General features: G+C 39.1%; 47 protein-coding genes and 2 tRNA genes (1 of these 49 running past the window's edge). 25 read left to right on the forward strand and 24 right to left on the reverse strand.

All coding sequences use genetic code 11. From position 1 onward, the window contains the following. Positions 1-1,738 precede the first annotated feature (1,738 nt). Positions 1,739-3,319 (forward strand): NAD(P)/FAD-dependent oxidoreductase, encoded by a 1,581-nt coding sequence (locus P8O16_RS15015; protein WP_300316257.1) that lies wholly within the window; start codon positions 1,739-1,741, stop codon positions 3,317-3,319. A gap of 187 nt (positions 3,320-3,506) precedes the next feature. Here P8O16_RS15015 and P8O16_RS15020 read toward each other — a convergent pair whose 3' ends face one another. The 4 genes from P8O16_RS15020 to P8O16_RS15035 all read right to left on the reverse strand — a co-directional run bounded on the left by P8O16_RS15020 (position 3,507) and on the right by P8O16_RS15035 (position 8,200). Next, positions 3,507-3,938 (reverse strand): hypothetical protein, encoded by a 432-nt coding sequence (locus P8O16_RS15020; RefSeq protein ID WP_300316258.1) that lies wholly within the window; start codon positions 3,936-3,938, stop codon positions 3,507-3,509. A gap of 67 nt (positions 3,939-4,005) precedes the next feature. Beyond that, positions 4,006-5,187: a class I SAM-dependent rRNA methyltransferase gene (locus P8O16_RS15025; RefSeq protein ID WP_300316259.1), complete on the reverse strand. Its 1,182-nt coding sequence runs from the start codon at positions 5,185-5,187 to the stop codon at positions 4,006-4,008. Then, entirely contained in the window at positions 5,184-6,569 is a 1,386-nt protein-coding gene (locus P8O16_RS15030; protein ID WP_300316260.1) for a sodium:solute symporter family protein, read from the reverse strand. Before P8O16_RS15030 ends, P8O16_RS15025 begins: the two co-directional genes overlap by 4 nt. A gap of 11 nt (positions 6,570-6,580) precedes the next feature. Continuing rightward, positions 6,581-8,200, reverse strand: coding sequence for an ABC-F family ATP-binding cassette domain-containing protein (locus tag P8O16_RS15035; protein WP_300316261.1), 1,620 nt, complete (start codon positions 8,198-8,200; stop codon positions 6,581-6,583). 151 nt (positions 8,201-8,351) lie between these two features. Between P8O16_RS15035 and P8O16_RS15040 the strand changes: the two genes are divergently transcribed. The 3 genes from P8O16_RS15040 (at position 8,352) to galE (ending at position 15,699) form a co-directional block, all read left to right on the forward strand. Continuing rightward, positions 8,352-11,471, forward strand: a complete 3,120-nt coding sequence (locus P8O16_RS15040) for a PKD domain-containing protein (RefSeq protein WP_300316262.1) — start codon at positions 8,352-8,354, stop codon at positions 11,469-11,471. 26 nt (positions 11,472-11,497) lie between these two features. Continuing rightward, the gene (locus P8O16_RS15045) at positions 11,498-14,620 is read left to right on the forward strand and encodes a PKD domain-containing protein (RefSeq protein WP_300316263.1); all 3,123 of its coding nucleotides are present in this window, start codon (positions 11,498-11,500) and stop codon (positions 14,618-14,620) included. A gap of 71 nt (positions 14,621-14,691) precedes the next feature. Beyond that, entirely contained in the window at positions 14,692-15,699 is a 1,008-nt protein-coding gene (galE, locus tag P8O16_RS15050) for a UDP-glucose 4-epimerase GalE (RefSeq protein ID WP_300316264.1), read from the forward strand. Positions 15,700-16,622: 923 nt separating this feature from the next. On the opposite strand, the gene P8O16_RS15055 is transcribed toward galE, so the two are convergent. Continuing rightward, positions 16,623-16,696: transfer RNA gene (locus P8O16_RS15055), tRNA-Asp, on the reverse strand. Between the two features lie 309 nt (positions 16,697-17,005). On the opposite strand from P8O16_RS15055, the gene P8O16_RS15060 reads away from it, so the two are divergent. From P8O16_RS15060 to P8O16_RS15080, 5 genes are all read left to right on the forward strand, one after another. Beyond that, positions 17,006-17,953, forward strand: a complete 948-nt coding sequence (locus P8O16_RS15060) for an acetyl-CoA carboxylase carboxyltransferase subunit alpha (protein ID WP_300316265.1) — start codon at positions 17,006-17,008, stop codon at positions 17,951-17,953. A gap of 45 nt (positions 17,954-17,998) precedes the next feature. Continuing rightward, on the forward strand, positions 17,999-18,838 hold the full coding sequence (locus P8O16_RS15065; protein WP_300316266.1) for an MBL fold metallo-hydrolase: 840 nt from the start codon (positions 17,999-18,001) through the stop codon (positions 18,836-18,838). After that, on the forward strand, positions 18,828-19,631 hold the full coding sequence (locus P8O16_RS15070; protein ID WP_300316267.1) for a patatin-like phospholipase family protein: 804 nt from the start codon (positions 18,828-18,830) through the stop codon (positions 19,629-19,631). The genes P8O16_RS15065 and P8O16_RS15070 overlap by 11 nt, the downstream gene beginning before the upstream one ends. Beyond that, positions 19,628-20,188, forward strand: coding sequence for a 1-acyl-sn-glycerol-3-phosphate acyltransferase (locus P8O16_RS15075; RefSeq protein WP_300316268.1), 561 nt, complete (start codon positions 19,628-19,630; stop codon positions 20,186-20,188). Before P8O16_RS15070 ends, P8O16_RS15075 begins: the two co-directional genes overlap by 4 nt. Positions 20,189-20,295: 107 nt before the next feature. Next, a complete protein-coding gene (locus tag P8O16_RS15080; RefSeq protein WP_300316269.1) occupies positions 20,296-21,456 on the forward strand; it encodes a DUF4221 family protein in 1,161 nt (386 codons plus the stop codon). 41 nt (positions 21,457-21,497) lie between these two features. On the opposite strand, the gene P8O16_RS15085 is transcribed toward P8O16_RS15080, so the two are convergent. From P8O16_RS15085 to P8O16_RS15115, 7 genes are all read right to left on the reverse strand, one after another. Continuing rightward, positions 21,498-21,821: a type II toxin-antitoxin system PemK/MazF family toxin gene (locus tag P8O16_RS15085; protein ID WP_300316270.1), complete on the reverse strand. Its 324-nt coding sequence runs from the start codon at positions 21,819-21,821 to the stop codon at positions 21,498-21,500. Next, positions 21,818-22,045: a hypothetical protein gene (locus tag P8O16_RS15090; RefSeq protein ID WP_300316271.1), complete on the reverse strand. Its 228-nt coding sequence runs from the start codon at positions 22,043-22,045 to the stop codon at positions 21,818-21,820. Before P8O16_RS15090 ends, P8O16_RS15085 begins: the two co-directional genes overlap by 4 nt. Before the next feature lie 48 nt (positions 22,046-22,093). Further along, on the reverse strand, positions 22,094-22,507 hold the full coding sequence (msrB, locus tag P8O16_RS15095) for a peptide-methionine (R)-S-oxide reductase MsrB (protein WP_300316272.1): 414 nt from the start codon (positions 22,505-22,507) through the stop codon (positions 22,094-22,096). Positions 22,508-22,606: 99 nt separating this feature from the next. Continuing rightward, positions 22,607-25,015, reverse strand: a complete 2,409-nt coding sequence (locus tag P8O16_RS15100; RefSeq protein ID WP_300316273.1) for a penicillin acylase family protein — start codon at positions 25,013-25,015, stop codon at positions 22,607-22,609. A gap of 159 nt (positions 25,016-25,174) precedes the next feature. Further along, positions 25,175-26,350 carry an aspartate aminotransferase family protein gene (locus P8O16_RS15105; protein ID WP_300316274.1) on the reverse strand — a complete coding sequence of 392 codons (1,176 nt, stop codon included), beginning with the start codon at positions 26,348-26,350 and terminating at the stop codon, positions 25,175-25,177. A gap of 13 nt (positions 26,351-26,363) precedes the next feature. Next, entirely contained in the window at positions 26,364-27,260 is an 897-nt protein-coding gene (locus P8O16_RS15110) for a class I SAM-dependent methyltransferase (protein WP_300316275.1), read from the reverse strand. 38 nt (positions 27,261-27,298) lie between these two features. Continuing rightward, positions 27,299-28,123 (reverse strand): SDR family NAD(P)-dependent oxidoreductase, encoded by an 825-nt coding sequence (locus P8O16_RS15115; RefSeq protein ID WP_300316276.1) that lies wholly within the window; start codon positions 28,121-28,123, stop codon positions 27,299-27,301. Between the two features lie 171 nt (positions 28,124-28,294). Here P8O16_RS15115 and P8O16_RS15120 point away from each other — a divergent pair, with 171 nt between their 5' ends. The 3 genes from P8O16_RS15120 to P8O16_RS15130 are packed head-to-tail and all read left to right on the forward strand — an operon-like array spanning position 28,295 to position 30,436. Continuing rightward, the gene (locus P8O16_RS15120; RefSeq protein WP_300316277.1) at positions 28,295-29,113 is read left to right on the forward strand and encodes a 1-acyl-sn-glycerol-3-phosphate acyltransferase; all 819 of its coding nucleotides are present in this window, start codon (positions 28,295-28,297) and stop codon (positions 29,111-29,113) included. Next, positions 29,110-30,072 (forward strand): GNAT family N-acetyltransferase, encoded by a 963-nt coding sequence (locus P8O16_RS15125; RefSeq protein ID WP_300316278.1) that lies wholly within the window; start codon positions 29,110-29,112, stop codon positions 30,070-30,072. Before P8O16_RS15120 ends, P8O16_RS15125 begins: the two co-directional genes overlap by 4 nt. Further along, positions 30,053-30,436 carry a CoA-binding protein gene (locus tag P8O16_RS15130; RefSeq protein WP_300316279.1) on the forward strand — a complete coding sequence of 128 codons (384 nt, stop codon included), beginning with the start codon at positions 30,053-30,055 and terminating at the stop codon, positions 30,434-30,436. Before P8O16_RS15125 ends, P8O16_RS15130 begins: the two co-directional genes overlap by 20 nt. Here the strand turns inward: P8O16_RS15130 and P8O16_RS15135 are convergent. The 3 genes from P8O16_RS15135 to P8O16_RS15145 are packed head-to-tail and all read right to left on the reverse strand — an operon-like array spanning position 30,417 to position 33,232. Further along, complete coding sequence (locus P8O16_RS15135) at positions 30,417-31,304, reverse strand: Brp/Blh family beta-carotene 15,15'-dioxygenase (protein WP_300316280.1); 888 nt, start codon at positions 31,302-31,304, stop codon at positions 30,417-30,419. The two genes, P8O16_RS15130 and P8O16_RS15135, sit on opposite strands and share 20 nt — an antisense overlap. Continuing rightward, on the reverse strand, positions 31,291-32,433 hold the full coding sequence (locus tag P8O16_RS15140; protein WP_300316281.1) for a lycopene cyclase family protein: 1,143 nt from the start codon (positions 32,431-32,433) through the stop codon (positions 31,291-31,293). Before P8O16_RS15140 ends, P8O16_RS15135 begins: the two co-directional genes overlap by 14 nt. Before the next feature lie 55 nt (positions 32,434-32,488). Beyond that, positions 32,489-33,232, reverse strand: a complete 744-nt coding sequence (locus P8O16_RS15145; RefSeq protein ID WP_300316282.1) for a bacteriorhodopsin — start codon at positions 33,230-33,232, stop codon at positions 32,489-32,491. 334 nt (positions 33,233-33,566) lie between these two features. On the opposite strand from P8O16_RS15145, the gene gyrB reads away from it, so the two are divergent. Together gyrB and ppk1 are read left to right on the forward strand one after the other, a co-directional pair. Next, a complete protein-coding gene (gyrB, locus tag P8O16_RS15150; RefSeq protein WP_300316283.1) occupies positions 33,567-35,525 on the forward strand; it encodes a DNA topoisomerase (ATP-hydrolyzing) subunit B in 1,959 nt (652 codons plus the stop codon). 104 nt (positions 35,526-35,629) lie between these two features. Continuing rightward, complete coding sequence (gene ppk1, locus P8O16_RS15155; protein WP_300316284.1) at positions 35,630-37,753, forward strand: polyphosphate kinase 1; 2,124 nt, start codon at positions 35,630-35,632, stop codon at positions 37,751-37,753. A gap of 54 nt (positions 37,754-37,807) precedes the next feature. Here the strand turns inward: ppk1 and P8O16_RS15160 are convergent, their stop codons facing one another. Further along, positions 37,808-38,083, reverse strand: a complete 276-nt coding sequence (locus P8O16_RS15160) for a DUF202 domain-containing protein (protein ID WP_300316285.1) — start codon at positions 38,081-38,083, stop codon at positions 37,808-37,810. A gap of 44 nt (positions 38,084-38,127) precedes the next feature. Here P8O16_RS15160 and P8O16_RS15165 point away from each other — a divergent pair, with 44 nt between their 5' ends. Then, on the forward strand, positions 38,128-39,024 hold the full coding sequence (locus P8O16_RS15165) for a DUF3078 domain-containing protein (protein ID WP_300316286.1): 897 nt from the start codon (positions 38,128-38,130) through the stop codon (positions 39,022-39,024). Between the two features lie 446 nt (positions 39,025-39,470). Here P8O16_RS15165 and P8O16_RS15170 read toward each other — a convergent pair. Beyond that, positions 39,471-39,544, reverse strand: a tRNA-Arg gene (locus tag P8O16_RS15170). 9 nt (positions 39,545-39,553) lie between these two features. After that, positions 39,554-40,768, reverse strand: a complete 1,215-nt coding sequence (gene sucC, locus P8O16_RS15175) for an ADP-forming succinate--CoA ligase subunit beta (RefSeq protein ID WP_300316287.1) — start codon at positions 40,766-40,768, stop codon at positions 39,554-39,556. A gap of 139 nt (positions 40,769-40,907) precedes the next feature. Between sucC and P8O16_RS15180 the strand changes: the two genes are divergently transcribed. Beyond that, entirely contained in the window at positions 40,908-41,576 is a 669-nt protein-coding gene (locus P8O16_RS15180) for an ABC transporter ATP-binding protein (protein WP_300316288.1), read from the forward strand. On the opposite strand, the gene P8O16_RS15185 is transcribed toward P8O16_RS15180, so the two are convergent. Next, positions 41,566-42,015, reverse strand: a complete 450-nt coding sequence (locus P8O16_RS15185; RefSeq protein ID WP_300316289.1) for a peroxiredoxin — start codon at positions 42,013-42,015, stop codon at positions 41,566-41,568. The two genes, P8O16_RS15180 and P8O16_RS15185, sit on opposite strands and share 11 nt — an antisense overlap. Positions 42,016-42,159: 144 nt before the next feature. Between P8O16_RS15185 and P8O16_RS15190 the strand changes: the two genes are divergently transcribed. The 3 genes from P8O16_RS15190 (at position 42,160) to P8O16_RS15200 (ending at position 46,636) form a co-directional block, all read left to right on the forward strand. Continuing rightward, positions 42,160-42,963: a DMT family transporter gene (locus tag P8O16_RS15190; protein ID WP_300316349.1), complete on the forward strand. Its 804-nt coding sequence runs from the start codon at positions 42,160-42,162 to the stop codon at positions 42,961-42,963. A gap of 57 nt (positions 42,964-43,020) precedes the next feature. Then, positions 43,021-43,872 (forward strand): hypothetical protein, encoded by an 852-nt coding sequence (locus P8O16_RS15195; RefSeq protein WP_300316290.1) that lies wholly within the window; start codon positions 43,021-43,023, stop codon positions 43,870-43,872. A gap of 106 nt (positions 43,873-43,978) precedes the next feature. Beyond that, positions 43,979-46,636 (forward strand): CHAT domain-containing protein, encoded by a 2,658-nt coding sequence (locus P8O16_RS15200; protein ID WP_300316291.1) that lies wholly within the window; start codon positions 43,979-43,981, stop codon positions 46,634-46,636. 207 nt (positions 46,637-46,843) lie between these two features. Here the strand turns inward: P8O16_RS15200 and P8O16_RS15205 are convergent, their stop codons facing one another. From P8O16_RS15205 to P8O16_RS15215, 3 genes are all read right to left on the reverse strand, one after another. Further along, positions 46,844-47,578: a hypothetical protein gene (locus P8O16_RS15205; protein WP_300316292.1), complete on the reverse strand. Its 735-nt coding sequence runs from the start codon at positions 47,576-47,578 to the stop codon at positions 46,844-46,846. Positions 47,579-47,683: 105 nt separating this feature from the next. After that, complete coding sequence (locus P8O16_RS15210) at positions 47,684-48,439, reverse strand: tol-pal system YbgF family protein (RefSeq protein ID WP_300316293.1); 756 nt, start codon at positions 48,437-48,439, stop codon at positions 47,684-47,686. Beyond that, the gene (locus tag P8O16_RS15215) at positions 48,432-48,971 is read right to left on the reverse strand and encodes a sigma-70 family RNA polymerase sigma factor (RefSeq protein WP_300316294.1); all 540 of its coding nucleotides are present in this window, start codon (positions 48,969-48,971) and stop codon (positions 48,432-48,434) included. Before P8O16_RS15215 ends, P8O16_RS15210 begins: the two co-directional genes overlap by 8 nt. A 228-nt stretch (positions 48,972-49,199) precedes the next feature. Here P8O16_RS15215 and P8O16_RS15220 point away from each other — a divergent pair, with 228 nt between their 5' ends. From P8O16_RS15220 to P8O16_RS15235, 4 genes are all read left to right on the forward strand, one after another. Further along, positions 49,200-50,687, forward strand: coding sequence for a nicotinate phosphoribosyltransferase (locus P8O16_RS15220; RefSeq protein WP_300316295.1), 1,488 nt, complete (start codon positions 49,200-49,202; stop codon positions 50,685-50,687). Further along, positions 50,674-51,300: a bifunctional nicotinamidase/pyrazinamidase gene (gene pncA, locus P8O16_RS15225; RefSeq protein ID WP_300316296.1), complete on the forward strand. Its 627-nt coding sequence runs from the start codon at positions 50,674-50,676 to the stop codon at positions 51,298-51,300. The genes P8O16_RS15220 and pncA overlap by 14 nt, the downstream gene beginning before the upstream one ends. Positions 51,301-51,311: 11 nt before the next feature. Further along, the gene (locus tag P8O16_RS15230) at positions 51,312-51,824 is read left to right on the forward strand and encodes a thioesterase family protein (protein ID WP_300316297.1); all 513 of its coding nucleotides are present in this window, start codon (positions 51,312-51,314) and stop codon (positions 51,822-51,824) included. Between the two features lie 398 nt (positions 51,825-52,222). Further along, complete coding sequence (locus P8O16_RS15235) at positions 52,223-52,807, forward strand: hypothetical protein (protein WP_300316298.1); 585 nt, start codon at positions 52,223-52,225, stop codon at positions 52,805-52,807. Between the two features lie 52 nt (positions 52,808-52,859). On the opposite strand, the gene P8O16_RS15240 is transcribed toward P8O16_RS15235, so the two are convergent. Beyond that, positions 52,860-54,098: an ADP-ribosylglycohydrolase family protein gene (locus P8O16_RS15240; RefSeq protein WP_300316299.1), complete on the reverse strand. Its 1,239-nt coding sequence runs from the start codon at positions 54,096-54,098 to the stop codon at positions 52,860-52,862. After that, positions 54,095-55,060 (reverse strand): phosphotransferase, encoded by a 966-nt coding sequence (locus P8O16_RS15245; RefSeq protein WP_300316300.1) that lies wholly within the window; start codon positions 55,058-55,060, stop codon positions 54,095-54,097. The genes P8O16_RS15240 and P8O16_RS15245 overlap by 4 nt, the downstream gene beginning before the upstream one ends. A 181-nt stretch (positions 55,061-55,241) precedes the next feature. On the opposite strand from P8O16_RS15245, the gene P8O16_RS15250 reads away from it, so the two are divergent. Both P8O16_RS15250 and P8O16_RS15255 read left to right on the forward strand, forming a co-directional pair. Further along, positions 55,242-56,399 carry an acyl-CoA dehydrogenase family protein gene (locus P8O16_RS15250; RefSeq protein ID WP_300316301.1) on the forward strand — a complete coding sequence of 386 codons (1,158 nt, stop codon included), beginning with the start codon at positions 55,242-55,244 and terminating at the stop codon, positions 56,397-56,399. 76 nt (positions 56,400-56,475) lie between these two features. After that, positions 56,476-57,671 carry the 5' portion of an AMP-binding protein gene (locus tag P8O16_RS15255; protein ID WP_300316302.1) on the forward strand. Its footprint extends 487 nt past the window's final position, so the window shows 1,196 of its 1,683 coding nt (coding positions 1-1,196); the start codon lies at positions 56,476-56,478; the stop codon falls past the right edge of the window.

Below are 57,671 nucleotides of genomic sequence, written 5' to 3' on the forward strand. Positions count from 1 at the left end.
AAGAACTATTATCCCAAAAATCGTACTCTTGTAAATCAATTACAGGATTAACGAAAACTGTAAACCTATAACAGTATATAATTATTAATCTGTAAACTTTTTTTAGGACGAGTCACCCCGCATGCCACCGCCGGCCCGCTTCCATGTCCACCCACCGCGCCCTAAGTATGATAAATTTCGGAAACCTTCGGTTGAGACATTCTGTGATTGAATTTCCGCTCTGAAGGCAAAATTTGATTGAAGATCCAAATCATACATCTTAGAATGACTTCGGAGTGGTCAAACTGACTCGTCCTGACTATTGTCTCCGAAAACCTAAAATCTCCAAAAAAAGACACGATTCCATCCTCCCGCACTAACATCTATTTTCCAAATTGAAATCCTGCGCGGGAGCGAAAATGCTGTTTAATTCTTATACCCCAGGTTAAAACCTGGGGCTACAAACATATCGCTCCTATGGAGCTTCTGTAAAACGCCAGCATTGGGTCAATTTTTCAAATCTAGAGTTTTAGGATAGGTGATGATTTATTTACCCTGCACATCGTAAAGGGTCATGGATAGTCAGGCTCCTTCGGAGCTGACATGAAGATCATCGAGTTTCGGCACAAAAAAAATGAATGTGAAATTATGTTTTTTATAGCGCTAAAAATTATTCTCCAATACAGCGATTTTAAAGAGTGAAATTTGATTGAAGCTCCAAATCATACCATTGAGAATGTGACCACAGAGTGGTCAAATATTAGTAGCCCCGGGTGAGGTACGACACCCGGGGTTGAGATAAATAGACTGATTGTACTCCCGCGCAGGATTTACCTTTGGAAACGGCAGGTATGTGCGGGAGGATGGAAACGGATTTTTTTATTACTCGATTTCACCAAATATCATTTGATTTTAGTTCTAAAATATTCCGTTTTGAAATGACGACAGTACGGTCATACCATTACTAGCCTATTCTTTGTTCTTTTGGCTTGGCCCAAAAGACCCAAAAATCCAAGACATGGAAATGCTTCTCCCCACATGCCACCGCCGGCCCGCTTCCATGTCCACCCACCGCGCCCTAAGTATGGGAAATTTCAGAAACCTTCGGTTGAGACGTTCTTCGATTGAATTTTCTTTCCGAAGGTGAAATGTAAATGAAGCTCCAAAGTAGACAGTTGAGAATGTGACCACGTAGTGGTCAAATATTAGTAGCCCCGGGTGAGGTACGAAACCCGGGGTTGAAAGAAATAAGATTATTGTACTCCCGCGCAGGATTTACCTTTAGAAAAGGAAGGTATGTGCGGGAGGATGGAAACGGATTTTTCATATGATTATAATTTGATTTTTAAAGGTCATATGGAATCTTCGCATCTTTTATAATCACACATCTGTGTGTCGCTACGAGTCATGCTTGATTTCATACCGAAGAAAATTAAGAACATAAAGGCTTCGCTGAGCTATTTTTTTTCACAACAAAAAGATCGCAGGATATAGCAGAGAGAGAATTTGACGCAGTGTATTCATAATATGCCCCAAAAAATGTTGATTAGCTTTTCTAACCAAAAATCTCCTTACCAACTCCACTAAATTCATGGTAGTAACCTTTTTAATAAAGCTTTTCTGAAAATTAATCACTGTTCCAAAGTCTTGATACTTGCGTCTTGATTCTTGATACTAACATCTAGATACTTGATTCAAACAAATCAATACTTGATTCTTCTTCTTACCTTTGCCATGTTTTAAGGATAAACACCTTACCATGAAAAAAGAATTTACCCTGCAATTAAGCCCTGAAGAGGCTTATGATCCTGAGCTGTTTAAGTCCACACTTTTGAAAAAAGCCGGGTTATCTCTAGACGAAAGCGAAGCCTATGCAAGGCAAACCCGTAGGTCAATAGATGCCCGAGGTAGAGCTATAAAGGTGAATGTTCAAGCAGAACTCTTTATAAAAGAAACTCCAACTCCTCTTCTGGATCATCATCCTACTTATGGAAATGTTTCCAATTCAGATCAAATCATAATTGTAGGTGCAGGTCCAGCTGGATTATTCGCTGCACTTCGAGCCATAGAATTGGGAGTGAAGCCAATCCTGATAGAGAGGGGCAAGGATGTAAGAGCAAGACGTAGGGATCTTGCGGCAATCAATAAAGAACATATCGTAAACCCTGATTCAAACTACTGCTTTGGAGAAGGGGGAGCAGGTACCTATTCAGATGGGAAGTTGTACACCCGGTCCAAAAAACGTGGAGATATCCGTAGGATTATGGAGATTTTGGTTGCTCATGGAGCTACAGAGGAGATTTTGGTAGATGCTCATCCTCATATAGGCACTAATAAACTTCCGAAACTTGTGGCCGATTTACGGCAGACGATTTTGGATCATGGAGGAGAAATTCATTTCGAAACCAGAGTCGTCGATTTTATACTTGACAGAGATCAGATCATTGGGGTAAAAACGCTCTTGGGTGATATTTTTAAAGGAAAGGGAGTAATCCTTGCAACAGGCCATTCTGCAAGAGATATCTTTGAATTGCTTCATCAAAAGAAAATTCTCATTGAGGCAAAACCCTTTGCATTAGGTGTTAGGATTGAACATAGCCAGAATTTGATCGATAGAATACAATATCACTGTGAAGTAGATAGAGGACCATATCTGCCGGCGTCTTCTTATTCCTTGGTTCAGCAAGCAGATTACAAAGGGAAACAAAGAGGAGTATTCAGCTTTTGTATGTGTCCAGGAGGATTTATTGTTCCTGCAGCTACTGCACCGGGAGAGTTGGTAGTCAATGGTATGAGTCCCAGTCGAAGAGACAGTAGGTTTGCCAATTCAGGGATGGTGGTAGCTGTAGAGTTGGAGGATTTGCCGGAATACAGGAAATATGGACCTTTAGCGGCAATGCATTTTCAAGCTGAAATCGAGCGAAAAGCATGGGTAGCAGGAGGTCAGACTCAAACTGCACCTGCTCAGCGAATGGTTGATTTTGTGAATAAAAAAGTAAGTAGTTCACTTTTGGATACTTCCTATCAGCCTGGCTTGAATTCTGTCGAAATGCGGGATTTCCTGCCGGAATTTATTTCCCATCGAATGGCATTTGCCTTCAAAGTCTTTGGACAGAAAATGAAAGGCTATCTCACAAATGAGGCACAACTTATAGGATTGGAAAGTCGAACTTCATCTCCGGTACGAATTCCCAGAGATAAGGAATCATTTGAGCATACTGAAATCAAAGGTCTTTATCCATGCGGAGAAGGAGCTGGCTATGCAGGTGGTATTGTTTCAGCAGCTATGGATGGAGAGCGCTGCGCTGAGTATTTGATCGCAAAGTATATTAACAGTTAGCAGTATTACAGTAGGCAGTGTTACAGTAGGCAGTAGGTAGTGAGCAGTTTCCAGTATTACAGTTGGTGAATTTAACCTTTGGTCTTTTTTTATCACGAAGGTTTTACAGCAAGTAATTTTCAATTAGCAGAAAGGAGTAATCAGTTGGTCAGAAAACTGCCAACTGCCAACTGAAAACTGTCAATTCTTAAAGCCAAGCAGACCAAGGGATTCTTGTCAAGATCAAAACAAATCCAATTGCATACATCATATAGATGCTTCTGAACTTGCTTCTCGATACAGTCATTTTCTTAGCCCGTATATAGCCAATAGATATAACCACAATTGCGATTATGTTTATCAATGGATGCTCCAAAGCTGTAAGTCGCGCTGCAGGATCAGACATTGCTCCTCCTCCCGTAAGTAACTGGAAGCCAAGTGGGCTGACGAAATATAAAATCAAGCCAACCAATAATTGTATATGACAGAAAATGAAAGCAATCATAGCGATCTTCCTGTCCTTTTCGGAAAACTCTCTGCCCGAAAGTGCTCCAACAAGCATCAAAACGATAACGATTAACAATGCTAAAAGAGCCAAATAAGCGATTCCAGAATGTAGGTGTTGTAAACCAGTGTACATATTTTATATTTTTTGAGTGTTCGAAAATAACTAGAAAGAGAATAGATTCTCCTGTTTTTTGTTTGAATTATTCCACATAAAGGACTAATCCCTTTAAGTATTCTGTTTCAGGATGAAATAAATTTATGGGATGGTCTGCAGGTTGGGAAAGCTGATGCAGCACTTTTACCTTTCTGCCACTTTCTAATCCTGCTGCAGTAACCGTATGCGTGAATAGTCCTTTGTCCACGACTTGGCTACAGGAGAATGTAAACAGGATTCCTCCTGATTTAATTTTTTTCAAGGCCTCGGCATTCAAACGTTTATAAGCCTGCACTGCATTATGTCTAGCTTTTTGATTCTTTGCAAAAGCCGGTGGATCCAAAACGATCACATCGTAATCATCTCCGATTTCCCGAATGTACTTGACCACATCAGCCACTTTGGATTCATGCTTTCCAATGATGTCTGAGTTGAGAGAAATATTCTCTTCAGTCAGTTCAATGGCTTTGGATGAAATATCTACCGAATGAACTTCAGTTGCTCCGTCTCTAAGCGCCTGAACGGAAAATCCTCCTGAATAGCAAAAGGTATTGAGTACTTTCTTTCCTTCGGAATATTCTCCCAGCAATTTTCGGTTTTCTCGTTGATCTATGAAAAAACCGGTTTTCTGACCTTTGTCCCAGTCGATTTTATAGGTGCTTCCATGCTCCAAAACCAGATCTGTCTGAGCTGTTCCAAGAATCCATTCATTTGGAATAGGTCCGATATTTTTCGGAAGGGTTTCAGAACTCTTGTCAAAAACTCCTGCCAGCTTTTCTCCAAAGCTATTTTGGATGGCTTGAGCAATTTCCTTCACATGGCTATGCATTCCTACATGATGGGCTTGAATCACGGCCGTGCCATTGTAATAATCTACGATCAAACCAGGCAGTAAATCTCCTTCTCCATGGATCAGACGAAAGACATTCGTATGATTGCTATCCACGAGTCCCAAAGCTTTGCGAAGCCAGAAAGCGGCCTGAATCTTTTCATCCCAAAAGTTTTGATCGATTGCCCGCTCTTCAAATGAAATAATCCGAACCATGATCGAACCTTGTGAAAAGTGACCAATTCCTAAGAATCTATCTGTTGAAGATCGAACTTCCACCAGTTGACCGTTTTCCAGATCAGAAGGCATCTGATGAATAGCCCCGGAAAAAACCCAGTGGTGTCTCCGGATTAGCGAGATTTCCTTTCCTCGTTTTAGAATGACTTTAGGATAATTCATACGATTGATTTATTTCTGGGGAAAGCCAAACTTCCAATGATCATGGCAAATATACTGGCCAAAAGGCCAAAAATATGAGAACTTATTTCAAGGTTGAGAGTGTCTACAAAGAGGTAGACAAGCATCCCGAAAATCATGGAAGAGACTGCTCCGACGGGAGAGGCCTTCTTCCAATATAATCCTGCAGTCAATGGAGCAAAGAGGGAAACGAGCAATAAAATAGAGGCACTAGCCACTAATTCATAAATATTAGAATCCTGAGAGGCCATATATATTGAGACCATTGCAACCAAAACTATGTTTGCGCGGAGAATCCATAATAAGTGAGCATCTGAAAGCTTGCCTTTAAAGAGCGGGCGGATTAAGTTTTCTGAAATCAGAGCAGCAGGTGCCAAAAGTCCGGAGCTAGCCGTACTCATAATTGCTGAAATTAATGCCCCAAAGAAAATTATCTGAATTGGAAGATTGCTATGCGCCAAAACCATAGCAGGTAGTAGCATTTGTTTATTTTCCAGGTAAAGTTCAGGATACATGACCTTAGCAGCAAGCGCTATAAACAAAGGGAGTAAGCCAAAAGTCACATAAAATCCTCCTGCCAAATAAGTGGAACGAACGGCTACAATTTCCGATTTGGCAGACATGACACGCTGATAAATATCCTGACTTGGAATACTTCCTAAACCAATGATGATCCAAGCACCAAAATAATTTACCCAAGACGTAAATCCTGCATCGGGTAAAAACTGAAAACTGCCCTCCGGAGCCTGATCCAAAATAATATCAACCCCTCCGGCATCCCGAGCGACCAAGACTGTGACAGCTATCAAGCCAATCACGATCATCAAGGTTTGGATAAAATCGGTGATAGAGATCGCCCACATACCACCCAAAAAAGTATAGAAAACCACAATCCCCGCAGATAGTAAGATGCCTTCTATCAAGGTTAAATCAGTTACTGCTCCGAATACCAAACTCATTGCGACGAACTGCGCTGCAACATATCCAAAGTAAATTGGAACAAGAAAAACTGTAGCGGTAAATTCTATCCTTTTACCATAGATTTTTTTGAAAACATCACCAATGGTCAAAACGCCCATTCTGTACATGGGGCGAAGGAAAAACATCCCGAATAAAACCAGACAGAGCGCTCCACCAAATGGATCTTCAATTACACCTTGGAGTCCTTCCTCGAGATAAATCGAAGAGGCTCCGAAAATCGTTTCAGAACCAAACCAAGTTGCAAATAGGGCAGAGGCCGAAAGGAAAAGCGGCAGCGATCTGCCAGCCAGCACAAAATCATTAGAACCTTTTACCAGCCTTGAAGCAAATGCTCCAACCAGTAATGTCAGGACTAAATAAATGACAATGGCGGTTAATAGCAATTCAGTTTTGGTTAGCTTTTTCCGTACATTTTTTCACGTATGGCCTTAATTTCTGCACTCTCAAGGTAATCGTCGTAAGGCATTCTTCGATCGATTGTTCCATTAGGTGTGAATTCCACGATTCGATTGGCAGAAGACTGCACAAAGGCATGATCATAAGAAGACATCAAAACCGTACCCGGAAATTCAATGATGGCATTGTTAAAAGCAGTGATGGATTCCAGATCGAGGTGATTGGTAGGCTCATCCATTACCAGGAGATTTGGGTTTTGAAGCATCATCTTGGAGATCATGCATCTTACTTTTTCACCTCCGGAAAGTACCGAACATTTTTTAAAGGTCTCCTCGCCTGTGAAAAGCATTCTTCCAAGGAAGGTTCGCACATAAGCTTCTTCCTGATTGGAAGAGTATTGTCTCAACCAGTCGATTAGGTTTAAACTAGTCTCGAAATACTTGGAGTTATCATTTGGCAAATAGGCCTTATTGATTGTGACTCCCCACTTCATACTTCCTTTTTGAGTTGGAATTTCTTCCATAATCGTCTGGAAAAACTTATTTACCGCCTGCTTAGTCTTGGAGATAAAAGCAATTTTGTCACCCTTATCCACCATTAGATTTACATCTGTGAAGTAGGTCACTCCGTCAGCCTTTAATTCCAGGTTTTCTGTCATAAAGATCTGATCACCTGCCTCGCGCTCTGGTTTGAATATAATGCCAGGATACTTTCGCATCGATGGCTCAATCTCATCAATGTTTAGCTTTTCGATCATTTTCTTACGAGCAGTAGCCTGCTTAGACTTCGCTACGTTGGCCGAGAATCGATCTATAAATGCCTGAAGTTCCTTTCGCTTGTCCTCCGCTTTTTTGTTGGAATCGGAACGTTGCTTTAGTGCGAGTTGAGAAGATTCATACCAGAAGGTATAGTTACCTGAATAAATCTTGATTTTACCGAAGTCGATATCCACAATGTGGGTAGACACCGCATCTAGAAAATGTCTGTCGTGGGAAACTACGATCACAATATTTTTGAAGTCCAGAAGGAAATTCTCCAACCACACAATCGTCTCAGCGTCCAAGTCGTTGGTAGGTTCATCGAGAATCAGGATATCAGGATTTCCAAAAAGAGCTTGAGCGAGCAAAACCCGAACTTTTTGATTTCCGGCAAGATTTTTTAGGGGTTGATAGTGAAGATCTTCTGAGATCCCAAGACCAGATAGCAAAGCAGCTGCATCTGACTCGGCATTCCAGCCATCCATCTCTGCAAAATCAGCCTCTAACTGAGAAGCCCGAAGACCATCTTCTTCAGTGAAGTCCTCTTTCATATAGATCTTATCCTTTTCATCCATGATGGCAAAAAGGGTTTTGTGACCCATTAATACTGTTTTTAGGACTTCCACCTCGTCAAACTCAAAGTGATTTTGACTCAGAACAGCCATTCGCTGACCGGGAGTGATATTTACGGAACCGCTGGTGCTATCAATTTCTCCGGAAAGGATTTTTAAAAATGTAGACTTCCCAGCTCCGTTGGCGCCAATCACACCATAGCAGTTTCCAGGATTAAATTTGAGACTTACTTCATCAAAAAGTGTTCTTTTTCCAAACTTGAGGGAAAGATTATCTACTGAGATCATTCGTTTTTTCTTCTTTTTTGAGGCGCAAAGATAGGAATTTAATTTTTTAAGCTTGGACTAGCAAAGAGCTTTTGAAAATGAATTCTTCGGCTTTTATGTGAATAGCAAACAATTTTTTTAGGCATTGTTTATATTGAGTGCTTAATGGCTTATGAGAAAATTTTATAGGGGATCAATTGTGTTTTTGTTTTTGCTTTTTCAAGTCAATCTTGTTCAAGCACAACTTTCAACTGTTGGGGAGGAATTCTGGGTTGGTTTCATGGATAATAACCGTATTATTCCCAATGCACCTGATCAGGCAGTGATCGTAATTTCTGCCAATGAAAATGCCTCTGGTGTAATCGAATACCTTGGTAGGACAGTTAATTTTTCCATTAGCCAAGGACAACAATTCACCCATATTGTGCCATCAGAAGAAATCGACCTGCTTCATCGAAATTCAGGTGTGATCTCCAACAAAGGAATTTACATTCTCTCTGATGGGAAAATCTCAGTTTATGCTTTCAATGAGCGCTTTCGAAGTGCTGACGGGACTGTTGTCCTTCCAATTGGGGCGCTGGGGAAAGATTATTTAGTGACTTCTCATTTTGAGACACTGACGGCTTCTGTGAATTACAATGGAAATATCAATGACGAAAGCCAGCTTCTCATAGTGGCTACTGAGGATAATACTCAAATTCAAATCACTACTTCGGTAGGTTCCCTGAGTGGGAATCAAGCAGATGTTCCTTCCACAATTACGCTGAATAGAGGACAAAGCTATCAGATCAAGGCCAAAGCAGATTTGACCGGTTCCAGAGTCAGAGTAGTAGGAGATAATGCAAATGAATGCAAGCGAATAGCCGTTTTTGGAGGAAATAAATGGACTTCGGTAGGAAACTGCGGTGCTGCAAATGATAATCTTTTTCAACAGGCCTATCCTGTGAATACTTGGGGGACGCAGTTTGTCCATGTGGCACTTTCAGGAAGGACATCAGGGGAACTGGTAAAAGTCTTGGCGTCCGAAGATGGTACTGTTGTCGAAGTAGGCGGAGTGAACCGAGGGACAATTGATGCGGGGGAGTTTTTGAGTTTGGAATTTGATATCAACCAAACAGCCAAGATCAATACCAGCAAGCCTGCCTCAGTTACTGTTTTTGCAAAAAGTCAGGAATGTAATGAGATCACTGCTCCAAACTATGAAAATGGAGATCCTTTTATGATTACCTATAGTCCAGTGGAGCAGCTATTGAAAGAAATTCGATTCAATGCCTTGAATTTGGAATCTATCGTCTCGCATTATGTAAATATTGTGGTCAAAGCCGGAACTGAGAATCTTACCATTTTGGATGGTACCAACCAAGGGGCACTCTTTAATCCTGTTCCAGGTGACCCCAATTATTCATATGCGCGAATCAGTATTTCCCAGGGAGTTCATCAGTTAACTAATCGGGAGGGATTTACAGCATATGTTTATGGGTTTGGGTTTTTGGAATCCTATGGCTTTGCGGTAGGAGCAGCTTTGGATAATTTGAATTTTGAGACTCAGGCAGCTTATGAGTTTGAAGTAGATGGTGAAAACATCGCCTGTCTAAATCAAACCGGAGACTGGACAATTAATCCGGATAACCCGGATTTCACCTATTTTGTCTGGGATTTTGGGGATGGCTCAGATCCTGTGGTAGGGATGACAGTATCCCATACCTATACTGAACCCGGAGAATATGAAGTAGTTGTTTCGGCTTCTTTGAGTCCGGATACCTGTGATCAGCAAGAAGAGGTGACCTTTGATGTGACCGTTTTAGAAAGCACAGCTGAGCTGATAGGTCAGACTTCCGTTTGTCCGGATGTAGAGGAAATGGTTTATAAGTTGGACGAAAAGGTAAATGTGGACAGCGTATTTTTTGAAGTTGAGGGAGGAATAATCGTCGAAAGGTATCAGGATTCGGTACTTGTGAATTGGGGTCCAGCAAATGACAATGCAAAGGTAATCGCTACCCCATTTAGCGAAAATGGGTGTCCTGGTGAATCAATATTTTTAGATGTAGTCATTAATCGAAGAATTGAAGCGGTTATACCTACAGGAGAAACAGAGATTTGTTTTGATCCTGCAGTTTCACAATTCTATGAAGCTCCTAATTCCTCATCTGGCAGAGGCTATGAATGGACGGTTGTTGGTGGACAAATTATTTCCGGAGGAGATCAATCTGTTGTGGAAGTGAGCTGGGATCAGCCAGGGATTATTGGTGAGGTCAGTTACAAGACATTTAGCTTGATAGATCAGCTTTGCGAGGGAGTTTCTGAAAGTTTGGAAGTAACAGTCAATGATTTGTTTGAGGTCAAGTTGGCTCAGTTGAGTCCAATTGGCTGTTCGGGAAATGCTTCTGGAGAGATAGAACTGGAGATAAATGGCGGGGTAGGACCTTTTGAAATCACCTGGTCTCATGATTCAAATGTAAAATCTCAGAAGGCTATAAACCTTCTATCGGGTACCTATTCTGTTCAAGTAATTGATCAGAAAGGCTGTACCCGGGTTTTGGATAATCTTGAAGTAGTGGAACCACTTCCCCTGCAGTTGTTGGCAGTCACTCCAACGGCTGCATCCTGCTTTGGAAAAGCAGATGGTCGGGTAGACCTTCAAATCATAGGAGGAACTGCACCTTATCAGTTAGATTTTAACGGAATAAACAACTTTTCTGATCAGCTCATGATTTCTGATATCCCACAGGGAAATTACGATTGGGAGGTAATTGATTCCAATGGCTGTAAAATTCCAGTTTCCTTTGAAGTTACTTCTCCAGCAGCTTTAGAGGTGGAGGTTAGATTACAAAAGCCGGCATGTCCCGGTGGAAGCAATGGGGAATTATTTGCTTTTCCCTCAGGAGGGCAAGCACCTTATATTTATACTTGGGAAAATCAAAATGCATCGAACAATGAATTGACTGGAGTTCCTAAAGGGAATTACAATGTTTCGGTGTTGGATGGAAGTGGCTGCGTAAGCTTGGGTGAGGGAATTGTAACTGAGGAAGCTCCAAAAATGCGAATGCCAACAGGCTTTGATCCTAATGAGGGTGTTTTTCAAGGCGTTTCAAACTGTGAGATCAATTTTGAGTTATTCATCTATAACCGATGGGGACAGCTGATCTACTCAGGTATTTCCGGCTGGGATGGTACTCTTGAAGGCAAGGATGTCCCTACTGGATCTTACTCATATTATATGAGTTATTCCTTTCCTTTGGAAGATAAACTCGAGGTAGTGGAAAAGAGGGGAACATTTACATTGATCAGATAAATTTGGATTGAGGAGGTCGAAAGGAAATGAAATTTAAGTCGCTGATTTTTAAAGTCCTGATTTTGTTACTCGTGTTATCGAGTACCGAAAATGGATTTGCTCAGCAAAATACAGTAGGAAGAGAGTTTTACGTTGGATTTATGGATAATAACCGACGGAACACTCAGCCCGACAAAGCGATAATAATCATCACCGCTAATGAGAAGGCGGCTGGAATCATCTCAACTCCAAAGCAATCCATTCCTTTTTCACTCGAAGCAGGGCAACAATTAATAAAAGAATTTGATGGGAATGACGAAGGTCTAATCCACAGGGAGTCAGGACAAGTAAGCTATAGAAGATTAAGAATCACTTCTTCCGGTGACTTGGTTGTGCATGCTGTAAATGGACGTGAGTACAGTTCGGATGGTACGGTTGTACTCCCCGTCACATCTTTGGGGAAGGAATATTTGGCGACGGCTCATTTTGACGTTTTTGGTCCTGGTCAGGACCCGGGAAGTAATGAGAACTTTGAAAGTACTTTGCTGGTCATGGCTATCGAAAATGATACTCAAATTGAAATTACTCCTTCTGCAGCTACAGTAAATACAATTCCAGCAGGGTCTACAATTCGTATTACATTAAATGAAGGCGAAAGCTATCAGGTAAAAGCGAATGGTGATTTGACGGGCTCTAGGGTAAAAGTTGTGAATTCGGATCAGACTGATTGTAAGGTTGTAGCGGTATTTGGAGGGAATAAAACCACGAGTGCCGGAACATGCGGAACCAGTGGAGATCATTTGTTTCAGCAGGCATATCCCTTAGAATCTTGGGGGAAATCTTTTATTCATATCCCATTGGAAGGAAGGACTTCAGGAGAGATTGTGAAGGTTCTTGCTTCCCAAAATGGCACATCAGTTCGTGTCAATGGACAAACTGTTGGGACCTTAAATGCTGGAAAGTTTTTGAAGCTCGAATTTGGAAAGAATGAGGTTGCATTGATTGAAACTTCCAAGCCTTCCACTGTTGCAGTAATAGCCAAGAGTGCTGCATGTAATGAGTTTGGTGTCGCTCCATTAGGAGATCCTTCCATATTTACCCTCAGTCCAAATAATCAGCGATTAAAATCCATCACTTTTTCCGCTGGTAAACTGATTGGGTCTTTTAACCAGGACATTGTTCATTACTTGGAGATTATTGTTCCAAAAGGAACCGGTGATCAAACCCTAGTCAATGGAATACCCGTGGGCTATGCATTTGCGGAGGTTCCGGGGGCTGATTTTGAGTTTGCGCGAGTTACTATAAATAAAGGGGTTAATTCTGTAAGCAATCCGGAAGGGTTTTTGGGATATGCCTATGGATCAGGCTCGATTGAATCCTATGCTTTTGCAATAGGATCAAGTTTGGAAAGTATTCAATATGAGACTGAAACTACCTATGATTTTGAGGTAGAAGGTGAAAAGATTGCCTGTCTCGATCAGGAGGGACTTTGGAAAATCATTCCTGATGATCCTAAATTTTCGATTTTTACCTGGGACTTTGGGGATAATTCAGCAGCTCAGTCAGGTCAGGAAGTGGCTCATACATTTACATCCGAAGGAACTTTCGAAGTGACTGTCTTGGCTTCTTCAGGAGATGGAAGTTGTGGCAGTGAGCAAACATTTACTTTCGAAGTGAAAGTGGAAAAAGTGGAAGCTACTATTAATGGGCCCACTTCAGTTTGTCCCGATTCTGATGAATTTACTTATACCCTTGAGGATAGAGCAAATTTCGAAACTGCCATTTGGACTGTTGATGGAGGTCAGGTTTTATCGGAAACTGATTCTACAATTACTATCAAATGGGGAGCAGCAAATCCTGCAGCAAAGGTTCAGGCGATTCCTGTTGCTCCTAATGGTTGTTATGGAGCTGTTTTGGAATTGGAAATTGAAATAACCGATAACATTCAGCCTGAAAAACCAGGAGGAATGCAGGGGATCTGTGGAGTACAAACTGATCCGCTTTCCTACAAAGTAAATTTCCCATCTGCGGGGAAAGTTTATACTTGGTCAGTATTTGGAGGGCAGTTAATTTCAGGGCAAGGAACAACCGAGGTTCTGGTCCTTTGGGATGTTTTGGAGCCTGATCGAAGAATCTTTTTTGAGGAAGCAAGTGCTTCGAATGCCACTTGTTTTGGAGTTTCAGAAGTTTTGGAAGTGGGAAGTTTTGACCCTGTAGCCCTAGCTATTGAAGAGAAGATAAATCCTTCTTGTTCAGGAGAATCAGACGGGTCCATTAAATTGAATATTACAAGGGGGTCAGGTGATTTTGAATTCAACTGGTCACATGATCCATTATTGAATGAAGCTGAAGCTTTTGGGCTTTCTGCCGGAATTTATGAAGTGGAGTTGACGGACCTTTCTGGATGTGGAATAGAGAAATTAACCATTGAAATAATCGATCCTCAGCCCATTTCAATTGCTCTGGCATCGCTTACTTATCCTTACTGTTTTGGAGAATCATCAGGAGAGATTGCTTTGAATATTTCAGGGGGTACTGCGCCTTTTCTAGTTATTGGTCAGAATAGTACTTGGGAAAACGGTATTTTGACCATTACAGATTTGCCGGCAGGGGAGATTGAATTGGAAATTCAGGATTCAAGAGGTTGTATTGCTTCCTTCAGTGAAATATTGATTTCTCCAGAGCCACTGGAACTCCGTTTTGTTCAGGAAAGTCCTGGTTGTCCAGGAGACTTGAGTGGGGCACTGACGGTAATTCCAAGTGGAGGCAATCCTCCCTATAATTTCCTTTGGGAAACAGGAGGATCATTTGCTACTCTTGAGCAACTTTCCTCAGGGAGTTATTCAGTAATTGTGACTGATGCCAACGGATGTGAGATACAGGGTGAGGGGACAGTGACTAAGGCTGTTCCGCAGGTCAGAATGCCTACTGGGTTTATTCGGACCGATGGTAATTATATTCCGATATCTTCTTGTCCGATTACTTACAGGATGATGATTTACGATCGTTGGGGTCAACTGGTTCATTCCGGAAGCGAAGGTTGGGATGGGCTTTTTCAGGGCAAAGAAATGCTTCAAGGGGTTTATAGTTTCAAGCTGGAATATGAGTATAGCACAGATGAAGGGATTGTTCTAGACGATAAAATGGGTTCGTTCACCTTGATTCGGTAATACTTCATCTAAAATAATTGGGCATCTAGCTGCTTTTTGGATAGATTTACCGACGAAAATTTTTAAAAATTATGAATAAAATATTAATCACCGGTGGCGCCGGTTACATTGGTTCCCATACAGCAGTTGAATTGGTAAAAGCAGGATTGGAACCAATCATTTTGGATGATCTTTCTAATTCAAATGAAAAAGTACTGGATCGCTTAGAGGAGATTTTAGGTAAGAAATTGACTTTTTACAAGGGCGACTGCAATGACAGATCGGTTTTGGATCAAATCGGCAAGGATCATAAGATCAGTGGTGTGATTCACTTTGCAGCATTCAAAGCAGTAGGAGAGAGTACAGAGCAGCCTCTGAAATACTATAGCAATAACTTAGGTTCGCTACTGGTTCTTCTGGATTTTATGAAAGAAAATAGTATTTCATATTTAGTCTTTTCTTCCTCCTGCACTGTTTATGGTCAGCCGGATGTGCTACCTGTAACTGAATCAACCCCAAGAAAAGATGCGGAAAGTCCCTATGGAAATACCAAAAAGATTTGCGAAGACATTCTTGTGGATTATGTGAAAAGTAAGGCTGGAATTCGAGTTATCGCTCTGCGTTATTTCAATCCTGTTGGAGCACATCCAAGCGCAAAAATAGGAGAGTTGCCAATAGGAAAACCAAATAATCTGGTTCCGTTTATCACCCAAACTGCTGCGGGAATTCGTGAGAAACTTACTGTTTTTGGGGATGACTATGATACCCCGGATGGTTCTTGTGTCAGAGACTTTATCCATGTGATGGATTTGGCGGATGCTCATGTGAAGGCATTCACTTATTTGAATGATAAGCCTTCAGACTTTTATGACGTCTTCAATGTTGGTACGGGGAACGGAAATACGGTTTTGGAAGTGATCCATACGTTTGAAAAAGTAAATGATCTCAAATTGAACTATGAAATCGGCCCAAGACGAGCTGGGGATGTGGTTAAAATCTGGGCGGATACTAAAAAAATCAATTCAGTTTTAGGCTGGAAACCTTCTAAGACATTGGAAGATTCCATGCGTGACAGCTGGAATTGGCAAAAGGGATTATAATTTTTATGTATACCCGCAATGATGCCAGTTTCCAAATTTTCTTTGCTTAGCTAGCCTAGTGTCGGGTATCGGATGACCGATGAGCTTAAAATTCAGGCCTTACCTAATTTTAAGGGTTCTACCCTGACTTTAATGAAAAAGCCAAATGGGTTTTAGACTAAAACTCTAAAGTATATAGAGGGAATAGCTATTTTACTAAAGCGAAGTTTTGCGTTCCGAGCTCATATAGCCAACTTCTAAAAGTTTATCTTTGTCACTTTTTGACGGCCAAAAAGTAACCAAAAAACCCCGAGCCTCAGTCTTTTCTTTCCGCTGGCAGCGTTTTCCTTGATTTAAAATGAGGTGAAAGCGGAATTTTGTGCTGTCTTGCGCACCTAAAAATGACCCCCTCCCAAAACCTGGCCCAAGTCTAAAAATGCCTAAGGGGCATTTTTTTTCACGACTTGTCCTCTCGTACCTCGGGAGCTAAGTCATTTTCTTAACGGCTTGCAAACCAGCCCAAAACCGAAAATCCAGAAAGGCTCAGCCATCCGGACACAACCCTCCGTTGATGGTTATCATAAAAAAATAATTTTTCAATACCATTAAATTCATGGTACAACCATTTTAAGTAGTGTATTTTACTTTAATGTTATTAAAAAGGAAAGATAAAGACATAGTGTTTTATCAATCGATTTTACGCACATGCAGAAGGCTGTTTCAATATTGAGACAGCCTTTCTTTTTGATATTGTCTTTCTTAGAGAGCGAATAGTGTCAAGAGAATTCCGCGGAGATTTATTCCTGGTTGAATATCATCTCAGTGAATGTCTAAAAACCTTTGTGTCTTTGTGTCCTCGTGGCTCTAAAAATGAATGTTCTTCCATTAATTTGTCTGGAATGGCTGAAAAACAAAAAAGCCTTAGATTTCTCTAAGGCTTTAAGCGGAATGGACGGGACTCGAACCCGCGACCTCCTGCGTGACAGGCAGGCATTCTAACCAGCTGAACTACCACTCCATTTTCTTTTAGTAGTAAAGGCAGGCTCCCGATAGCTATCGGGACTAACCAGCTGAACTACCAATTCAATATTTTAAAGGTTTTACCCTGTTTTGATCTTTTCTGATGTCCTTCTCGTTTGAAGTGATGCAAAGGTAGGTATTTCGTTATTTCCCGCAAGACATTGCTCTAATATTTTTTGGTAAGAATAGGTATCTAATTCTTATTCAGGGAAATAATTTTTTATGCAGGGAATCAGCCCCCATTTCCATGGAAGGGTTTTTCTCAAAGGGATAATGCTTATCTTTGTATCTTTCAAAAATCACCGATATGGTATTAGAATTCGAAAAACCTATAGCCGATTTAGAGCAAAAACTTCTAGAAATGAAGGATTTGGCCAAAGGGCGAAACATTGATTTAAGTTCAGATATTGACTCCCTAGAAGAAAAAATATTAGCCTTGAAGAAAGAAACTTTTCAAAATCTCACTAGATGGCAGCGTGTTCAGCTTTCTCGTCATGCCGACCGCCCTTATGCCTTGGATTACATCTATGAGATCACTAATGATTTTGTAGAGCTTCACGGCGATAGAAATGTTAAAGACGATAAAGCCATGATTGGTGGTCTGGGCGACATTGATGGAAGATCAGTGATGTTTATTGGTCAGCAAAAAGGAAGAAATACCAAGCAGCGGCAAGAGCGCAACTTCGGTATGGCTAACCCTGAAGGTTATCGTAAAGCCCTTCGATTGATGAAAATGGCTGAGAAATTTGGTAAGCCAATAATCACTCTGATCGATACTCCGGGTGCTTTTCCTGGATTAGAAGCCGAGGAAAGAGGACAGGGCGAAGCGATTGCAAGAAATCTCAAGGAGATGTTTATGCTGAAGGTGCCTGTAATCTGCATTATTATTGGAGAAGGAGCATCAGGTGGTGCCTTGGGTATAGCAATTGGAGATAGAGTATTTATGTTAGAAAACACATGGTATTCTGTGATTTCTCCGGAGTCTTGTTCTTCTATTCTTTGGAGATCTTGGGATTACAAAGAACAGGCAGCTGAAGCTTTGAAGTTGACTGCTAAGGATATGAAAGGGAATGGTTTGATAGATGATATCATTCCGGAACCACTTGGAGGAGCTCATCGAAATATGAAGTGGATGGCAAACACCATGAAGGAGGCAATTATCCAGTCCCTAAAAGAATTGGATAAGGTCAAACCAGAAAAGCGAATCGAACAAAGAATAGATAAATTCTGCGCCATGGGCGTAGTTGTTGAATAAATTTAAACCCGGACTTAATTAAGTCCGGGATTTTTCTTTTAGCCTATGGAATTACATGTAGTCAATACCGGATTTTTCAAATTGGATGGAGGTGCCATGTTTGGGGTAGTCCCAAAATCACTTTGGTCCAGAACAAATCCAGCAGATGAAAATAACCTTTGTACCTGGGCGATGCGGTCTCTGCTAGTCGTGGATGGAGATCGGGTCGTATTGATTGACAATGGGATTGGAGACAAGCAGGATGCGAAATTCTTCTCCCATTATTACCTACACGGAGATGATTCCTTGGATAAAAGCCTTCGAAAGATTGGAGTAAGTCCTACAATGATTACTGATAACTTCCTTACCCACTTGCATTTTGACCACTGTGGAGGAGGAGTAAAGTATGGTTCTCATGGGCAATTTGAACTTACATTCCCAAGAGCCACTTACTGGAGTAATCAGGATCACTGGCAATGGGCAACTATTCCTAATCCACGCGAGAAGGCCTCTTTTCTGAGCGAAAACATACTCCCAATGCAGGAAATCGGTCAATTGGAGTTTCTTGACTTGGATTCAAAGACTTTCCTTCCTGGATTCGATTACATCACAGTAGATGGTCACACCGATAAGCAGATGCTTCCAAAGATTCAATACAAAGGTAAAACCCTTGTATTCATGGCTGATTTACTTCCATCAGTTGGTCATATTCCATTGGCTTATGTGATGGGCTATGATACTAGGCCATTGTTGACTATGGATGAGAAAGCAAAATTCCTAGAAGAAGCTGCAAGGGAAGAATACATATTATTCTTGGAGCACGACGGGGTAAATGAGTGCTGCACGGTAAAGATGACAGATAGAGGAGTAAGATTAGATCAAACGTTCAGACTAGATGAAATCTAAGTTGAAAATAGGAATCGCATTATCAGGTGGAGGAGTTCGTGGAATTTCTCACCTGGGAGTTCTGAAAGCTCTTGTAGAGGTTGGGATAACTCCAACAAAGATCTCCGGAACTTCCGCAGGTGCTATTGTAGGCGCAATGTTTTGCCAAGGATATTCTCCAGAGGAGATTTTGAAAATTATCGTGGAGACGAATTACTTCAAGTTTATGCGACCTGCAATTTCCCTGACAGGAATTTTGAAAATGGACGCCATGGAAAGTCTCTTTAAAATTTACCTGAACCATAATGATTTTGCGAAGCTGAAAACTCCACTCACAGTAGCTGCAACAGATATTAAAAGGGGTAAAGTGAAATATTTTTCAGAAGGAGATCTCATCAAACCTGTAATGGCATCTTCCTGCATTCCCGGAATGTTTGACCCAATAGTAATAGGTAATAGGTATTTCGTTGATGGTGGTGTCTTGAATAATTTGCCTGTTGAGCCACTAGAAGGGTTTTGTGATTATGTAATAGGCGTTAATTGCAACCAACTTCCTGAACAAAGCAATATCAAGAACATGAAAAATCTGATCGAGCGATCAGTGATTATGGCGATGAATTACAATGTCTATAGCCGCAAGGATAAGTGCGATTACTTTATTGAGGCGCCAGGATTGGGAAAATACGGTGTGTTTGATATCAAAAAGGCACCGGAACTCTTTCAAGCAGGGTACGACGAAACTATGAAAATGATTGAGGAAAATCCGGAATTATTGGATTTAGGTACTAAGAAGGAAAAAGCAGAAAAGGTATGATGAAGGCTTTATCAAAATTTCTATTTTGGATCACAGGTTGGGAATTGGTTGGAGAATGGCCAAAAGGTGTGAAGAATGCTGTTTTAATCGCAATTCCGCATACCTCCAACTGGGACTTACTCTATGCACGAGCGGCGTTTTTTCTAATGGATATTCCAGTGAGATTCACCATTAAAAAGGAAGCAATGGTAGGGCCAATGGGTTGGATACTCTCTGGTCTCGGTGCGATTGCAATCGACCGAAAGCGAGTTCCTGGAGGAAGGAAACAAACCTATACGGAGGCTATGATTGGAATGCTAAAAGAGCGAGAAGATCTAGTGGTCATGGTGACACCGGAAGGAACCCGAAGTGCTGTAAAAAAATGGAAATCCGGATTTTACCATATTGCGGAAGGCGCAGGTGTTCCGATCGTGGTTGGTTTTTTGGATTATAAAAAGAAGAAAGCCGGGATCGGACCGCATTTATATCCAGATGGAAATATGGATGCGCAGATTGAAGAGCTAAAAGCTTTTGGCCGAACTGTTACAGGAAGACATCCCGAGAAAGGGATCATTTAGAATTTCATGAATTAACTTTTTGTAACATCTAAAAATGGTTTTTTTAGATACATTTCAATTAACTTTTAGTTCAAAAGGTTTTTGACTCAATTCTAAAATATCATTTTATGAGATTGTTAATTGCTACTGCGTTATTTTTAGCTGTTAGTGCCTGTGCTTCAAAAGAAGAGAAAAAGCAGGCGGTTTCGGATCAAATAAAGGTATCCTTAGATACTGTACTAGTTGATACAGTTGACGAGTTCCTTTATTTACAGGATCAACTTTATTATTCTGGTCTATCTAACGATAAAAGCTATCTGATCAATTTTAATAGACAAGATTTTACTGCGGAGAAGATTGATTTAGATGGACTTAGACTTTCAGAAAAAGTTCAATTCGAAAAAGAAGGCCCTAATGGTGTTCTTAACGTGGTTAACTATGTTTCAAACTTCTCTCTTTTGTCGGAGGGGAATATACTTTTCTGGGATTATTTTTTATATAAGATTTTTGATCAAAATGGACATTTAGTCAAGGATTTGGCGCTGGATAAAATTGCTTCTGAATTCCTCGGAGTTGATGAATACTATGCAGGAGCGATTTTTCAAGTTGAAAATAATTTGGATAGGATTATTGCATTTATTTATCACTGGGAGAGTGGATCTCGCCTGATACTTGATTTTGATTTGAAAGATCAAACTTTTGAAAAGATAGAGTTGCCAGAATTAGAAAAGCTAAAGGATTTTAATGTTAATCTATTGTATGAAGGAACTCCAGCAGGAAGCTATGGGCCGAGTGCCAAAGCTATAAGTGTTAATGGGCAAATTCTTATTAGTAATACTGCCTTCAATGAAGTGCTTATTTTTGATTTGGAAAGAGACAGCCTTTATACGAAAAGCTGGAATACCCATTTACTGGCCGATAAGAAAAGTTATGTACCTCCAAAAGAAGTTGAAAGAACCTCTGGTCAATTGAAGGAAATTATTAAAAGAAATGAGGAAGATGTTAATTACAGATCTTTTTTTTGGGATGAGAAAAATGAACGTTTTTTCAGGTTTTCAGAAAGAATGCATTTTGGAGAAGAACTAAACGGCTATGGAGATTATACATCCACTGGATCGGATATTTTTTTAAGTGTATTTGATAAGGACTTGAATCTAATTGCTGAAGCTGAGATATCTGAGCTGGATAAGCTTCCATTAACTTACTTTACTAGAGATGGGGGCATCTGGATGTTTGAAAACATCAATGATGAACTGGCTTTTGTAATTGTTAAAATTCAAGATATTTAGGAATTTGAAGCACTTTTTATAGTGACTAGTAGAAAAAGAAATTATGTTTTAATGGCAAAAGCCTGAATCAATTTCAAATCTATTAATATTAGATCATCCTCAGATATACTACCTAATCTGCCCAGAATAATTTCTTTATCCAAGGTGGCAATTTTTGAAACTCGAACTATAGAGACTTTTTTTAACCCATTCTCTGGCGTTGGATGAACTAATAAATCAAATGGTGAGGATCCCTTTATTTGAGTGGAAATAAAGGCGACGGTAACGTCAAATTCAGAGGCTAATAAAACTAAGGCTGGCCTATTTTTTAATCCTGATAAATCTGTAAATGGGAAGGGGACAAGAACAATGTCTCCCTTTTTCATTTGTACCTTTCTTTTAGATCTTCTATTCGATAAATATCCTCCTCCTTCTCTAAAAAATGATAAGGTTTACCCTCCTTGAAAAGATGGTTTATACCTTTTTGAAGTGTTTTTTCATCAAGTCTTTTTAGGATAAAATCAGCAAACTCATTTATTTCCTTTATTTTTTCCTCTGGAAGTTGCTCTAAAATATCGACCGTTTTGTCAATTAATTCTTGTTTTGACATAATGAATAGGTTTTACTTAGCTAAAATAGCTAAAATGTCAATAATTTTTTAGTTCTTTTTAAAATCTAAACTTACAGAATTGATGCAATACCGAATTCCTCCTTGGTCTTTGGGGCCATCAGGGAATCTGTGACCTAAATGAGATCCGCATTTGCCACAAAGGATTTCCTCCCGAACCATAAAATGTGAATAGTCCATATGGACATCAATTGCGTCTGGCCGAACCGGTTCTGTGAAACTGGGCCAGCCACAACCTGAATCATATTTTTTATCCGAATGGAAGATTTCATTTCCACATACTTTGCATTCGTAGATTCCAGTATCCTTGTTTAGATAGTACTCACCTGAAAAAGGTCTCTCTGTCCCTTTTTCACGCAACACATGATAAGATTGAGGATCAAGTTTTGATTTGAGGTCTTCCTCATTTACCTGAATCGGATAGACCTTCTTTTCTTTTTTCATCTGTTTATAATTTGATTTGAAATAGCTATCGGGGCATACTTCTGTGTGTCGCTTAGGGTCCTGCTCGATTTCATTTGTGTACTATTTATTAAATAACCCTCATTTCGCTTTTGATGTTTCAATTGGTTTTAATATTAGGGGTTCTCCGCTATTATTCAGTATAACATTTCGGTTCATCAGTTGCGACCGGTACCTTCCTTTTACATACATTCTTGATTGGTCGCGGTAGTGTTTGCTAAAGCGATTTCCACTTTGACCAGTTGGAAGAACGGAAACAGATTTCTCGACATCTTCAAAATCCAAAATGATTCGCATGGCCGGACCGGAAGTGACTCTGTAAATGCCATCACCGTTGAGTTTAAAGGCTAATTTATTTATTCCTTCCGCATTGGCTTTCAAAGGTTCTGTTTTGACATTGAAGATTTTGTCAAGGGGCTTCTGAGAACCCAGCGGATGTGGATGCTCAGAAATGATAGCTTTCTCCCAATTCCAATCCTTCCAGTTTGATCCTAATTGAGAATTCAATTCTTCCAAGCTTTGAGCAAACGCCAAAGAAACAATCACTGACTTAGACTCTATTTCAGGTGTGTCGGTATTGTCCCACCAAGGATTTTGTTCGGAAGCCAAGAAGTTTTCCGTACTTCGGATCATCAGAAAGGTCTCCAAATAAGTGGAAAAAGCAGATTCACCGAGTTCATCTTCCATACTCAATCGAAGGGTGTGATAGAGCCATTTGTAATAAAGAGTTGGTTCGATATCCTTCAAATTATGATCGCCATCCCAATTTCCAAGTCTCTCCAGTACTTCTCTGAAATCTTCAAATTCATCCATATTTACAGCTTGGATCAGCTGTTTTACATTTTTTGGGTGAGTAGTATTGACGGTTTCCAATTGGAGTGACTTGATAGACTCAGTATCCCAATCATTCCTGGTTTCTAAAGTATTTGCAATCCGCTGATATCGGTCTCCAGGATAATAATATCCTGGAAACAAGATGCCATTTCTCATGGTATCCGGCTGATTATTAGCGGAAATGACATAGCCAGTGATAGGGTTTACGCTTTGAGGATTGTCAGTGAAAGGATACCAGCCTTTTGGTAAAGTCTCGTTATCAGATCCATCTGCAAAGATCTTCGAATGAACTTTTTCAGAACGAATCGGAAGCTTTGCTGCAGCCCACCAAGCTATATTTCCAGAACTGTCACCATACATAATATTTAGTCCGGGAGCATGTATTAATGAAGCCGCACCTGCGACATCTTGCATCGATTTCGCATGATTTAATTTATAAGTAGCTTCTAACGCTTTTGTGGGTTCTTGCATATAAACCCACCAAGAGGCAACAGGATTAGACGTTAAGGCTGCAATTTCAGGTACCACTTCGTTTAAAATTGGACCGTGAATGGTGGATCTGATTTCCAAGGTTTGGTCAGCCTCACCTTTCACTTTTATCGTTTCAATACGAGATTGAAAAGGGTAGGAGACGTCTCCGATGAGATAAGAATTCGGGTTAGTGGGATTTGTTTTAATTTCAAAGAAATCCTGATCATCATTTTCAAACATAGTCAAACCTATGCTGTGATTCTTTGAATGACCCACCAAGCCAAAAGGCATTCCTGCTAAATGATTACCATAATAGCTATAGCCGGGATATTCTATATGAGCTTCGTACCAAACCGAAGGCGAGGAAAATCCAATATGCGTATCATTCAGAAAAAGCACTTTACCACTTTTGGTTTTGGATCCGGCAATTACCCAGGAATTAGATCCCTCCAGTGCAGGAACAGGTAATTTTCCAAGCATTGAAATGAGCGAATTTTCTGCAGAAACCTCATTTGCTAATGAGTCAGGATAATGATTTGGAATGAAATGATGGGTCGGTAAAGTTTGTAGGGATAGCACTTCCAAATATTCCGGAGCTAATTCCCGTGCCATTTTGCTGATCAATGGGTCAGTTTTTACCCCCATTGCAAAAGTGAAAGACATGTAACCCATGATGCCGTGAACATCATTGACGGTAAATTCTCTTGGTGTGGCTCCAAGTAGGGTATATTCTACAGGGAGCTTTCCTTCTTGTATAAACTGGTTAACGCCTTTTATATAGGCTTCAGTGGCAGATTTCCAGGGGGAATTAGGTTGATTATTCCAAGAAGAAGTGCTTTCTATAGCATGATTGGGAACCCCAAGTGTTCGGAAAAATTTATCAATTTCCACCAAATCCGGACCAAGCAATTCAGCTAAAGATCCTGTTCCGACTCTTCGCATCATTTCTAACTGGAATAATCTATCCTGCGCATGGACATAGCCCAAAGCTTGATAGGCATCTTCTTCATTTTCCGCATAAATATGAGGGACCCCAAATTCGTCAAAAAGAACCTCAACTTCTGAATTGAGCCCTTCAAGATTTAATTCTCCTTTGTACTGAGGAGAATGGAGATAAATGAATGCCAAGAGACCTACCAAAACTAGTAGGATTAGTGAGCCAATGATTATTCCTATTTTTTTCATCTGTTTATAATTTGATTTTTAATGGCCATCCCGATAGCTATCAGGACATCCCAGTATTTGTCGCTTTCGTCATGCTCTAATTCATTTGAATGAAACTGGATTTGAGAAATGAATATGAAAGTTAGTTTTGAAAGGGAAATTAGAAAAAATCCAGGGCTGTTAATCTATAGCTTCTAAAATTATCCTACAGGCTTCCCGTATTTCTGCATCTGTGATGATCAATGGAGGCGCGATCCGCATGGAATCGTCGCAAAATAAAAACCAGTCTGTAATTACTCCTGATTCAATCGCTCGGTCAATAATTGGTTTGAGCACTTCGAAGGATTCGAATTCTACCGCCATCATCAATCCCTTATTTCGGATTGCCTTGATTTTAGGATGGACTAAAAGGCTTTTAAAAAGTGTGGCTTTGGCTTCTACTTGAGCTATTAAATTTTCTTCCAAAAGAATCTGTATGGTAGCCAAAGATGCTGAAGCACTTACCGGATGACCGCCAAATGTGGTAATATGACCGAGAAGAGGATTGTTTTTGAAAACAGCCATCACTTCTTTATTGGCAATGAACGCCCCGATTGGCATTCCGCCTCCCATTCCTTTGGCACAAACCAAGATATCGGGAATAATATCAAAATGTTCGAATGCCCAGAACTTGCCTGTTCTGCCAAAGCCGGCCTGAATCTCATCGAGGATTAAAAGGGTTCCGGTTTCATCACATCGCTTTCGCAAGGCTTTGAAATATTCCGTACAAGCGACTCGAATCCCAGCTTCACCTTGTATGGTTTCGATCACAACGGCAGCAGTATTTGAATCGATTTTTTGTAAATCAGAAAAACTGCCATAATGGATATGGGTAATTCCAGGGAGTAAAGGACGATAAGCCCTTTTGAAAATTTCGTTTCCTCCTACACTGAGTGAGCCTGCGGAACTTCCATGATAAGCATCAACGCAGGAAATCAGATTGGGTCTTCCTGTATATCGTTTGGCCAGTTTCAATGCTCCTTCGATCGCTTCAGAGCCACTATTGACTAGATAGACATTGTCTAGATGCTTAGGAAGTGTATCGGTTAAAGCTTTGGCAAGCAAAGTTTGAGGGGTTTGGACATACTCCCCATAAACCATCAGATGCAGGTATTTGTCTAATTGGTTTTGAATTGCAGCAAGCACCGCAGGATGTCGATGACCTACATTGCTGACTCCAATACCGGAAATCAAATCGATATACTTTTCCCCATTCGGGCCAAAAAGATAAATACCTTCTGCCTTTTCCACTTCGATCATCAGTGGAAAATCTGTTGTCTGCGCTAAATGAGATAAGAAAAGCTGTCTGTTATTCATTCTTGAATTAGATTCAATAGCTCGAAAATCTAAAGAAAATTCCTAAAGGGAGCTTTTTGGAATGGTTATCCTGAAGATACAATTCTCCGTGCTCCGCGTTTTGGACGTCTTTAAAATTTGTATTGATAAGATTAGCTGCGATTAGGGAAGAAAAGCTTAAAGAATACATGTTGAGGAGAAGGAAATGATCTTTTGGCTCCAAGATCTCTGCACAAACTTTGAGCATTTCGTTGATCTGCTCCTCAAGAACCCACTTTTCACCTTCCGGACCACGTCCATATGCTGGCGGATCCAGAATGATTCCATGGTATTTATTCCCCCTTCTCGCCTCTCTTTTGATGAATTTCATGGCATCATCCACCATCCAACGGATTCCGTCCAGTCCGGAGGATTCCATATTATGTCGGGACCAAGTCACCACTTGCTTTACAGAGTCAAGGTGAGTGACATCTGCTCCGGCCGCTTTAGCAGCTACAGATGCTGCTCCTGTGTATGCAAAAAGATTGAGAACTTTTGGGTTTTTCACAGGACTCTCTTTTATCTTTTTGTAGAGGTAGTCCCAGTTTACAGCCTGTTCCGGAAAGAGACCAATATGTTTGAATGAAGTCTGTGCTAGATTGAGCTTCAGTTTTAGACCATCTGGATTTTCATAAGACAAAGTCCAATTATGGGGCATTTTCTGAAATTGTTCCCATTGACCTTTTTCGGGATTGCTTTTTTCTTTGGCAAAATGTGCATGCGCCATTCGCTTCCATTCACTCTCTGGAAGACTTTTATCCCAAATCGCTTGAGGTTCAGGTCGACTGAGAATGAAATTTCCAAATCGTTCTAATTTTTCAAATCCTCCGGTGTCTATCAATTCATAGTCATTCCAAGGGCCTGGACAGAGGGATAGGATTGTTTCTTGCATAATTGCTGATGTAATGGCTATGCAAAAGTAGGGAAATATCAGTAACCCATTTGCTCAAGCAGCTCCAAACTATATTCCCAAAGCTTAGTAGCGTAAGCTTTGTTTGAAGCGTTTTTTGATTTGCTTTTTGGTTTTTTCTTATCGTAGTAGCCACCGTAGATTAATTGCTCCTTTGGGGTGAGTGAAAGAAATAGGGTCGTCTGAGCTCCTGCTTTTGGGGATATGAAAAACAGTTTGCTTACCTCAATCATTACCTTGTCAAATGCTCCGGAAGTAGAGCCGAAATTTGTTTTCACTGCTCCTGGATGAAGGGAATAGGCACTCAATCCTTTTTCTTTAAATTCATTATCCAAATAATTGCTTGTCAATATATTATAGAGCTTTGCAGAGCCATAAGCTAGCCAGGCATTTTTAACCTTTTCAAGCCCCAGATCTTTCAAATTAAATGAGCCAATATGATGAGCCATGGAGCTTACCTGAATGATTTTTCCATTTGCTTCGATAAGATTTTGCAGCAAGTTTTTAATTAGCAAAACATGTCCAAGATGGTTGACTTGAAAAGTTTGATCTAGCCCATCTTTGGTCTTTTTTCCAGTGGGAAACATTCCCCCTGCATTATTAATCATGAGATCGATTTTGGTAAAAGCTATTTTAATTTTATCGCTGGCTTTTTGAATTGAAGCTAAATCTTCAAGATCCATTTCGAATAGATGGATTTTTTTGGTGTCAGGAAGTTGAAGGAAAAGCGAATTGGCTTTTGCTATATTCCTTACAGGTAAGATGAATTGATCAGCTTGAGGATAGAGACCTTTCAAGGTTTCCCATCCAATTCCTGAAGTACTGCCAGTTAATATTACGATCATGTTGGATATTCTTTTTAATACTACAAAATCCAATCGAATTGGTTTTCAGGAGTCTAATTCTTTTCAAAACTTGAATCTTAGACAAAGACTGATTTTTTGTAATTTTGGACTTATTTTAAGGAAAAATTTGAATGATTTCGGTTTTATATCCGGTCCAGGTACTAGCATGATATGAGCAAAAAAGTAATCGATATTGAGCAAGCGATCAATTCAAAGAATCCTAAACTATTGAAGTGGATTCCTGGTTTTGTTCTTTCATACATTAAGCGAGTCACGCATGAAGCTTGGATGAATGATGTTTTCAATCGAATCCAACATTTGCAAGGATTAGAATTTGTCAATGCTCTGATGGGTGAGTTTGATTTGGAGGTAGAGTTGATAGGGGAAGAGTACTTGCCTAAATCGGGTGGAGTCATAATTGCAGCAAATCATCCTTTTGGAGGTATGGACGGCATTGCGATGATGTATGCCATGGGAAGAATCCGCAGTGACATTCGTTTTTTGGTAAATGATCTCTTGATGACTCTTAAGAATTTTGAGCCGCTTTTTGTCCCTATCAATAAACATGGGAAAAATTCCCAAGAGGTCTACGAACGAATTGAAAAAGTATATTCCAGTGATTGTGCAGTATTGATTTTCCCGGCAGGTTTAGTTTCCAGAAAAGGTGAGGAGGGAATAAAAGATCTGCAGTGGAAGAAAAGCTTTATTGCTAAGTCCAAGAAATTTAAAAAAGATGTGATTCCTTGTTTTATAGAAGGAAATAATTCCAAATTTTTCTACAATTTGGGTTTTTGGAGAAAAAAAATAGGAATCAAGGCTAATATTGAAATGTTCTATTTGGTGGATGAGATGTACAAGCAACGAGGGAAAAAAGTGGTGATCCGAATCGACAAACCTATTTCTTATCTTACTTTTGATCAATCAAAAACTGATAACCAATGGGCTGATTACCTCAGGGAAAAAGTTTACGAACTAGGCAGCAAAGCATGAAAGAAGTAGCGGTAATTCCGGCAGTAGATAAGAATATCATCAAAGGAGAACTTACACAAGAGCGATTTTTGAGGTATACCAATAATGGAAATAATCTAGTGTATCTGGTTAATTTTCATAACTCACCCAATGTAGTCCGGGAGATCGGCAGGCTTAGGGAGTTGACTTTCAGAGCAGCAGGTGGCGGAACAGGGATGTCTTTGGATCTGGATGAAAATGATACCTGCGAAAATTGTTATGAACAATTAATCACCTGGAGTCCGGAGGATGAGGAAATTGTTGCGGGATATCGTTTGATTAATTGTAAAAATGCGGTTTTGGATAATGGCGATATCAATCTTTCCACTACGCATCTATTTGATTTTTCAGAGCGATTTGTATCTGATTACCTCCCTTATACCATTGAACTTGGGAGATCTTTTGTGCAGCCAAAATATCAGCCAGCTATAGATAATCGAAAAGGTATTTTTAGTCTGGATAATCTTTGGGATGGACTTGGGGCCGTAGTGCTTTTGAACCCTGAGGTGAAATATCTCTTCGGAAAAGTGACCATGTATCCGCATTATAATCCACAGGCTAGAGATCTCTTATTGATGTTCCTGAATCATTACTTCCCGGATCGAGACCAATTGGTGAAACCAAAGGAGTCAATCAAGCTCAGTTATAAAACAGACCTTCCTAATCAGGGTAATCCTTTTGAAGGGCTTGCATATAAAGAAGGTTATAAGTTTCTAAATAGTCAGATTCGTTCTTTTGGTGAAAATATTCCGCCACTGATTAATACTTATATGAATCTTTCACCAACCATGATGACCTTTGGTACTGCACTCAATGATGAGTTTGGGGAAGTGGAGGAGACAGGAATTTTAATTACCCTGGCAGATATCTACGAGACGAAGAAACATAGACATATGGATACTTTTGAGCGAGATAAAGTGTATGCGGGAAGAGAAATCTAAAAAACTAACCTTACTCGTAGGGGCAACTCCTAACCCAAGCCGCTTTGCGTACTTCGCTGCAGGTAAGTTCATAGAGCAGGGTATTGATTTTATTCCTATCGGTATTAAGAAAGGGAAAGTATTCGGTAAGGAAATTCTAGATATTCGATCCAAGCCAGAATTATTGAATATTCATACCATCACTCTTTATCTCGGTGAGCAGAACCAAGAAGAATGGGTTGATTATTTCCTTAGCCTCAAGCCTAAGCGAATTATTTTTAATCCGGGAGCTGAAAATTTTGAGTTTATGAGAAAAGCTCAAAAGATGGGGATTGAGGCAATCAATGCCTGTAATTTGGTAATGCTCAGAACCGGCCAGTTCTAGTTGCCTTATTCCAAAATCTATCCATATACAGGATATGAGGAAATGAAATCAGAGAAATCAAGATAAAAAAGACTAAAATCAATTCACTGGTATTTAAATAATTCATGCCTAGGATCAGAATTATTGCTATTCCAATCAAGCTGATTACAGAAAAGGGAATTAATTGAGCGGCAAATTTTTTGACTGTATTGTAATTCGGGTATCTCTTTAAAAACTTGTATTCCGATATCATGCTCGGCATTGCATGCCAAAAGCTGAAGTAAACAATAAAACCAATCATTAGAGGACTTAAGTAGAGGATAGGAGCAAGCACCAATAGCTCGAAAAGATCCGATAGAGTGAATCTCACTTTGGAAATCCATTGTACCAGAACCGTTAAGATCAAAGAACCACCCAAAATTGGGATTAGATATTGGCTCAAGCTTGAAACATTTAAAATAGGCTCTAAAATCAGTTGGGTAAGTTCAAAATCCCCACTTAAAATTAGCAGAAGAAAGAAAATACCTCTAGAAATATAGAGAAGAACTTTCATAGATTTTTGGGAAGGCCTGTTGATGAAATGTGTCTGGCCAAAGTGATATCCTGACATCAATAGGAAGGCGATCAATGAGAAAACCGGAAAAAAAATCCAGCCAATAAGATAGCCTGCAATCAAGGAAATATAACTTATCAGAAAGGTCAAAAAACCTTTCTTTGAAATTTCAGGATCTGAGGTAAGATGATCAATAGCTCCATGAGGAATGCCCAGAAAAGTAAGGGCGACAAAGAAAATGGAGTACTCAATCAGTTGATTTTGAGATGAGAAGAATACGAATAACAGGCAAATAACTAAGCCTGCCGCTTTGAAAGCAATCTCAATGCGATTCATATCTAAGAAGACTTTTGATGAAAATACCGAATTTTAATCTGCTGAGAAGTCTGATTTCGTCCGCCAGGGTCGTTTCTTCACTTAAGAACCTTAATACTTTTTCAGTCGGATTATTTTTAAACAGATCTTCAAATACTCCAGCTAATTTTTCTGGCCATCTGCTGGCAATATTTAAAAGAATATTATCATAAAATTCAAATCTTCGACTTCTACTGATTCCATTTGTAGCTGATAAGCCATTTTCCAGGTTGGATACTATTTTCTTTGAATTCCCTTGAATCTTTTGGAAAGTATAGCCGGTTGAGGCCTTAGTCCATCCGGCGGCTGTACCGATAGGGATAATTCGATTGGATTTTTTCTGTTTCACCGATTTGTTCGTCATGGGAATGACTCCTGTCTCTTGAAAGGTAATTTGATAATCTTCGGTTTTGAGGAAACTAGTGAGGTATGATTTTAACTCTTTTTCCAAAGCCAACTTTTCAATATTTGTTTTGGAATATGCGGTAAACTCAACAAGAGCACTGTTTTTGGAGTAAGGGAGGATGTAAAAGAAATCAAATTTAGAGTTTGAGTTTTCCTTTATTTCCATCAATGTAAATGAGGAAGGATCGAAAATTGGATTAAATGTTTCGATTTTCCATCCTGAAAAAATTTGTTTCAGATGTGGACTAGGTATGATCTGATTAGGATCAAATCTGGAATCAAATAACATTTGACCTTGATATTTTTCACCATCATTCGTGGTTACAATTACTTTTGAATCCACTTCTTGTGCTGATGTTACACTAGATTCTTTAAAAACTATATTTTCGTGAAGTTTGAACTCTTGATAAAGTGATTGGTAAAAATCTTTTGAGTTGAGGTGATAATATCTCAAGTCACCAAGGGGACTGACATGGGACTTGTTGCCGAATTTTAAATTCAGATTATCCCAGGAATGAATGGCATTTTTTGGGTGGATTTCCAAAGGGGCTTTTGCCCAATAGCACCAGGTTTTATCTGGTATTTGATAAATAAATGGATCTATAAGTAATATTTTTTTATACTTCAACGAGCTACGCATGAGATGGTAGGCCAAGCTCAAGGAGGCACAACCTGCACCTGCAAATATGTAGTCGTATTTTTCCATAGAAAAGAAAAGAGCCATCTCTCCCTTTGAAGGGAAAAATGGCTCATTTTTTAAATTAGGCTTTTGCTGTTTTGTTAGATTCAGCGATTGCTACGGAATATATTACTAGTCCAAATCCAATTTTGTTGATCGCATCGGCAATGTTGTAGAACAAGTCGATGGAACTTACTTCAAAAGCTCCTGACAATAAATTTCCTGGAAGTACCATGTATCCGATTGGATATATAGACCAGCCAAGTGTAATAAATATCTTCAATAAGAACATTGCACGACCAAGTGCAGGGCTATTGGAGTCTTTTGAAAGTTTTGCTATATCACCTGCAAACACTTCATATACGATATACAAGTAGCCTAATGTAGAGATTACACCCCACATGATATTACTATCGATACCTGAAGTTTCTCCAATGTAACCAGTGATCAACATTACCAAAGAAGCAACGATCAATTTGAAAAGGGTTCCACCTTTTGCACCGAATGGTTTGGTCAGTAAATAAAACTCAACACACATCAATGGAACTGTCAAAGTCCAGTCCACATATCTGAAAGCTGTTGGGCTTGTACCTGTTTGTAAATAGAAATCTCTCATGTAGTAGTAATGCACAGCTGCAATACCCGTGATGAGTCCTGATACTAGAAGCGATAGCTTCCATTTACCGTCAACAGAACCTCTTTCTACAAGAAAGAAAACTGAGGAAGCAAGCATTGCCATATAGCCAATAAAGAATGTGATGGCTACTGGATCTGAGTTGATGATTCGATCTAAACCTATTAGATCTGCGACTAAGGTGTAATTCATAATTTTTTAATGGATTTAGTAATTTGGTTATTTTGACAATAATAAGTATTTCAGAATAATATTTGTTTAATATTTTTTTATAAAATTTAACAATATGTAATAAAATGTAATTTATCTGTTATGTATGGTGATTTATCAGTGATAAAAAGTTTGAAAAAAATCAAAAATTAGAATTTTATTTTGTTATAAGGATTTGATTCGAGTACAGAAAGATTCCATACAAAAGGATATAATTTGTGTCGGTTGAGTCACTTTTTTTACCTATCTTGCAATCTATTGAAAAATATAAAAATCACCTTTTTAGCCCTAATTTGAGGGTTTTCTCCAAAAAAATATGAGTGAAGAAAAAGCTAAGAATCCAGCAGAATACGGTGCCAGTAATATTCAGGTACTAGAAGGTCTGGAAGCGGTTCGAAAGAGACCCGCTATGTATATCGGTGATATTGGAATCAAGGGACTTCATCACCTGATTTGGGAAGTAGTGGATAATTCCATTGATGAGGCGCTTGCAGGTCATTGTGATACGATTCATGTAACTGTCAACGAAGATAATTCCATTACTGTAGAGGATAATGGTAGGGGAATCCCAACTGATATGCACGAAAAGGAGAAAAAGTCTGCGCTCGAAGTGGTGCTAACTGTACTCCATGCCGGCGGTAAATTTGATAAGGATACTTACAAAGTTTCCGGAGGTTTGCATGGTGTAGGAGTTTCCTGTGTGAATGCGCTTTCTACTGATTTAAAGGCTACGGTATACAGAAACGGTGTTATCACCGAGCAGGAATTTAAAATCGGAGTGCCACAGTATCCGGCAAGGCAGATTGGAACGACTGACAAGAGAGGGACAACTATTCAATTTAAGCCTGATGCATCAATTTTTGCTGTAACTGAATACAAATACGAAACCATCGCAAATCGTCTTCGGGAAATGTCATTTTTGAATGCGGGAATCCGTATTACTTTAACTGATCACCGAGAGAAAGAAGATGACGGTTCCTTCAAATCAGATGAGTTTTACTCAGAAGGAGGTCTGGTTGAATTTGTGGAATATCTTGATGTCAGTAGAGAGAAAATCATCGAAGCGCCGATTTATATAGAATCAAACGAGGGTAATGTGCCTGTGCAAGTTGCCATGAGCTACAATAATTCCTATTCGGAGAATGTGGTTTCTTATGTGAATACGATCAATACCTATGAAGGAGGTACGCACGTTACTGGTTTCAGAAGAGCCTTGACCCGAACATTGAAATCTTATGCAGATAAATCGGGAATGCTCGATAAGCTTAAAATTGAAGTATCTGGAGACGATTTTAGAGAAGGTCTGACCGCGGTTATTTCCGTAAAAGTACAAGAGCCACAATTTGAAGGTCAGACTAAAGGTAAATTAGGTAACTCCGATGTGGTTGGTGCGGTTGATTCTGCAGTATCTGAAACCTTACAAGCATGGTTAGAAGAGCATCCTCGTGAAGCAAAAACTATAGTTGGAAAAGTGATTCTTGCTGCACAAGCAAGGCATGCCGCCAAAAAAGCCCGAGAGATGGTACAGCGTAAAAATGTACTTGGAGGTGGTGGATTACCAGGTAAACTTGCCGATTGTGCAAATAGTGATCCTACAGTTTGCGAGCTCTATCTAGTGGAAGGGGACTCGGCAGGAGGTTCTGCCAAGCAGGGAAGAGACCGGGATTTTCAAGCTATTTTACCGCTAAAAGGAAAAATCCTAAATGTGGAAAAAGCTCATGAGCATAAAATCTATGACAATGAGGAAATCAAAAATATTCTTACCGCTTTAGGTGTGAAATTTGGAACTGCCAATGATGATAAAGAGCTAGATATGTCTGGTTTGCGGTATCATAAAATCATCATCATGACAGATGCTGACATTGATGGATCTCACATCCGAACTTTGATTTTGACTCTTTTCTTTAGATACATGAAGGCCTTGATTGAAAATGGCTATGTATATATTGCTTTGCCTCCGTTATACCTTTTGAAGCGAGGAAAAGACGAGCGTTATTGTTGGACTGAGGAGGAAAGAAAAATCCTTACAGCAGAGATGGCAAAAGATGGAAGAGAAGACAGCGTAGGAATTCAACGATACAAAGGACTTGGAGAAATGAACCCCGAACAGCTTTGGACGACGACCATGGATCCAAATGTACGTACGATCAAGCAGGTTACCATTGATTCAGCTGCAGAAGCAGATCATTTGTTTAGCGTATTGATGGGAGATGAAGTCGCGCCTAGGCGTGAATTCATTGAAAAAAATGCGAAGTACGCTAAAATCGATACCTAATAAAAAAATGGGGCTTTTTTAGCCCTTTTTTTAATTTATAATATTCATAAAACAATTCGAAACCGATCAACTCATATCTTGTTCCTGTTTTAAAATTTTGAGCTATGAAATTAGCAGTTGCCGATAAATACGATTCTATTATTCAAAAAAGTGACCTAGTCAGTAGGGACTTGAGTTGGTTGACTTTCAACGACAGAGTGCTTGATCAGTCTAAGAAATCTCATAGATCGATTTTTGAAAAGTTAAAATTCCTTGCGATAACAGCTTCCAATCTAGATGAGTTTTTCATGATCCGAGTTGGTTCATTGTACAACTATCTGGACTACGAGAAAGAAAGAATTGATTACTCAGGATTACGGGAGGAGCCTTTCAAGGCTAAGCTGATGAGTGAGTGTCAAACTTTCCATCAGGATCAACACGAACATTTCACACAGGTAATCCTGCCCGAAATGCAAAGTGAACACATCACTCTTGGAAATATTTCTAAGTTGAGCGAGACTGAAAGAGAAAAAGTACATCAATATTTTCAGAAAGTCATATATCCCATGCTGACGCCGATGGTTTATGATGGCTATAGAACTTTCCCTATACTGATGAATAAACTTCTGGTATTTGGAGTGGTGACTACCAGCCCTGGAGATCGAAAGGATATGCGAAAGCTTAGTTTTGTCCAGATCCCGGCAAATATTCCTCGCTTTTTTGAAATTGAGCGGGAGAATTCCCTTTTCCTAATTCCCATAGAAGAAGTTATCCGGGAAAATATCATCTCCCTTTTCAGAAATGTCGAGATTGCTGGTATTAGCCTTTTCAGGATCACCAGAAATGGAGATTTTACGCTTGAAGAAAGTGAGGATATGGACGCAAACTTCCTAGAAGAAGTGAAGCGGAAATTGATGGAGCGTAAAACAGGCCGCGTAGTTCGAATCGAGATAGAAGAAGGCTACAGCAAATGGATGCTTAATTCCCTCTTAGAGCGATGGAATCTTAAGATGGACTCTGTTTTTCTGGTAAAAAGATCCAGTATGCTTGACTTCACTGGGCTTTGGCAAGTGGTTGGTAATAAACGATTTAAGGAGAGATTGCCTCAAGTTCATCCATCGGTTAAACCTCTATCTTATCAAGATGAGGGTACAGTTGAGATTTTTGAAGCACTAAAAGAAAAAGACATTCTGCTTCATCAACCCTATAATAATATTGACCCGATCTTAGACCTTATTGATTCTGCTGCTGATGATCCGGATGTGATGGCGATCAAAATGACCATCTATCGGCTTGCAAAAGATAGCAGAATTACCAAATCACTTTTAAGAGCGGCGGAGAATGGCAAACACGTTTCAGTTCTCTTTGAAGTCAAGGCTCGATTTGATGAGGAAAATAATATTCGTGAGGCGAAGAAACTTCAAAAAGCAGGTTGTTTTGTGATTTACGGGATTTCAAACCTTAAGACTCACACTAAGCTTTTGCTGATTGTAAAGCGAGATGGGTCTGAAATCACACGATTTGTTCATTTGGGATCGGGTAATTACAACGAGGATACAGCGAGACTCTATACAGACATTGGATTGATGACTACCAATGAGGTCATAGCAAATGATGTCTCGGAATTTTTCAATGTAATTACCGGACATTCTATGCCAAGTCAGTATCAAAACTTGATTACTGCTCCGCGCGATATGCGAAACCAATTGATTGAATATATCGAGAAGGAAGCTGAAAATGCGAGAAATGGTCTCCCAAGCGGTATTTTCATTAAAGTAAATTCACTGGAAGACTCTGAAACAATTTATGCGTTGTATAGAGCCTCTCAATCTGGTGTTACTATAAAATTGATTATTCGAGGAATTTGTTGCCTTCGTCCTCAGCGACCTGGACTAAGTGAAAATATAGAAGTGATTTCCATTGTGGGGGACTTTTTGGAGCATTCCAGAATTTATCATTTTCATAATAATGGTGCAACCAGAACTTATGCGGGTAGTGCTGATATGATGGTTAGGAGCTTTGATAAACGACTTGAGTCATTATTTAAAATAGAAGCTCCTCTGCTGGAGAAGCAGTTGATGAATATTATTTCATATAACCTTCGAGACAATGTAAATTCTTATGTGATGCAGGAAGATGGTTCTTATCTTCCTAAGAAACCTGCTGAGGGTGAACCTGAGTTTAATATTCATAAAGAGTTTTTCGAATTGGATCCTGAGGAAGTTTCCAAGGTTCGATTAGTAAACTAAAACAAAAAAGCTCCAAATTTGGAGCTTTTTTTTTCCAGAAAGTTCATCTCCGGATCACATTGGTTTATAATTTCCAATTTTGAGTCTTTTTTTTACTTTAAAATAATTGATTATACCAATAATTAAAGAGCAAAAACTCAATACAAAAGCTACGTATCCGAGATCACTAACATGTGCAAGTTTTTCAACTTCGAATAGGGCAGTTCCACTCACTAGGAAGTAAAGCGAGGTGCGAATGAAAGATAGCAGAGTTCGTTCATTTGCCAAAGTAGTACGCTGTCTTGCCAAATAATCACGAATAATTAATTCATTTTCAAAGTCATTTTCCATATTTGTGCCTTGTTCTATTTATAATTGAATTTAAACTACTTATTATGAAAAGATTTTACACGTTTTTCCTTCTACTTTTTTTAGTGGGCCAAGTGATTGCTCAGGATCAAGATGCCTTAACTAAAGTGGATACTAGCTATTGGCTTAAGGAAATTGCAGGAGGATTAAATATTAACCAAGCATCATTTAGTGATAACTGGAAAGGTGGAGGTGTAAACTCAGTGGCCTTCAGCGTTTATCTTAATGGTCGGGCTAACTATGCAAAGGACAAATGGTCATGGGATAATCAATTTGATTTTATCTATGGTGTGGTTAAAAATAAAGGCGAGGATGGAAGAAAATCCAATGACGTACTTTTTATTGATACCAAGGTCGGATACAAAATCAACGATAAGTGGAATTATTTCTTTGGGATGAATTTCCTTTCCCAGTTTGCTCCAGGTTATAATTTCACAGATACTGAACGTACTTTAATTTCCAAATTTGCAAACCCTGCCTACCTGACTACCGCACTTGGTCTGGAATACAAGCCAAATGATGAGTTCAGTCTGCGTATTTCTCCTTTTTCCCCTCGATGGACTTTTGTTTCAGATACTGAATTGTTTTTGAATGTACCTGATAATTATGGTGTGGAAATAGGAGAGACGGTTCGTACAGAATGGTTGGCATTTAGCCTCTTGGCAGATTGGAATAAAAAGTTGTCAGAGAATCTATCATTGAAGATGAGATATCAAATGTATGCGAATTATGAAACTCTAGCATTCAAAACAATTGATCACAGACTTGATATTGGGCTTACTGCCAAAGTTTCGAACCTAATTAATGTGAGTTTGACTTCCCTGACAATATATGATTTTGATCAGGACAGTAAAATCCAATTTAGCCAAGGTTTAGCATTGGGAATTGCATTTAAACGAGGTAATTTCCCTGAGAAGGAATAAATCAAACAAATTTTTATTTGGTGTTTTGATTTGAATATAAATGTATTATTTTTGAATTCATTGTGGTAGTTAAATAATAGTTGGTTTAGTTTTCAAATAAAGGGCAGGAGATTTTCTCCTGCTTTTTTATTTTACCCTCTCCAAAAAGTCCAATTTTTTTTATTTTCCTTCAAAACAATTGTTTCGTCTGGATTAAAAAGTTTTTACTTCTTCAGTACGCATTCACAGTATAGCCAACAATAAGGGAATAAGGACTAGATATTGGGTAGGGGAAATCTTGAGCGTCTTCAAGTTTTCCATGAGGAATGGAGATACTAATTCCAGACTGTAGGAGCTAGTGAAACAGCTTCTGTTAGATTTTTGGATAGTGTTAAAAGTGCAGAGAGTGTTCCTCTTTTCGATTAAAAAATAACAAAAAAAAAGCCCAGACTTTCGTCTGAGCTTCGTGCACTCGGAAGGATTCGAACCCTCAACCCTCAGAGCCGAAATCTGATATTCTATCCAGTTGAACTACGAGTGCGTATTTATTTTAACCTTCAAGAACTGCCTGTACTTTATCAGCAGCTTCTTTCAAAGTAATAGCCGAAGCTACTTTTAGACCTGATTCGTCAATAATTTTTGCGCCTTCTTCAGCGTTAGTTCCTTGCAAACGAACGATGATAGGAACTCTGATGTCACCGATTGATTTGTAAGCTTCAACCACACCACTAGCGATACGATCACATCTTACAATTCCACCAAATACATTGATCAAAATTGCTTTCACGTTTGGATCCTGAAGAATGATTCTAAATCCAGCTTCCACAGTAGTAGCATTTGCTCCTCCTCCTACATCTAGGAAGTTGGCAGGCTCGCCACCTACTAATTTGATCATGTCCATGGTGGCCATAGCAAGACCAGCACCATTAACCATACAACCTACGTTTCCGTCTAGTTTCACATAGTTAAGACCTGATTTACCAGCTTCTACTTCCAAAGGATCTTCTTCAGCTACGTCTCTCAACTCGGCAAGATTAGGATGACGATAAAGTGCATTATCATCCAAATTAACCTTAGCATCTACTGCAAGGATTTTATCATCAGAAGTTTTTAAAACCGGATTAATCTCAAACTGAGAAGAATCTGTAGCCTCATAAGCTTTATAAAGAGCGGCGATAAACTTCACCATTTCTTTAAATGCATTTCCGCTTAGACCAAGTTTGAAAGCAACCTTTCTGATTTGGAAACCTTGTAACCCTACCTTTGGATCGATCCATTCTTTGATGATCTTCTCTGGATGGTTTTCAGCTACTTCTTCAATATCCATTCCTCCCTCAGTAGAAGCCATGATAACATTGCTACCACTTGCTCTGTCGAGAAGGATGGATACATAATATTCTTTTGGTTCTGAAGCACCAGGATAATAGACATCCTCAGCGATCAAAACTTTATTTACTTTTTTACCTTCAGGACCTGTCTGGTGAGTTACCAATGTGCCACCAAGAATATTCTTTGCTTTCTCAGCTACGTCTTCCAGTTTTTTGGCTAGTACCACACCGTTTGATCCGGTTTCTTGTACTTTACCTTTACCACGACCACCTGCGTGAATTTGTGCTTTGATTACGAACCATGAAGTGCCTGTCTTCTCATTGAGTTTTACTGCTGCTTCATGTGCCGCTTCAGGGCTGTCAGCCACTATGCCCTCCTGAATTCGTACACCGTAACCTTTTAGTACTTCTTTAGCCTGATATTCGTGAATATTCATCCTGTCTGAATTTTTGCACGAAGTTACGTTCAAAGTGTCGATAAATCAAACCTGAATTTCTCCTTTTTTCCAGAAAAAAGCCTTTCATTCCTGAATTTGAGGGATTTGTTCTATTTTTGAGATATAAAAAAAACATAGTATGCTGAAAGCCAACGGAATCCATAAATCTTATGGAAACCTTCAAGTACTTAAAGGAGTAAATCTGGAAATTTCAAAATCGGAAATCGTCTCTATTGTAGGTTCTTCAGGAGCTGGGAAATCCACCTTGCTCCAAATTTTAGGGACTTTAGATAAGCCTGATAGTGGGCAGATTGAAATGAATGGTTTGGATCTAATCCGCCTGAAAGGAGAAGAGTTGGCGAAATTCAGGAACGAGCAAATTGGATTTATTTTTCAATTTCATAATCTTTTGCCGGAGTTTACGGCCTTGGAAAATATCCAGATCCCAGGATTTATCAGAAATACCAATTCAAATCAGCTGGCAAAGAAAGCAGCTGAACTCGCCGAATTATTGGGGATTTCTCATCGTTTGGATTCAAAGCCAAATACTTTAAGCGGGGGAGAGCAACAGCGAGTAGCTGTCGCAAGAGCCCTTATAAATAATCCCGCTGTGGTTTTTGCAGATGAACCCTCTGGAAATTTAGATACTAAAAATGCCCGTGGTCTTCACGAATTATTTTTCACGCTTCGGAAAGAACTTGGTCAAGCGTTCGTAATTGTAACTCACAATGAGGAGCTTGCGAATATGGCAGATCGAAAAGTGACAATGAAAGATGGTTTGATTGAGGCCTCAGATCTTATTTCTTAAGCTTTTTAAGCATGGCATTGATGTGACCTTTGGACTCAAACATTTCCGAAAATACACCTGCTATTTTTCCTGAATCGTCAATCAAATAGGTTACTCTTTTGGGCATTTTGATCAAAGGAATCAACGCATCGTAGGCTTTACATACTTTTCCGTCAGGATCAGAAAGTAATTCAAAAGGAAGTTTGTGCGCTGCTTTGAACTTGAGATGACTTTCGATAGAATCTCTGCTAATTCCAAATACCGGTATTTCCAACTCCCGAAATGCTTCGAATTGATCCCGAAACTCACAAGCTTCTGCCGTGCAACCCGGGGTGAAATCCTTTGGATAAAAATAAAGAATAAAGCTTTTGCCCTGTAAGTCTTTGGAAAAGGATAAGGTATTGCCGCTTGTAGAAGCTAAAGAAAATGCTGGGGCTGACTTGCCAATAGATAGTGCCATAGTGAGAGTTTAACTTTACAAATCTTGAAAGGTTTTTTTGAAAATGCGAATCACATAGAAAGGTTGAACTTTATAAATCCTTTTTACCTTTGAAGAATAAGGAATTTAAAACCACCGATTTTGAAAATTACCAGTGTGCAGTCCATGCTTTTGGCAGGGGTATTTTTTGCGTTGATGAACGTCTCGGTGAAATTCATTCCTCATATTCCTGCCATAGAAATTATTCTATTCCGTTCTCTTTTCAGTTTGGTTTTTAGCTTTTTGGTACTGAAAAAAATAGGTGTTTCTGTATTTGGTAATAATAAGAAGTTGCTGATAATAAGAGGGATAGTAGGCTCTATAGGGCTGATTTCATTCTTCTATACTTTGCAGAAAATCCCGCTAGCCTCGGCAGTTACCATTCAGTATTTATCTCCGATTTTCACTACAATTCTTGGGATATTTCTAGTTAAAGAGCGGGTAAGACCTATTCAGTTTCTATTCTTTGGGATCTCATTTGCCGGAGTTATAGTGCTTCAGGGATTTGATGCTCGGGTTAACCTACTGTATGGTAGCATAGGAATAATTTCTGCTTTATTTTCAGGGCTTGCGTATAATGTTATCCGAAAATTGAAAAATACAGAACACCCGCTTGTTATAATTTTCTATTTTCCTCTTGTCACCTTACCGGTAGCAACACTTGTCAGCTATTTTACTTGGGTTCAGCCTATTGGTTGGGATTGGTTGATTTTGCTTTGGATCGGTATATGTACTCAGACAGCACAATACTTTATGACCATTGCTTATCAAAATGCAAACGTTTCTAAAGTTTCCAGTTTAAGTTATATAGGTATTCTTTACGCCTTATTTTTTGGCTTCCTTTTCTTTGGAGAGACTTTCGGCGTAATGTCTTACGTAGGTATGGGATTGGTTTTGCTTGGAATTTTATTGAATTTAAGAGAAAAGTAATTATAGTTAGGTTACATTTTTGCAGTATGCTTCGACTATTAAAAAAATGAATATATAATGCGCGCATCTGACTTACTTCCAAAGTTATTTTTTTTAATACTTTCATTTTCATTTCTATCCTGTGTGGAAGATGATCCGAATGGAATAGGAGAGCCTTTTGATTGTGAGCTTCTTGCTTATCCTGATACGATTTTTTATATCGATGCTACACAAAATGTACTTGTAAGTCCAATTTCTAATGCGAATGGGAGTTTTTCGGCAATTCCGGACGGCTTGGCAATTGACCCAACTACCGGGACTATTGATGTAAATTCAAGTGAAACTGGGTTGAAGTATAAAATCACATTTACTCCTGAGGGAAGTGCCTCATCTTGTGAAACCTTTGTCACAATTGGTGGTGTAAATTATTTAGATGGGATTTATGTCTTAGACCAAAATCAAACTTTAGCAGGTCCTATTTATAATGGAGTACCCGGCCTTCCTCTACCTTGTCCGGATGATAATAGTTCGGATAATAGTTGTGATTTTGATACAGATAATCCCACTGGTCAATTGTTGGAAGACTTGGGATTCGAGATTTCTTCTAAAGGTGTTTTTGATTTACTAGAGACCGTTGAGAACGAGACTTTTGGGGTGATACCTGTTAATGGTGAAGTATTAGATGTGGAACTATATTACGAACTTCCAGATTTAAGCGGTTTGGCATTAAATAAAATTCCCTTGAGGTTCTTTTATTTTGAAACAGTAGCAGATATCCCTCAGAGTCTGTTGGATGATATTGAAGAAAAAAATGATTTAATCAATGAGCGGAGAGATGGAAATTGGGTTAATTTTAGACAACTAAACGAAACTCGACCTGCAGGAAAACCTCGTCCCCCTTTCATTGTGATTGTGGCCCGCCTCCAGTAGGGTCACAATTACAGTATCTGTGCTCCAAAAAAAATACTTTTTAGTTTGTTCAGTCATCTTTACTTTGTGGCCTATTTTTCTTCCGGCTCAAAGTTCAATAAGCCTATTGAAAAAAGCAGATTCTCTTTTTTACTTAGCTTCTCCTACTGAAAAGGAGGATCAATTAGCCATTGAGCTTTACAAAAAAGTATTAACACAAACCCCGAATTCAACCCAAGCAGCGGAATTTATAAAAGCAGCAGAAAGACTTGGGGTTTTACTCTCTGTTTATTCGCAAAACGAACTTGCAGCTCAATCTTATAGAAAAGGGATTCGATTAGCTGCTGATTTTCAAGTATCGGATACCCTTACTTATTCATCGCATTTATATTTGGGTGAGCTTCTCTTTAGTTTGAATAAATTGGATAGCTCTGCTTTGCATTTGAAAGAGGCTGAAAAAATTCAAAGTCGTATTCAGATTGGCTTGCAACCTGAAAGGCTATTCAACGCTTTAGGAGTATACTACTTTGAAACAGGTAATTATACTCAAAGTATTTCCTATTTCAGCAGGGCAGAATCTACGTTAAAAGATGCCACCGGAGAATATGTCAAATATGCTCGCTATAGTTTTCTGAGTAATAAAGCTTCTGCACTATATCATTTGGAGAAGTACGACAGTGCGAAGACTATTTACAGAAACCTCCTTAGTTGGGGAATCAATATGAATCAGATTCGTATTAACCTTGCTAACACGTTGTTGGAAGAAGGTATGCCTGATGAAGCACTGGATGTACTGGCTAAAATTCAAAATGCAGATAATCAATTATTATTCTCTTATTTAAACCTATTAGCCAAGGGGTACTTTAAGCAAGGAAATCTTGTGAAAGCTGAGGAAACTCTCAACCAAATTCGGGATTCTATTTTACAAAACCTGACAAGAAAAAAAGACCTTCAACGTGGTATTTATTATAATTTAAGAGGAGAGTTGTATAGAGAAAGAGGTGATTTCCACAAGGCTATGGAATTTTTCCAAAAGGCAATTGTTGAACTTCACCCTTCATTTCAAAGTTTGGATTTATATGAAAACCCAGAGCAATCCACCCTTGGAATGGCTTCATTTACACTTTTTGAAACCTTGGTTTCGAAAGCTGAGGTAGCTTGGAGGCTTTATGAAAAAGAGCCTGATCAAAAATGGTTTGAATTGGGCTTGAACACTTATTTAACAGCTTTTGATTTCGCGAATTTCATCAGTTATAACTTTGATAACGATGAGGCTAGAATTTTTTTAGGTGACCAAGCCCTTCAAGCTTACCAAAAAGCAATTGATAAACTTCACGTCATAGCAAACCGAAATTCGAATTTTGAACTGATGAAGCAGGCTTTTGAGTGGGCAGAGCAAAGCAAAGCTGGAGCTCTTAGATTAGGAGCATTTTTTGAAAAGGAAAAAAGAAAATCAGGCATTCCAAAAGCCATGCTCCAAGAAGAGGATAATTTTCAATTTCTGCTATCGAGAAATTATCAAAAACAGTTTGTATCAAGTGATGAAGAAGAACAACAACAGTTGCAGGAAGAATATATTGAACTACAAGTAAAGCTTTCTCGATTGAGAGAAGGGTTTAACCAGTACATCCCTGATTTCCATGATTCAGAGAGGTTTAGTTTAGCGAACTTCCAAAATCAACTTGACGGAAAGACAGCAAGCATTTCCTTGTTTCAATCTGAAAAGGAAGTACTTGTGTTTTGGGTCGAGGAGGATTTTTTTGATTTTAATGTCATTGATTTAGCAAAGATTGATTTTAGAGAATTAGAGCGGTGGAGAATGTCCCTTCAAAACCCGATTAGGGGAAAGAATTATCAAACAGGAGATTTTATCCCTCTTTTTTCAAAAATGTTATTTGATCCCTGGCTTGTCAGGATGAAAAGTAGAGATCAGCTTATAGTCATACCTCATGACCAGTTCAATTCAATTCCTTTTGAAATTTTACCGATTGAACAGGAGTACCTTATTCAAAGGTTAGCGGTTCTTTATCAGTTTTCCGGAGCTTTACTTCAAGCTGACCAAAAGAAAGAATGGTTTTCTGACTCGGTTTTGGGTTTTGCCCCTTTCGAAAAAGAAAGTTTTCAGGGCTTCTCTAAATTGCCAGGCTCAGAAAAAGAGGTTAGTAGGTTTGGGTTCAAAACTTATTTGGACGATCAAGCAGATTTAACCACTTTTTTGAATGAAGCTCCGCACTATCCTTTTATTCATTTAGCTACACACGCAAAAGCAGAATCTCAGGATTATAATTCTTCTTTTATTGCCTTTCACCCAGAACAAGAGGAGTTTAGATTGTTTTCTCAGGAACTCAGCTTTCAGCCCTTAGACTCGGTAGAATTGGTGTTTTTGAGTGCCTGTGATACTGGATCTGGACAATTGAACAGTTCAGAGGGACTAATCAGTTTGGCTCGGAGCTTTGCTTTAGCCGGAGCTAATCATTTGGTCACTTCCCTTTGGTTGACAGAAAATCAGGTTGCCGTTTATTTGTCTGAGAAGTTCTACGAACATCTAGAAGATGGAGAGACCTACGCTATGGCTTTAAGATTAGCAAAATTAGATTTACTAAGAGATCCTCAAATGTCTCAATTCTCTGATCCGGGATATTGGGCAAACTTTGTTGTGATCGGTCAGCCCGAGCTTATTTCTTCCGGTTGGAAAACCAAATACGTTATAATAGGCCTGAGCTTGATATTGTTTCTTTTAGTAATAATTGTCTGGAAAAGGAGTCGTTCAAAAGTCATTAAATAAAAAATCCGGCAGATTTCTCCGCCGGATCATTTGATTTGGTTTATACCTTTATGTGTAAATCTGCGATTGCACCAGCAAAAGGTAAAAGCGACTTAATGTATGGTAAACACTAGCATTGCTGGTACTTCTATCACCCGTCATCGGTCTCCCAGCCAGATAAGTAAAGAAAAAGAGATTACTGGTATCATTGCGGATGATCAGATATCTTTATTTTAATTCCAGTTCTATTTCACTTGAATCTTCGATTTTTTTCAAGACGCGATCATAGATTCCTTCGTTCTGTGATCTTGAAATTACCAAGACGCCATCAGTAAGTTCAGCATTTTCTAATTCAGCATTGGTAATCCCTACAAACCATCCTTTTGCATTGATGTCCAAAAGAGCCAATGGATTATTTACCCCATCTAGAAAAAATAGGCCATCGTCATCCTCAGCTTCTAATTCGACCTCAAAGTCTAAGTCATCATCATCATCCCCAAAAACTTCTAAACGGAAAGGAACAGAACTCCCGTTTTGATATTCAAAAGTACCATCTAGTTGAATACTAGGTAGGTCTCTATTGTCAATGAGGTCAATTTCAAACTCAATTTCCTCGTAATTCCCAGCTGGAATATTAATGAAGAAATCCACTCCTTGATCAAACTCGTTAAAATCAATTTTGAGTATTTCTGGGAACTTGAATTCTAATTCACGCTCGAATTCTCCATTTTCATCAACTCCTTCAGTTTCTAATTCGATTTTTTTCACTTGTAAAAATCCTGAATTAATTTCCAGACCGGTATTTTGGATCCGTGCCCCAGGGTTAGAAACGGAATTTATTTTTACTCCAATTCCAACTCTCACATCCCCTGTTCCTATTGCCAAAGGATCTTCCTCTTCGTTGCATGAAAATAGCCCGAGCATTAAGAATGCGCTAAATGATAATTTGATTAGTGTTTTCATAATTTTTTTGTTGGTTTAATCTATAGTCGGAGTCAACTGCAAGAATGTAATCGTAAAACTGAAAAAAGTAAAAAAAAACTCCCGAAGTGGGAGTTTTATTAGGTTTTAGATGTTTTTTTTGAATTTCAAGATTCTGATTTTCCATAAATCCCAATTGGAAAAATTCTTCGCATATTTATTATCAGGCTGATTTAACAACTCATTCACCCGATTTTCGGCTTCTTCATATTTTTGTTGTTGAACTAGGGATTGGACCAGATAATATTCAATCTCATCAGAATATAAGGGTGTTCCTGAAGATTGATTTTGGGACTCCAATTTTTTCAACAACTGTTCCGCTGATTCTGGATTTCCATTTTGTAAATCTGCCATTGCTAGTATAAAGTTAGAATGGATGTTGAAAGAATCAGTCTGTTTCCTTATAGATTCTATTTTTTCAAAGTCTTTAGAGCTATAAGCATCCTCCAATTCTGATAATGCATCCAATCCACCTCTCATAACAGGAATTTGATATGAGCCAAAACTTTTGTTGATGGACTCGGGGGAGGTGGTACTAATTAATACAACGCTGGAAACAACCAAGAAAAAAGCTAGAGATGCTGCTATTCTTGCTGACCAAACCCAGAACCCGGGTGATTGTATAGTTTGCTTTTCTCTTTCCTTTAAGAAAGAGTTTTGCGTCTCAGAGATCAAGGTGGACCAAGAATCAAGCTGAATGGATTCTCTACTCAATTTTAATAGCTCCAGCTCTTCCTTCAAATCTGAATCCTGAGTAAGTGACTCTTCAACAACCTGTTTTTGATCAGTTGCGAGTTTTCCTTCTAAATAGGCTTCCAGAGTTTCTAAATCAATATTACTCATGACGCAATGCTTTTTGTAGGTTTTTGTAGATTTGTGGAGAGGATTGGGTTTTTTCAATCAGAGATTTGAGGCATTTGTATTTTTTATTTCTTAAAACTTGCTCAGAACTATAATTTAGTTTCTCGCAGACCTCCTTCATTGTGAGCTCCTCGTAGTAAAAAAGCTGTAAAACTTTTTTGCATTGCTCGCCAAGCTGATTAAAGACTTTCATGATGTATTTCAAATTTTCGGTCCGAGCAATACTTTCGGAAATATCCAATTCAGTTTTTTCCGATTCCATTTCATATTTTTCGTGCCTGGCAAATGTGCTTTTTCTTCTTCTCAGTTCAGAAATCCAGAGATTTCTACAAATGTTATAAAGCAAAGACTTTATAGTTGACTCTCCTCTGAATTTTCCTTGGGTAATCATCTGAACAAAGACCAACATTACTTCCTGAATGACATCTCCTGCATCTTCTGAAGAGCCGGAGTTTTGAAGAACGTAATTCTCCAATAGTCCATAATGCCGCTTATAAAGTAAGTTTAATGCCATATTTTGTTGTTTTTTGGTTAGGATTAGTTCTATCAAATCCTGATCATCTAAATTCTGATTTAACTTCATTAGCTACTTATCTAATAGTCGGAACTGTCTGAAAAATTGTAATCACAATATCCAAAAAATTAATTTTGTATCTAAAAATCCTGATTTGAAATAAAATGGCAATAGAAAACCTTAGGGAAGACTCTTGGACTATTATATTTTTACCTTTCTTTTGAAATTATGAAAATCACCAAAGACTTATATCAATCTTCACTCGCATTGCTTACTGATTTTTACCAATTAACGATGGCCTATGCTTATTGGAAATCGGGCAAAGCTGAGCAAGAAGCAGTTTTTAATCTTTTTTTCAGGAAGCATCCTTTTCAAGGAGGTTTCACATTAGCCGCAGGCTTAGACTATGTTATAGACTATTGCAAAAATTTTAAATTTGAAAAGGCTGATATTTCTTATTTGGAAGATATGAAATCTAAGGAGGGGTCACCTGTTTTTGAAAAGGCATTTTTGGATTACCTCTCGAAGATGAAATTTTCCTGTGACATTGATGCTGTTGAGGAAGGAACAGTAGTTTTTCCAAACTCCCCACTTGTAAGAGTAAAAGGACCGCTTATTCAATGTCAGCTTTTAGAGACCGCTCTGCTTAATATTTTGAATTTTCAGACTTTGATAGCGACTAAAGCTGCCCGTATTAATTTGGCAGCCAAAGGTGAGCCTGTCTTGGAATTTGGATTGAGACGAGCACAGGGAATAGACGGTGCACTGGCTGCTTCCCGTGCATCTTATATAGGAGGTTGTGCTTCCACTAGCAATGTGATGGCTGGGAAGCTTTTTGGAATACCTGTATCAGGCACTCACGCGCATAGCTGGATAATGTCATTTGAAACGGAATTGGAAGCTTTTGAAGCTTATGCAGATGCTTTCCCAGACAATTGTATCTTTTTGGTGGACACTTATGATACGCTCAATGGGGTAAAGAATGCTATTAAAGTGGGGAAGGCACTAAGAAGCAAAGGGAAGGAAATGATTGGAATCCGAATAGATTCGGGTGACTTGGCATATTATAGTAATAAGGCTCGGGAAATGCTCGATGCTGAGGGATTTAAAGACGCGAAGATAGTTGCGTCAAATGACCTGGATGAGCATATTATTACCTCCCTGAAAACTCAGGAAGCTTCAATTAATGTTTGGGGCGTAGGAACGAAGTTGGTAACTGCTTTTGATCAACCTGCGCTAGGTGCGGTTTACAAATTGTCAGCAATTCGAAATGAGGATGGGGATTGGGAGCCAAAAATTAAGCTTTCTCAGCAATCCTTGAAAATAAATATTCCGGGTTTCCATAATGTGAAACGCTACTATTCCAAAGATAAAGCTGTAGCAGATATAATTTACTTAGAAGATAAGCCTATAGACCCTAAAGGCGTAATCATCATAGATCCTATCGATCCCACTAGAAGAAAACGCCTGATGCCTTATTTCTATCAGGAGGAAATTCTCCTCAAAGAGATATTCAGAAAAGGGGAAATAGTCTATGATTCTCCCACCATGGATCAAATCAGAAGTCGAGCAAAATCCCAGTTGGAGTCATTGGATAAAACCCACAAAAGATTGGTAAACCCACATTTGTACCCGGTTGGATTGGAAGAAAATCTTCATCAATTACGAATGGAATTGGTTTTAAAAGCTAAAAAACTAGATCATGAAACTGACTGAAAAGGATGCATTGATCATCGTAGATGTTCAGAATGATTTTCTCCCAAGAGGAGCCTTGGCGGTTCCAAAGGGTGATGAGATCATTCCCGCGATCAACTCAATTCAAGATAGGTTCGATTTTATAGTTGCTACTCAGGATTTTCATCCGGCAAATCATAAAAGTTTTGCTGCCAATAATCCTGGTCGACAAATCGGTGAACTAATCGATTTGAATGGATTAAGTCAGATCCTTTGGCCAGTTCACTGTGTCCAAGGAACAGAAGGTGCTGATTTTTCAAAAGATCTTAATAAGAAGACTTGGAGAAAGGTTTTTCAAAAAGGTATGAATCCGGAAGTGGATTCCTATTCAGGGTTTTTTGATAATGCCAAAAGAGGAGATACCGGTCTATCAACATATCTTAAAAAGAATCAAATCGACCGAGTTTTTATCTGCGGATTGGCTTTGGATTACTGTGTCAAGTTCACTGCCCTTGATGCGAAGGAACTTGAGTTTGATACTTTTCTGGTTATTGACGGTACTCGGGCAGTGAATTTAAATCCAGAGGATGGCAAAGATTCCTTGGCAGAACTTGAAGCAGCAGGAGTAAAGTTGATAACAAGTGAAGACATATAAAGTGAAAGAATATGTTTGAGTATAACCCTGAAAAACACTATCCCACAGAGACTGAAAGTAGAGTCGTGATTCGCTTTCAGGATTGTGACCCGCTTCGGCATTTGAATAATGCCAAGTACTTTGATTATTTCTTTAACGCCCGAGAAGATCAAGTGCCTAAACTTTATGGATTGGAAATAATAGATCTTATCCGTACTTATAAAGCAGCTTGGGTGGTATATAATCATAACATCAGCTATGTCCGGCCCGCTATGGTAGGAGAGTGGGTGAGGATCATGAGCAGGGTGATCTGGCATAATCATAATACTACGGTGGTGGAATATTATATGACTGATGATTCCAAAACTCAATTGAAAACACTCCTTTGGTCAACGATGCGATATGTCACCTTGGGAGAGGGGAAATCTACAGATCATACCGGAGCAGTTCTGGATTTTCTAAAAGCAACCTCAGGAAACTTGGATGTTTCTAAGATGGATATCAAAGATCGGGTTAAATGGCTAGTTACAGAACTCAAGAGTTGAATTGATTTATATCAAAAATATGTGTCCCAGCGGACAAGATCTGTACATAACCGTACAGGTTTTTTTTTATAAAATATTTGAATCCAAGGGGTTGAAAATTTTTTCAAGATTAATTTTTACTAACGCGCGCAATATGATGCAACCTCATTTTTTGGCAAAATCCTCAAAAACTGTTCGGCATCGTGACAAGCGAACGAGAAATTGTACCGTTTCAAGACAATTTTTGTAAAGAAATCAGACTTATTGCCAAATTTAATTTTGCCTGAAAGTTAATTTTTCAAAAAAAGTAGTCCCTGAAAATGGACTCCAATGCAGGGTCATGGCATAGGTGGTACGGGCTTCGCAAGGAGTAATGGCATAACGTACTAAACCAACTCATTATCTAAACCAACATTATTATGAAAACTTTATTCACTTTCGCTCTAGCAGGACTTTTAGCTACATCTAGTTTTGCTGCCAATGAAAACGAAGACTTGATGGCTTTGTCAAATGTCAATGCAAAATTCAAGCATGTCAATGTACTCCTTAAAGATGGAGTGGGAAAAGCCAAAATCGCTATTATGGATGAGAACGGCAAAATCCTTCATCAACGGAAAGTAAAAGTTACCAATGACTTGATGGTTCCTTATAACTTGGACCACTTACCTTGTGGAGAGTATCAGGTGATGATTTCTACTGAAGATGAGGAAGTAGTCTATACTGTGGAAACTTTTGAAAAAGAAAAAGCCCCAATCGAATATCCTTTAATGGCTTACGGGCATCAGATTGATGATGAGACGATTAATCTAGCTGTTATCGGACTTGAAAATCCTGGTGTGGAAGTAAAGATCCGGATGGAAAATGGAAATAAAATTCTTTTCCAGGAGACTGTTACCCAGCCAGAAGGTTTTAGAAAGGATTACAAATTAAAAGGTGTTTCTCCGGAGGAAGTTTATTTCGAGTTGAAAGATTCATTGGGAAGAACCCGAATCCTTCATTTCTAATTTCTCTCAAACCTAAAAACCAGAACCCTGAATCGGAAGATTAAGGGTTTTTTCATTTTTTAAGCATGTGCGAAGTCAACTCTTTCGAAATTTGTTCTAGATCAATTCCTAAAAGCTCCTTATTGACCTTCAGTACTTGTTCCCGCTCCAGTTTGGGAAGTTGTTCAAAGCCATAGTAAGCTCCTAGAATACCACCTACTACTGCCGCCGTGGTATCATTATCTCTACCGTAATTCACTAGGAAAACCAAACTTCCCATAAAGTCAAAATCTGCATAAATCATGGCGGTTAGCGACTGAAGCCATATTTCCCCTGCATGAAAAGGCATGTCCTGCAGCCGCTGGTCTAAAGCTAAAAATGCTGCTTGAAGTGCTGGACTTGCTGGATCTAATCCAATACTTAAACTGTCTTGTTGGTGTGATTCACTACTGATATTTAATGCGTTGGCTAAGATTGAATTTGCAGTCCTTCCCACTAGTCGACTTTCAAAATAATTTTCCGGATCAACCTGAAGTGAAGCTAAAAGAGAATCTTTTGTAGCGCCTTTTTTCATTCCTGCGGCAGTCATTCCCGCAGCTAAAGAGGTCAAATCCTTTGCGTAGCCCAAGTCATAAATCGAAAGGGCATAAGCTTCACGGTAGGCTTTTTCCGGATCTCCGGGAAAGAAAATTCCCAATGCAGGGGCGTATAATAAACCTGCACAAACCATCTCTCCTCCATAGAATTTTCCCAGAGCTTCCGAATAGTCAACCAGATTATTTGCAATAAATGGTTCACTTACTTTTGCCCATTCTTGAAGCCATCCAAGTTTAAGATTAACATCTTCAAAAGATTCAGGAAGAGTGTCTTTGATTGCATTAAATTCTTCAGTGTAATCTTGATAATGGCTAAGGATTTGACTTGCGAAATCAGTGGCAGAAAGTGTCTGATTTTGTTGGGTCATCAGATAGCGACTGGTTAGGACTTTCCATCTTGTATCATCCGTAGTTCCGCCTGCAGGTAGATCGGCCAACCAAATTCCTTCGGGAGAAGTTTCCCGAATCATTGTATCCAAACTTGTAACAAACCCATAAGCTTCGTTGATGTTTTCTCTGGACCACATTTCTGTAGGAGCCCCCATAGCATCGCCAATTGCTGAGCCGACTAGCATCCCTAGAATTTTATCTTGGAGTTCTGACTCACTAAGACCACTGATTTCCAATTTATCATAGGAATCGATTTTTAATTCCTGTTTTTTACCGCAGGAAAAAAGTAAGGTCAAGGAAAGAAAAGAATAGATCAGTTTTTTCATGAGTGCGTGAGTAGGTTCATTGCATCCTCAAGAAGTTTTTTCTTGGCATCAATCGTAAGGTCAACTGGAAGTTGTGCAATTCCAATTAGCCTACGCATGATTTCAACACTTTCGTATTGTTCAACGAGTTTTTGATTGAAGTCTTTTTTGTAGATTTTTAGAAATTCTTCCTTAAGATTTTCAGGTTGTTTGCTCAATTGTAGATGTGCAAAAAGAACTCCCAAGTCAAACTCAGCATCCCCCATAAAACCGAATTCAGGATCTATAATTTTAAGTTTACCATTTATTTCAAGCCAGGAGGCAGGATAGAAATCTCCATGAATAAGTGTTTCTCCTGTTGCCAAATAGCGCGTGCCCAACTTTTTCAAAGCAGCTTTGAGCGATTGGTTTCTTTTAAAAGGTAAACTGATTTCCTGTAAACCCGCCTGAACTGAATTCAAATCAAAACCATTGTTTTCTTCAAATGGGAAATTAAAAATATGTTCATGGTTTAACTTCTTCATTTCCAGATTTGATGGAAATGAGTCAGTTTGGATTTCATGAAGTGCATTTAGGTAATTTGCTAATTGTCCAATTTGATCCAGAGAGAGCTGCTTTTTTCCCGAATACAATTCCAGAAAATCACTTCCTTCCCCCAAATCCTCAGTAAGTAAAATGTAATTTTCAGGGTCAAAATGGATCACTTTTGGAGAAAAATCTGTGAGATCTTTTTCTTTTTGTACCAAATCATAAAATGCATATTCCACCTCAATCCGTGTAATTGGGGCAGGAATCTGTGGGAATTTTCGAACATAATTTTTGGATTGCTTTAAGATAAATGACCGCAAATTTGTCTTTACCCGAAGTACTAAATTCATATTGCTTTCTCCTGCAGGTTCAGCAGAGATGATACTTTCATTGGCTTTCCAATAGGGGAATTTCTTCAGAATTTCTAAAGAGTTCTGCTCCGGAATATCTAACATGGTTGGTTTTAGTTTCGGATAAAATTTAAACCGCGAATTTACTCATTAGTTTTTTTATCAATAGTCTCTTGTGTTTTACTGAGAGATATTGTTTTGAAAAGGTCTTTTAGAGGACAAACGGAAAATAAGAGACATTAAAAATCCCTATTTTTGAGCTGAAATTAAACCCAATTATAAAATCATGTTTGGACTACCTAGATTACTTTTCAACGAAGAGCACGAACTTTTTAGACAATCTGTGAAAGAATTTATTGCTCGTGAGATTACCCCGTATAATTCAGAATGGGAGAAAAAGAAGATGGTTTCTCGAGAAAGCTGGCTGAAATTAGGTGAAAATGGATTTCTTGGAATACAGGCCCCCGAAGAATTGGGTGGTATGAATATTCAGGATTTTCGATACAATGCCATTTTGATTGAGGAGCTTGGATTGAGCGGCTGTTCAGGGCCGGCTATAGGTTACCCATTGCACAGCGATATTGTGATGCCCTATATTTTGCATTATGGAAATGAAGAAACTAAGAAAAAATACATTCCTAAAATGGTTTCTGGAGAATACATTGGTGCAATTGCTATGACCGAACCGGGTGCAGGTTCAGATCTTCAAGGGATGCGTTCCACGGCAATAGATCATGGAGATTACTACTTGGTAAATGGTTCAAAGACTTTTATCACGAATGGATACCTGTCCGATGTGGTAGTAGTAGCTGTGAAAACTGATCCTAGTAAAGGAGCAAAAGGAATAAGCCTAATAGTTCTAGATAATTCCATGAAGGGATATACCAAGGGGGTTCCTTTTGAGAAAGTTGGGTTACATGCTCAAGATACCTGTGAGTTGTTTTTTGAAGATGTGAAAGTTCCAAAAGAAAACCTTTTGGGAAAAGAAGGCGATGGCTTCAAGTATTTGATGCATGAGTTAGCTCAAGAACGTCTGGTAGTATCACTTGCTGCAATCGCATTGGGAGAATACATGCTTCAGGCAACTGTAGAGTATGTGAAACAACGGAAAGCATTTAATAAATCAATCTCCGATTTTCAAAATACCCGGTTTAAACTGGCTGAGATGACAGCAGCATTGGAGCAAGGAAGAATTTATTGTGACCAGTTGGTTATTCTTCACAATGACAAGCTGCTCGATCCAGCTATGGCTTCCGCCGCCAAATATAATATGACCGAACTCCAGTGTAAAGTAGCCGATGAATGTGTGCAGCTTCATGGGGGCTATGGCTACATGTGGGAGTACGGAGTAGCTAGAGCTTATGCAGATGCACGAGTGCAGCGAATCTATGCCGGTACTAATGAAATCATGAAGGAGCTGATTGCAAGAAAAATCTTGAAATAATTCAAGATTGTTTGATCAAAACAAAGATTTTTTAGTAATTCAGGAAAAATAGTTTACACCCAAAAAAACCAATTCTATGGCAGATTTTCCATGGCTAAAGCATTATCCCGCCGCAGTTGATAAAACTGTAAACGTTACCCAATATTCGAGTATTTCAGAACTTTTTGATGAGAGTGTAAAAAAATATGGACCTGCAGTTGCTTATGAATGTATGGGCAAAACAATCTCTTTTAATGATTTGAATCAACTAAGTGGGAGCTTTGCAGCTTATTTAACACAAGTGCTTAAGTTGGAAAAAGGTACTAGAGTTGCAATCCAGTTGCCCAATATTCTCCAATATCCGGTAGCGATGTTTGGAGCCCTAAGAGCAGGAATGGTGGTAGTTAATACCAATCCGCTCTATACACCTTCGGAAATGAAGCATCAATTCAATGATTCCGGTGCTGAAGTTGTGGTGATCGTTGCCAATTTTGCAAGTAATTTGGAGAAGATTCTTCCTGAAATAAAAGCAAAGCATGTGATCGTGACAGAATTAGGTGACATGCTTGGAGGGTTAAAGGGAACCATAGTCAATCTGGTAGTAAAGCATATCAAAAAAATGGTTCCTAGTTTTTCTATTCCAAGAGCTGTTTCTTTCAAAACAGTTTTGAAAGAAGGGGCTAAAAAGACTTTTAAGGCAGAAAACCTAACATTAGCAGATACAGCATTTTTGCAATATACAGGTGGCACAACGGGTGTTTCAAAGGGAGCTGAGTTGACTCATGGAAATATTGTGGCAAATATGCAGCAGATCTCCGCATGGATGAAACCAAGCTTGAAAGAACGGGAAGAGATCGTGGTAACAGCCCTTCCACTTTACCATATTTTCGCATTGACGGTGAACTGCTTAGCAATGTTGAAAATCGGAGCCCATAACCTGCTAATCACAAATCCTCGTGATATGCCTGCCTTTATAAAAGAGCTTTCAAAACATAGATTTACTGTGTTTACAGGAGTAAACACATTATTTAATGGTCTTTTGAATCAGGAAGCTTTCCATAAGTTGGATTTTTCTGGATTGAAGGTCGCAGTAGGAGGGGGAATGGCTGTCCAAAAAGCAACAGCGGACAAATGGAAAAAAGCAACTGGAACTCCATTAGCTGAAGGTTACGGACTCACCGAAACTTCACCTGTGGCCACATGTAATCCCACAGATGGAACCGAGCGTATAGGCACGATTGGATTGCCTCTCCCAAATACTGAAATAATTATCGTAGATGATATGGGAGTTAC

It is taken from the genome of Algoriphagus sp. (genome assembly GCF_029254265.1).
Taxonomy (GTDB): Bacteria; Bacteroidota; Bacteroidia; order Cytophagales; family Cyclobacteriaceae; genus Algoriphagus.

Excerpts from the sequence above, each read along its gene's own strand:
- P8O16_RS15085 (WP_300316270.1), bottom strand. The coding sequence starts at position 21,821 with ATGAAAAAGGGAGACATTGTTCTTGTCCCCTTCCCATTTACAGATTTA.
- P8O16_RS15060 (WP_300316265.1), top strand. The coding sequence starts at position 17,006 with ATGGTATTAGAATTCGAAAAACCTATAGCCGATTTAGAGCAAAAACTT.
- P8O16_RS15240 (WP_300316299.1), bottom strand. The coding sequence starts at position 54,098 with ATGAAAAAACTGATCTATTCTTTTCTTTCCTTGACCTTACTTTTTTCC.
- P8O16_RS15165 (WP_300316286.1), top strand. The coding sequence starts at position 38,128 with ATGAAAAGATTTTACACGTTTTTCCTTCTACTTTTTTTAGTGGGCCAA.
- P8O16_RS15230 (WP_300316297.1), top strand. The coding sequence starts at position 51,312 with ATGTTTGAGTATAACCCTGAAAAACACTATCCCACAGAGACTGAAAGT.
- P8O16_RS15025 (WP_300316259.1), bottom strand. The coding sequence starts at position 5,187 with ATGAATTATCCTAAAGTCATTCTAAAACGAGGAAAGGAAATCTCGCTA.
- P8O16_RS15185 (WP_300316289.1), bottom strand. The coding sequence starts at position 42,015 with ATGGCACTATCTATTGGCAAGTCAGCCCCAGCATTTTCTTTAGCTTCT.
- P8O16_RS15115 (WP_300316276.1), bottom strand. The coding sequence starts at position 28,123 with ATGATCGTAATATTAACTGGCAGTACTTCAGGAATTGGATGGGAAACC.
- P8O16_RS15135 (WP_300316280.1), bottom strand. The coding sequence starts at position 31,304 with ATGAATCGCATTGAGATTGCTTTCAAAGCGGCAGGCTTAGTTATTTGC.
- galE (WP_300316264.1), top strand. The coding sequence starts at position 14,692 with ATGAATAAAATATTAATCACCGGTGGCGCCGGTTACATTGGTTCCCAT.
- P8O16_RS15210 (WP_300316293.1), bottom strand. The coding sequence starts at position 48,439 with ATGAGTAATATTGATTTAGAAACTCTGGAAGCCTATTTAGAAGGAAAA.
- P8O16_RS15125 (WP_300316278.1), top strand. The coding sequence starts at position 29,110 with ATGAAAGAAGTAGCGGTAATTCCGGCAGTAGATAAGAATATCATCAAA.
- P8O16_RS15130 (WP_300316279.1), top strand. The coding sequence starts at position 30,053 with ATGCGGGAAGAGAAATCTAAAAAACTAACCTTACTCGTAGGGGCAACT.
- sucC (WP_300316287.1), bottom strand. The coding sequence starts at position 40,768 with ATGAATATTCACGAATATCAGGCTAAAGAAGTACTAAAAGGTTACGGT.
- P8O16_RS15080 (WP_300316269.1), top strand. The coding sequence starts at position 20,296 with ATGAGATTGTTAATTGCTACTGCGTTATTTTTAGCTGTTAGTGCCTGT.
- P8O16_RS15245 (WP_300316300.1), bottom strand. The coding sequence starts at position 55,060 with ATGTTAGATATTCCGGAGCAGAACTCTTTAGAAATTCTGAAGAAATTC.
- P8O16_RS15110 (WP_300316275.1), bottom strand. The coding sequence starts at position 27,260 with ATGCAAGAAACAATCCTATCCCTCTGTCCAGGCCCTTGGAATGACTAT.
- P8O16_RS15160 (WP_300316285.1), bottom strand. The coding sequence starts at position 38,083 with ATGGAAAATGACTTTGAAAATGAATTAATTATTCGTGATTATTTGGCA.
- P8O16_RS15020 (WP_300316258.1), bottom strand. The coding sequence starts at position 3,938 with ATGTACACTGGTTTACAACACCTACATTCTGGAATCGCTTATTTGGCT.
- P8O16_RS15100 (WP_300316273.1), bottom strand. The coding sequence starts at position 25,015 with ATGAAAAAAATAGGAATAATCATTGGCTCACTAATCCTACTAGTTTTG.
- P8O16_RS15035 (WP_300316261.1), bottom strand. The coding sequence starts at position 8,200 with ATGATCTCAGTAGATAATCTTTCCCTCAAGTTTGGAAAAAGAACACTT.
- P8O16_RS15040 (WP_300316262.1), top strand. The coding sequence starts at position 8,352 with ATGAGAAAATTTTATAGGGGATCAATTGTGTTTTTGTTTTTGCTTTTT.
- gyrB (WP_300316283.1), top strand. The coding sequence starts at position 33,567 with ATGAGTGAAGAAAAAGCTAAGAATCCAGCAGAATACGGTGCCAGTAAT.
- P8O16_RS15220 (WP_300316295.1), top strand. The coding sequence starts at position 49,200 with ATGAAAATCACCAAAGACTTATATCAATCTTCACTCGCATTGCTTACT.
- P8O16_RS15120 (WP_300316277.1), top strand. The coding sequence starts at position 28,295 with ATGAGCAAAAAAGTAATCGATATTGAGCAAGCGATCAATTCAAAGAAT.
- P8O16_RS15105 (WP_300316274.1), bottom strand. The coding sequence starts at position 26,350 with ATGAATAACAGACAGCTTTTCTTATCTCATTTAGCGCAGACAACAGAT.
- ppk1 (WP_300316284.1), top strand. The coding sequence starts at position 35,630 with ATGAAATTAGCAGTTGCCGATAAATACGATTCTATTATTCAAAAAAGT.
- P8O16_RS15195 (WP_300316290.1), top strand. The coding sequence starts at position 43,021 with ATGCGCGCATCTGACTTACTTCCAAAGTTATTTTTTTTAATACTTTCA.
- P8O16_RS15215 (WP_300316294.1), bottom strand. The coding sequence starts at position 48,971 with ATGGCATTAAACTTACTTTATAAGCGGCATTATGGACTATTGGAGAAT.
- P8O16_RS15235 (WP_300316298.1), top strand. The coding sequence starts at position 52,223 with ATGAAAACTTTATTCACTTTCGCTCTAGCAGGACTTTTAGCTACATCT.
- P8O16_RS15140 (WP_300316281.1), bottom strand. The coding sequence starts at position 32,433 with ATGGAAAAATACGACTACATATTTGCAGGTGCAGGTTGTGCCTCCTTG.
- P8O16_RS15015 (WP_300316257.1), top strand. The coding sequence starts at position 1,739 with ATGAAAAAAGAATTTACCCTGCAATTAAGCCCTGAAGAGGCTTATGAT.
- P8O16_RS15190 (WP_300316349.1), top strand. The coding sequence starts at position 42,160 with ATGCTTTTGGCAGGGGTATTTTTTGCGTTGATGAACGTCTCGGTGAAA.
- pncA (WP_300316296.1), top strand. The coding sequence starts at position 50,674 with ATGAAACTGACTGAAAAGGATGCATTGATCATCGTAGATGTTCAGAAT.
- P8O16_RS15045 (WP_300316263.1), top strand. The coding sequence starts at position 11,498 with ATGAAATTTAAGTCGCTGATTTTTAAAGTCCTGATTTTGTTACTCGTG.
- P8O16_RS15070 (WP_300316267.1), top strand. The coding sequence starts at position 18,828 with ATGAAATCTAAGTTGAAAATAGGAATCGCATTATCAGGTGGAGGAGTT.
- P8O16_RS15205 (WP_300316292.1), bottom strand. The coding sequence starts at position 47,578 with ATGAAAACACTAATCAAATTATCATTTAGCGCATTCTTAATGCTCGGG.
- msrB (WP_300316272.1), bottom strand. The coding sequence starts at position 22,507 with ATGAAAAAAGAAAAGAAGGTCTATCCGATTCAGGTAAATGAGGAAGAC.
- P8O16_RS15065 (WP_300316266.1), top strand. The coding sequence starts at position 17,999 with ATGGAATTACATGTAGTCAATACCGGATTTTTCAAATTGGATGGAGGT.
- P8O16_RS15145 (WP_300316282.1), bottom strand. The coding sequence starts at position 33,232 with ATGAATTACACCTTAGTCGCAGATCTAATAGGTTTAGATCGAATCATC.
- P8O16_RS15075 (WP_300316268.1), top strand. The coding sequence starts at position 19,628 with ATGATGAAGGCTTTATCAAAATTTCTATTTTGGATCACAGGTTGGGAA.
- P8O16_RS15180 (WP_300316288.1), top strand. The coding sequence starts at position 40,908 with ATGCTGAAAGCCAACGGAATCCATAAATCTTATGGAAACCTTCAAGTA.
- P8O16_RS15090 (WP_300316271.1), bottom strand. The coding sequence starts at position 22,045 with ATGTCAAAACAAGAATTAATTGACAAAACGGTCGATATTTTAGAGCAA.
- P8O16_RS15250 (WP_300316301.1), top strand. The coding sequence starts at position 55,242 with ATGTTTGGACTACCTAGATTACTTTTCAACGAAGAGCACGAACTTTTT.